The following is a 56,252-nucleotide window of genomic DNA, read 5'->3' as shown; positions in this document are numbered from 1 at the left end:
ATTCCTCTATGAAAGTGGGGAGTCGAAGATCGTGAACATTCGGAAGAAGTAATTTTGAAAAGGAAGCCCAGTTGGTCGGGTATGTCGACTGGGCGGTCCTGAGGGGAAAACGTCCGCTTTGGTTGGAAGCAGACTCCTGTCCTCTCCCTCAGAGAAACGGCGAAATGTTCTCCAGCGCACGGCTGACGTAGGTTTCCTTCTCGCCCACTGGCGCCACGTAGAACATCACTCCTTTGGCAGTCTCGACATCTGCAAGACGGGCGATGAACCAGGTTGCGAGATACTGAGACGACAGGCAGCCACCGGAAGTCGCGACGTTTCCCTTGGCTGTGAAGGGCTCATTGATCACATCGATTCCCGCGTCCTCTACCCAGGGTTTGGTGACCAGATCCGTACAGGCTGGAACACCATCAAGTAGCCCGAGCTTGGCCAGAATCAGTGTGCCCGAGCACTGAGCGCCCAGCAGTTGGCGCTTCGGATCGAATCGAAGGCGGGACATCAATTCGGGGGTCGCGACAATATCGCGCGTCTTAATGCCACTGCCCACCAGAACAGCATCCGCCTGGCAGGCATCCTCTAAGGAGACCTGCGCTTCCACTAAAAGTCCGTTCATCGAACGCACCTGCCGCTCCGGACTTGCGATTGAAACTCGCCAATCAGCCCGTTCGACGCGATTGAGTAGGTTGAAGGCAATCAGGGAGTCCAACTCATTGAAGCCATCAAAAGTCAGAATGGCGATGTGCATAGTGTCCTCGGGCGCTCGAGGCGCAGATGGCTCAATAGGCGGCTTAAATTGGCACGTCCAAACTGAACGAGGGGCTACTTCGATCGGCCCTGTCAGAGACTGGCGTTACGCTTCATCTATCAGGGGGAACCTCTCCCGCAGTGAAGAAAGCCATCGTGCAACAACATCAATTTCTTCTTCGCTGAATCCTTCGGTCAGCTTGGTGTTGATTTCCTTGAGACTTTCTTTCGAGTGCTCGGCCGCTACACGACCGTCATCGGTCAGCCAGAGGCGCCAGGCCCGTCCATCCTCCTCGTCTCGGCGGCGTTCAATAAGATCCAGGTTCTGCATCCTGTCTGCGAGGCCGCTCATCCCAGGAGCACCTAAATCCAGGGCAGCAGCGGCCGCACTCATGAGTGCCCCATCGTTCTTTTCCAAAAAGAACAGCAGGCCTGACTGCGCCGAGGTTACGCCCCCCTCAAGGGTTCGCGCCTGGGTCCACCGTTGCAGCCTCCGCTGCCCTGAGTTCAAGAGATATACGAGCCGGTGCTTCATGTCCTAATTCCTTGAACGATACCCGGCAGCGGTAAACCGCTGCCGGACACTTTTGTCATCTAATCTTGGAAAAGTCGGGCTGACGCTTCTGCGCGAAAGCCGCAAATACTTCACGGGCCTCTGCACTCTGCAGGCGCTTCACAAATACGTCCGTCTCCAGATCCATTTGCGCAAGCATCCGTTCCGATTCCCGCATTAGACTTTTCATTGCCGTCAACGACCCTACCGGCTTGGCTGCAATTTTCGCAGCCAAACGCTTGGCTTCAGTCTGCAGGGCCGCGACAGGCACAACTTTATTCGCGATGCCCCAAGCCAAGGCGCTGCTGGCATTTACTGGCTCGCCTAGCGAGAACATCTCGAACGCCCTGGTATGCCCGATTCGCAGGGGAAGGAGGTAGCTCGATGCGGCCTCGGGCACCAAGGCGAGATTGACAAACGGTGTCATCAGCTCGGCATCGTCAGCAAGCAGGATATAGTCGCAGTGCAGCAGCATGGTAGTCCCCACCCCCACCGCTTTACCCTGAACGGCAGCAACAATTGGAACACTGGTGCTGGCCAAGGCAGCAAGAAAACGCGTGACATGACGCTCTTCAGAATCCGCGCCAGCGGACTGCGCCGCAAACTCACCGATGTCGTTGCCAGAGGTGAACATTTCCCCTTCAGCCCGGATTAGCAGAACCCGTACGTCCTGGTCGGTGTCGGCACGCTGGATGGCGTCGGCCAGAGCTGCGTACATCTCGTTCGTAAGGGCATTCTTCTTGGCCTGCCTGGACAGCGTAACGGTAAGCACACCTTCGGACAGATCGGTTTTGACTTCGGATATCACGGCTAGAGTCTCCTAAAGGGAGTTCAGTCAATTGGCGACGCGAAGCGCCTCTGGATTTCGAGCCGGCGTTCACATCGGACTGTGGCGCAGAAAATTACTTCGCACGCGAAGCATGTAACTACTTCGCATGCGAAATATCAACCCCTGGCTGGTTTGGTTAGACATTCCAAGGCTTGAACCGCCGGCAATTAGCAAGGGCGCCGCCAGCTTGTGCGAGTCATTTTCTGGCTTTCCGCTGGGGTAATGGGGGGCCGCCCCGCCTTAAGAATTTGGTAATCCTGGACACCTACACTGAATTCACCCGAACCCAGCTCACAGGGTTGACGGAGCGGGAGAGCGAGCGTACCTTTCGCCGCGTTTTCAACCTTCATAGGAGTCCTGCCTTGGACAGTTGCCCTAGTCGATTGCGACAGGTCTGAACAGCGAACACGTCCGGCAGCACTCCCTGCCACTGTCTCGCTGAACATAGCGGACAGTGGTGATCCGTCTACCAATCAGGTTGACGTTTCCTCATTTCCTCAACGCCCCCACCGTGGTCTTTGACGCACGGAGGAGGTCGTCGACCCTCGCAATCCATCGACCCTTGCTGCGCTTTTTTATGGCGCCCATGGCGGCTCTTGGCCGCGAACGAGGAAAATCATGGATTGGAAAGTCTTTCTGCTGCGCGTCGCGGCAGCTCTCATTCTCGGCGCCGTGATTGGCGCTGAGCGCCAACTACGTCAGCGCCTTACTGGTCTGCGTACCAACGCTCTGGTGAGTACTGGTGCCTGCCTATTTGTACTGATGACGCAAAGCGTTCCCGGGCTGGCTTCTGATGCCTCTCGCATCGCCGCTTATGTGGTATCCGGGATCGGTTTCCTGGGGGGCGGTGTAATCATGCGAGACGGCCTTAACGTACGGGGCCTGAACACAGCCGCCACTCTCTGGTGCACTGCAGCAATCGGAGTGCTCTGCAGCATGGGCCTTCTTCTAGAGGCCGCCCTCGGAAGTCTCGTAGTTCTTTGCGCAAATATCCTTCTCAGGGACATCGCTCATCGCCTGAATCACCAAGAGGTGGTGCCGGCCAGTGAGGTCGAGCTGCGCTACGGGGTTGAAATAGTCTGCCGTGCCGAAGATGAGATCCAGGTGCGTAGCCTGATGCTTCACAGCATCGACAGTGCGAGCCTGCGCCTGCAATCGCTGCACAGCGAAGACCAGATGAACCCGACCAAATTGGAAGTCCGCGCCGAACTCCTCGGCGATCAGGACGCTACTTCTCAGCTAGAGCGTTTAGTCAGCCGCATCAGCCTTGAAAAAGGCGTCAGTTCTGTGCGCTGGCAAGTTTTCGATCTGGCCACCGACTGAGCCATCCCTTCCACTGAACAGGAGATTTTGGAGTCCTCCCATGAACCCCGACCCTAGTCCAGCTTCACCCAGACTCAAGCCGGACGGCGGCTAACGAGGTTTCCTCGCGCCGCTGCCCGGCACGACCGGCGGCGCATCACTGCGCTCCGCAAACTTTCGTGGTGGTCGCTTCAATGCGGCCACCCAGGAGCGCTTTATGCGTATTAAAAACTTCGGCCGGCGCCTGCTGGCATTCTTCGATCACGGCCTCAGCCGTAACTTCCGCCGCCAGGCGGTTCTTGAACTGCTCCGAAATGGCAACGCCCGTGGCAACCTCCCGCCGGAATTTGTTCGCCAGCTAGCCAGTGCCGCGGAACTGGACGACGCAGCCTTGTACCGGCGCTTCGAAAGTACGCCGGGCGGCCTCGATGCCCACCTCGCTGCAGAGCGGCTCGTTCAAGTCGGGCCAAACTTAGTGGATCAGGAAAAACCTATTTCTTCAGCGCTGCATCTGTGGTTGTGCTACCGGAATCCTTTCAATTTGCTTCTTAGCTTACTGTCGCTGGTTTCCTGGCTAACTGATGACATTAAGGCGGCAACTGTTATCGGCAGTATGGTGCTGATCTCAACACTGCTTCGCTTTGTCCAGGAGGCACGGTCAAACCGGGCTGCGGAACGGCTGAAAGCGTTAGTGAGCAACACCGCAAGCGTTTTGCGGCCTGGCGCGCCCAACGTCGATCGGCGTGGCTCCATCGAGATCCCCTTTCGCGACCTCGTTCCTGGTGATGTGGTTCTCTTGTCAGCCGGGGATATGATCCCTGCTGATCTTCGAGTATTAGCGGCGAAGGATCTGTTCGTCAGCCAGGCAGCGATCACTGGTGAATGGACTACCCCCGGTACGATAGACATCCCCGGCCTACGCTTGGACTACCCCCGGTACGATAGACATCCCCGGCCTACGCTTTGAGCATAGGAGGAAGTCTATGAGCACCCAGCGATTCACCCCGGAATTCAAGGCCGAAGCCGTCAGGCAGGTCATTGAGCGCGGATACTCAGTCGCGGAAATCGCCTCACGCCTCGGCGTCTCTACTCACAGCCTCTACAAATGGGTAAAGGCTGTCACCCCCGACAAGTCGGAGAAGCAGGCCAGCGAACTGTTGGAAGCCAAGAGCGAAATCCTGCGGCTGAGGGCCCAGATGCGTCGCCTTGAAGAAGAGCGGGACATCTTAAAAAAAGCCGCGCGGTACTTTGCCAGGGAGCCCGAGTGAAGTACCGCTTCATGAACCATTTTTTTCAGCTCGCTTAATGCATTGGTGAAGTCGCTCAAAGCAAAACTTACTGGCTTGCTGTCGGCGATCCAGTATGTTGATACCCCTACCTCCAAACCGCCCGACGCGCTCCAGCCAAAGCGGCGCCAGTGAACTTCTCCTCCATCGATGACCTGTTCTGTCATCAGTACAGTGCAATTAAAATCCATGTCGTCGCTGCATACCAGCAGCGGTACTAAGGTGGATGTGCCATCCTCGCCCGGGGCAAAACGGCGCTCAGCGAGGGCGTCCTCCTCTTCGTCCAGTAACCACATTAGCGACAATCCGAGCTGCGAGACCTCTGGGTCATCGATATGGCACGCCATCCATTGCTCGATTGGTACCTCATCGATAGCAAGCCAGGCGCAGGGGCCTTTGGAAAAGCCTGCTTTGTGGCAGATGGCCCGAACTTGATGAAGCATTGAACACTCCCTGGTTCTGTCTTGATCACACGGCAGGATTTAACACTACTCGCGATGTCTAAACGCTGTTTTCGAAAATATCCGCTTTGGGTCGGTAGCTGCCCCACGTCACGGGCAGAAATCGGCTGTGGATTCAATCGGCCAGAAGCGGCCCCCTCAAATCACACCTCGAACACAAGGACTTGCAGCCAGATCAGCTCGCCCCCTGCCGGTGTCATGCGTTGGGGCTGGATGCTTGATCCATGGATGGAAAAACGTACCCCGGGAAAGCGCGCTAGCTGTGGCGAAGCCGGAGCGGGTCCACCAACCCAGCCGCGATGGCCATGCCCACCAGGTCTGACAGTGTTGCAGCCTGCATGCGCTTCATCACCCGTGCGCGATACAGGTCGACAGTCTTCACGCTGATCTCCAGTTGCTCGGCGACTTCGCGGCTGGTGTAGCCGCGTACCAGCGGCAGGAACACGTCACGCTCGCGAGGCGTCAGGGCCGCCAGACGCACCTCCAGTTCGCCCAGGCCTGAGCGCGACGCATGCAGGCGTTCGCCGGAGCTGAGCGCCTGCTGCACGCTGTCCAGCAGCAATTGCTCGTTGTAAGGCTTCTCGATGAAATCCACCGCGCCGGCCTTGAAGGCCCGGATGACGATTGGGACGTCGGCATGGCCGCTGACGAAGATCACCGGCAGTTCCAGGCCGCGTCGGCGCATTTCTTCCTGTACCGCCAGCCCACCAAGCCCGGGCATGCGCACGTCGAGCAGCACACAGGCGTGAGCATCGTTCGGGCAGGCGTCGAGGAACTCGCGGCCGCTGGTGAATGGCCGCACCTTCAGACCGACCGACTCCAGCAACCAGACTGTCGAGTCGAGCATCCGCTGGTCGTCGTCCACCACATACACCACCGCCGTTTCCATCACTGTCTCCGTCATTGTTCGGTTTTCCCTGCCGGCAGCCGGCATTCCAGGCGCAGACCGCCGGAAGGCGCCGCCACGGCCTCCAGCGTGCCGCCGAAGCCTTCGACGATGCCGCGACTCATGGACAGGCCCAACCCCAGGCCTTCGGGCTTGCTGGTGAAGAACGGCGTGAACATCTGCTCCAGCGCCGCCGGGCTAGCCCCGGGCCCTTCGTCATCTACCCAGACGCAGAGCTGCCCGTCACTGTCGCGACAGCTGCCGATGCGCACATTCGAGGGCTCGCCGGCGTGGCGCTCGCGGTTGGCCTCGACGGCGTTGCGCAACAGGTTGAGGAATACCTGTTCCAGCAACACGCGGTCGGCGTAGACGGGCGCCAGATTGTCCGTGAAGGCCTCGCAGATGGCCACCTCCGCACCGGCCGCTTCCCAGGCGCACAAGCCCAACGCAGCACGCGCCACCTGGTTCAGGTCCAGCGCCTGCATCCGCCGCTGCCCCTTGCGCAGGAAGGCCCGCAGGCGACGGATCACTTCGGAGGCGTGGGCGGTGTGCTCGACGATCTGTGCCAACCCCTGGGCCACACGCTGAGCAGCATCCGGTTGGCTGTCGAGGGATTTCAGGTAGCGCTGGCTGGCGCTGGCGTAGTTCATCACAGCGGCCAGCGGTTGGTTCATCTCATGGGCAATTCCCGAAGCCAGTTCGCCCAGGGTCACCAGGCGCGCGGTATGCGCCAGTTCGTCCTGATGCCGGCGTTGCTGGTTCTCGCGCAGTTCGCGTTCGGTCATGTCACGGGCCACCAGCGAGTAGTAACACTCGCCGCCTGCCGCGTTGTGCGCCAGCAGGACCAGCGACAACGGCGCGCCATCGCGTCCGCGCAGGCGTCCTTCGGCGCTCCAGACGCCGCTGCGCCGCGCGCGCTCCCAGCCTTCTCGTTCCAACTGGTCCAGCAGGCCATCGTCCAGCACTTGCGCAACGGACGCTGGCAGCGCCTCGCCTTCTAGCCGCAGAGCACGGCACGCCGAGGGGTTGAGGTACGTGACGCGGCCTCCCGGATCGACGAACAGCACCAGGTCAGTATTGGCCTCGACAACTTCGGCCAGGCGCCGCAAACCTTCCTCGGCCTGAACCCGTGCGGTGATGTCGCGGGACACGCTGACCACTTCCATCACATGGCCGGTATAGGTTTCGCGAATGGCGCGGCTGGCGGTCTCGAACCACAGGTAGTGGCCGTCGCGGTGGCGCAGGCGATAGGTCAGGGTCACGTAGCCGTCCTGCACAAGCGCGTCACGCGTACGCTCGGCGACCCGTTGGCGATCCTGTTCGTGCAGCAGCGGCAGCAGTTCCTTGCCGCGCAGCGCTTCCGGCCAGTAGCCGAGCAACGTCCAGGAGGCCGGCGAGACGTCGAGCAGCCGGCCGGCGAGGGTGCGGCGGGAAATCAGGTCGGTGGTGTTCTCGATGATCTGCCGGTACAGCCGGCTGGCTCTCGCCGCCTCACGCTGGTCCCGCAGCGACGCGGTAGCCTCGCGACCGTGGACCAGCACCTGCCGCTCACCAGGCATCGGTACGAAGGTCCAGAGAAACTGCCGGCCTTCACGCTCACCGGTGACCTCGTGCACCGCCCTCCCCTGTTCCAGGCAGGTGCGCAGCAATTGCGCGTGGTTGCTGGGTAGCAGGTCGCGGGGCTCGCTGCCGGGCAGATCCACGAGCAACTGACGCAGGGCCTGGTTGCAGTCCACCAGCACGTCTGCCTCGTCCAGCACCAGCGCCGGTTGTGGATCGGCGCTGAGTAACGGCGCAGTGCGGCGCGCCTGATGAGCGAGGGCAAGCACTTCGCCGAGCAGTTCACCCATCCAGCCGAGCCAGTGCTCGGCGTCCGCCCCGGAGCTTTCCACCAGCAGCAGCCCCGGCACCGCGTCTCGCAACGGCAGCACCAGCGCCAGCCCCTGGCTCCAGCCGGCGCGTCGCAGGCGGCCGCTGAGCCAGCACGGCACATCGAGAAGTTCTCCGAGAGGCAAGCGTGCAAGCTTGCCCAGCCCCCCGAGCAGCGCCAGGTCATTGGCCTGCAACGGGTCACCACTGCCCGGCGGCAAGCGTGATGCGCCGGCAAGGGCCTCGAAGCTCTGGCTGCGCGGTTGCCATTCGACGTAGAGGGCGCGCTCCACGCCGTCGCGCTCGAGACAGAGCCGCTGCAGAGCGTCGGTCTGCAAGGCGACCGGTGCCTGCTCGCGCACCAGGCGCACCAGGGTATTCAACTCAGACATGAAAGTGGCTCGAAGGCGCTTTGAATGAATATAGTATTTATACCATACACCATAGGTTTAACTTCCATATCCAATTCGACATTGCTATAAAACGCCGCAATGACCGGGCGACAGCTTGCCGCACCGGTCACGACCCGGCTGCTGCCAGACGCTCCACGGGTCATAACAGAACAATGAGCTAACAATCAGCCACAGGGTGTCCACATGTCGATCTTCGAACATGGCTTGCCGCGCGCGGCCGTCAACCACATCGCGCTGTCGCCGCTGAGCTTCATCGAACGTACCGCCCACGTTTACCCCGAGCGTACCGCCATCATCCATGGCAGCCTGCGCCGCACCTGGAAGGAAACCTACCAGCGCTGCCGCCGCCTGGCCTCCGCCCTCGCCGCCCGTGGCATAGGCCGTGGCGATACGGTGGCGGTGATGCTGCCCAACACGCCGCAGATGGTCGAGGCGCACTTCGGCGTGCCGATGATCGGCGCGGTCCTCAATACCCTCAACGTGCGCCTGGACGCCGAGGCCATCGCCTTCATGCTGCAGCACGGCGAAGCCAAAGTGCTGATCACTGACCGCGAGTTCAGCGACGTCATCCACTCAGCCTTGGGCATGCTCGATCATCCGCCCCTGGTGGTGGACGTGGACGACCCCGAGTACGGCGAAGGTTATGCCGTCAGCCCGCTGGACTATGAGGCGCTGCTTGCCGAGGGCGACCCGGAATTCGCCTGGCAGTGGCCGCAGGACGAATGGGACGCCATCTCCCTCAACTACACCTCCGGCACCACCGGCAACCCCAAAGGCGTGGTCTACCACCACCGTGGCGCCTACCTGAACTCGCTGGGCAACCAGATGACCTGGTCCATGGGCCAGCATCCGGTCTACCTCTGGACCCTGCCGATGTTCCACTGCAACGGCTGGTGCTATCCGTGGACCGTTACAGCGCTGGCCGGCACCCACGTGTGCCTGCGCCGGGTCGATCCGCAGAAGATCCTTACCCTGATCCGCGAACACCAGGTCACCCATCTGTGCGGCGCACCCATCGTGCTCAATGCGCTGATCAACATGCCCGCGTCGGCCAAGGCCGCCATCGACCACCCGGTGCACGCCATGGTCGCCGGTGCGGCTCCGCCGGCCAAGGTGATCGGCGCGGTGGAGGAAATGGGCATCAAGGTCACCCACGTCTACGGCCTGACCGAGGTCTACGGCCCGGTGACCGTCTGCGCCTGGCATGAGGAATGGGACGAGCTGTCGCTGGACGAACGCGCCCGCATCAAGTCGCGCCAGGGCGTGCGCTACCCGACCCTGGAAGGCGTGATGGTCGCCGATCCCAAGACCCTGGAGCCGGTGCCGCGCGACGGCCTGACCATCGGCGAGATTTTCATGCGCGGCAACACCGTGATGAAGGGCTACCTAAAGAACCCTACTGCCACCGAGGAATCCTTCGCCGGTGGCTGGTTCCATACCGGCGACCTGGCGGTCTGGCACCCGGACGGCTACGTGGAGATTCGCGACCGCCTCAAGGACATCATCATTTCCGGCGGCGAGAACATCTCCACCATCGAGGTCGAGGGCGTACTCTACCGCCACCCGGCCGTGATGGAAGCCGCCGTGGTGGCCCGTGCCGACGAACGCTGGGGCGAGACGCCCTGCGCCTTCATCACCCTCAAGGCCGAGCACGCGGCGGTCGAGCCGCAGGACATCATGAGCTTCTGCCGCGAGCACCTGGCCGGCTTCAAGGTGCCGCGCACCGTGGTCTTCACCGACCTGCCCAAGACCTCGACCGGGAAGATCCAGAAGTTCGTCCTGCGCGACTGGGCCAACGCCCTCTGACCCGACCTTTCGCCTGCCATCGTGCGCTCCCCGCTGCGGGGAGCGCTGGAGTCCGCCATGCCTGAGTACAACGCTCCCCTGCGCGACATGCGCTTCCTGCTCAATGACGTGTTCGATGCCCCAGCTCTCTGGGCACGCCTGCCGGCGCTGGCTGAACGTATCGACGCCGACACCGCCGACGCCATCCTCGAGGAGGCTGCGAAGATCACCAGCGGCCTGCTCGCTCCGCTCAACCGCAGTGGTGACGAAGAAGGGGCGCAGTTCGCCGACGGCAACGTGTGCACGCCCACCGGCTTCCGCGAGGCCTACGCGACCTACGCCGAAGGTGGCTGGGTCGGGCTGGCGGGCAACCCCGAATACGGCGGCATGGGCATGCCGAAAATGCTCTCGGTGCAGTTCGAGGAAATGATGTACGGTGCCAACGCCAGCTTCAGCCTCTACTCCACCCTCTCCGCCGGCGCCTGCCTGGCGCTGGATGCCCACGCCAACGAAGCCCTCAAGAATACCTACCTGCCGAATATGTACGCTGGCGAATGGGCCGGCTCCATGTGCCTGACCGAACCCCATGCCGGCACCGACCTGGGGCTGATCCGCACCCGCGCCGAACCACAGGCCGACGGCAGCTATCTTGTCAGCGGCACCAAGATCTTCATCACCGGCGGCGAGCAGGACCTCACCGACAACATCATCCACCTGGTGCTGGCCAAGCTGCCCGATGCCCCGGCGGGCTCGCGGGGCATCTCGCTGTTTCTGGTGCCCAAGTTCCTGGTGCAGGCCGATGGCTCGCTGGGCGCGCGCAACGCGGTCTCCTGCGGTTCGATCGAGCACAAGATGGGCATCAAGGCCTCGGCGACCTGCGTGATGAACTTCGATGGCGCCACCGGTTGGCTGGTCGGCGAGCTGAACAAGGGGCTGGCAGCGATGTTCACCATGATGAACTACGAGCGCCTGTCCATCGGCATCCAGGGTATCGGCTGCGCCGAGATGTCCTACCAGAGCGCCGTCGCCTACGCCCGCGAACGTCTGCAAAGCCGCGCCGCCACCGGCCCGGTGGCGAAAGACAAGGCCGCCGACCCGATCATCGTGCACCCCGATGTGCGCCGCATGCTGCTGACCATGAAGGCCCTGACCGAAGGTGGCCGCGCCTTCTCCACCTATGTCGGCCAGCAGCTGGACGTTGCCAAGTATGCCGAAGACGCTGCCGAACGCGAGTCGGCCCAGTCACTGGTGGCGCTGCTGACTCCTGTCGCCAAGGCCTTCTTCACCGACACCGGACTGGAAAGCTGCATCCATGGCCAGCAGGTGTTCGGCGGCCACGGCTTCATCCGCGAGTGGGGCCAAGAGCAACTGGTGCGCGATGTGCGCATCGCGCAGATCTACGAAGGCACCAACGGCATCCAGGCACTCGACCTGCTGGGCCGCAAGGTGCTTGCCGATGGCGGCCAGGCACTGGCGCTGTTCGCCGGAGAGATCCGCGCTTTCGCCGATGCCGCCGACGGCGCCGCCATGGGCTCCTTCACCGCCCCGCTACTGGATGCCCTGGACCTGCTGGAGTCCGTCACTCGCCAGTTGCGCGAGCGCGCCGCCAGCCAGCCGCAGGAGATCGGCGCGGCCTCGGTGGAATACCTGCACCTGTTCGGCTACACCGCCTACGCCTACCTCTGGGCTCGCATGGCGCAGGCCAGCCTGGGCCAGGGCGACGGATTCCACAGCGGCAAGCTGGCCACCGCGCGTTTCTACTTCGCCCGCTTGCTACCGCGCATCGAGTCTCTCGCCGGATCCATACGCGCGGGCAGCGATAGCCTGTTCGAGCTGCGCGCCGAGCACTTCTGAATTTCAGTTGAGCGTGATTGCGTGGCCAGTCGCCAATGTTGGCCACGCTTTTTTGATGGCAGGCTTATCGGGCGATGCAGACAGGCTTCACGCGCCGTATCGGTTCAGTATCTGTGGGTCAGCAATGCTGGCGTCCGGAATGGGGCGGTGGCCATCTCATGGTGCGCAAGCTCAACTTGGTCACATGATTGGAAAGCCCCCGAATACCCTTCACGAGCAAATTCAGCGACTCCTCGGAGCACAGGTAGCGATTTTCGTCCTCGCTCAGACACACCGCACCTTGCTGTAATGAGCGTATCGATGCCGGGTAAGGGCCCGATTTCGGTCATGCTCGATCTTGGCCTTGAAGGGCTCAAGGAATCGACTGGTGACTTCGTTCGTATAGCCGTGGTCAGGCGGCTCGATGGACAGAGGCAGACCGAAGCTGAATCCCCAATGTCGATCAGGGATTCTGGTTGCTCGTCGCTCCGACAGAAAATCAAGTATTCGCGCAAATGCTCTCGTTGAATCGGCTACGCAACAACGGCAGCAATCAGCCAGAGATAAATATCAAGCCGGCCTTTGCGAATCACCGCTCCAGGCGAGTTTCCGATCCGCATCTGGAGTAGCCATAGTCACCGATTTTGAATGCGGCAGAGCAGCCGGCGCGCGAGATGAGCGATGGTCGCCAAGCCCGTGGCATTGGACTGCAAGGCGGCTCTATAAATGTTCTCGAGAGGCCTGCAGGCCTAAGCGACGCATCCGCCCCAAGAGTGTCGTTCGGGGAACTCCTAAGCGCTCGGCAGCCAGAGAAAGATTGCCGCGTACGTCGCGTAGAGCCTTAGCAATCAGGTTGCACTCCTGCTCCGCCAGCCGTTCGCGCAAGCTTCCGCTGCCGGACGGGCAAGGCTCACAAGCGGGCACAGCAGGATGATCGACCTCATCGTCGGCGAAGATGATCTCGTCGAGCTCAGCACCATCCTGGTCGTGCAGCAGCAGGCTGCGGCGAATGACATTCTCCAGCTGACGCACATTGCCCGGCCAGGCGCAGGCCTGCAAGCATGCCAAAGCGGTGGCGCCCAGGCTGGTGACCTTCGGATTGAGGTTTGGTGCATCACGCCGCACGAAGAGTCGGGCCAGAAGTTCGACATCTCCGGGGCGATCACGCAAAGGCGGAATGCTCAGGCAGGCAACGTTCAGCCGGTAGTAGAGATCCTCACGCAGGCGCCCCTCGGCAATCGCCTGCCGCGGTGCCTGGTTGCTTGCGGCGATCAGGCGAACATCCGCCCGTTGCGCGGTGAGACCGCCCAAGGGAAGGAAGCTGCCGTCCTGCAAGACCCGGAGCAACTTGCTCTGCATGCCCAGCGGCATCGAGTTGATCTCATCGAGAAACAGCGTGCCGCCCTCCGCCAGGGCGAACATACCCTTGCGGTTCTCGGCCCCCGTGAAGGCGCCACGGGTGGTGCCGAACAATGTGCTCTCCAGCAGGGTTTCCGGGATGGCGGCACAGTTCAGGCTGATCAACGGGCCATTGCGGCGAGGACTGAGGGCATGGGCGCGACGCGCAAAGAGTTCCTTGCCGGTACCGGTCTCGCCATGTACCAGCAACGGTAGGTCGGTCACGGCGAACACTTCCAGGCGTCGCAATTGCTGCAGCATTCCTGGCGCAACGCTGAGGATGGCCGGACCGTCCTCTGCGTCGGCGACCAACGCATCGGCGACCACCTCGCCCACCTCCATCGCGCCGACCAACTCGCCCTGGCGGCCATGCAGCGGAATGGCCCGGTGACGGTACTGCAACATTTCTCCACCTGCGCCGACATAGGCCTGCACGGTATCGATGGAGGGCTGTCCCTCCGCCAGGCAACGCAGCAGCGTGCTCTGCTCCGGCTTCAGCCAGGGCACGCTCTGCAGCACATGCATGCCCAGAACCTGCTGCGGGTCTAACCCGTCCAGCGCACCACTCGCCCGGTTGTAATAGACGTAGTGCCCCGACTGATCGACGACCGTGACCGGTTGTCGCAGTCCATCGAAAATCGGCGCCAGGCAGCGCACGAGCCAGTTCAACTCCTCATTTCGATTGGAAATCGACGACTTTTCGACACTTCCCATGGCCACTCCCTGATTTCCAGCGCGTCGATTATTCGACATCTGTCTCAATCTCGCCGCAAGACGATTCGCCGGTCCTGCTCCCAGTCAACGGAACGCCAGGAAACACGTTGCCCGATCACCCATTTCGCCGCCCACGGCGCCTTCCAGACTGGCGCATGACTTGCACCGTCCTCGGCGTACACCCGCAAGAGGATTCACCATGTTCAAGCACATCATTGCCCGCACGCCTGCACGCTCCCTGGTCGACGGGCTGACCTCCGCCCACCTCGGCAAACCGGACTACGCTGCCGCCCTGGAGCAGCACAATGCCTACATCCGCGCACTGCAGACCTGCGACGTGGATATCACCCTGCTGCCGCCGGACGAGAGTTTTCCCGACTCGGTATTCGTCGAGGATCCGGTGCTGTGCACCTCACGCTGCGCCATCATCACTCGCCCAGGCGCCGAATCCCGGCGCGGCGAGACGCGGATCATCGAAGAGACCATCCAGCGTTTCTATCCCGGCCGCGTCGAACGCATCGAGGCCCCTGGTACCGTGGAAGCGGGCGACATCATGATGGTCGGCGAGCACTTCTACATTGGCGAGTCGGCGCGGACCAATGCCGAAGGTGCGCGGCAGATGATCGCCATTCTCGAAAAGCATGGCCTCAGCGGCTCGGTGGTCCGCCTGGAGAAGGTCCTGCACCTGAAGACCGGCCTGGCCTACCTGGAACACGGCAACCTGCTGGCCGCCGGCGAATTCATCAGCAAGCCGGACTTCCAGCACCTCAATATCATCGCGATCCCCGAGGAAGAGGCCTACGCGGCCAACTGCATCTGGGTCAACGAGCGGGTGATCATGCCCGCCGGCTATCCACAGACCCGGCAGAAGATCGCCGACCTCGGCTACCAGGTCATCGAAGTCGATACATCCGAGTACCGCAAGATCGACGGCGGCGTCAGCTGCATGTCACTGCGCTTCTGAACCGCGCCGTATCGACGGGCCAAACGGCCCGTCGATATCTGCGAGGGCCCCTCCCTTCGTGGCCGTGAGCGTGTCGGCAAGAGTCGCCACGCGACATCGACAGCTGTTTCGGAGGCGCAAGATGTCCAACTCGAATCAAACCAGACTGGGCCTGCCGGCCCTCACCGCCCTGGTGGTGGGCGGCATCATCGGCAGCGGCATCTTCAGCCTGCCGCAGAACATGGCCGAGGGCGCCGGTGCCGGCGCCATCCTCATCGCCTGGGCAATCACCTTCGTCGGGATGCTGACGCTGACCCGCATCTTCCAGTGGCTGTCCAGCACCCGCCCGGATCTGGACGACGGCGTCTATGGCTATGCTCGCGAAGGGTTCGGCGAGTACCTGGGCTTCAATGCCGCCTGGGGCTACTGGATCTCCGCCTGGGTCGGCAACGCCGGATACCTGGTGGTGCTGTTCAGTGCGCTGGGATCGTTCAGCCTGTTCGCCTTCTTCGGTGATGGCACCACCTGGCAGGCGCTGGTCGGCGAACTGGCAGTGCTCTGGCTGGTACACGCCTTCGTGTTGCACGGAGTACACAACGCAGCCCTCACCAACACCATCGTCACCCTGGCGAAGATCGTGCCCATCGGACTATTCATCCTCTGTGCGGCCCTGGCCTTCCGCGTTGACGTATTCCGTATCGACTTCTGGGGCAATCCAGCACTGGGCAGCATCGTCCGCCAGGTGGAGACCACCATGCTGTACACCGTGTGGGTGTTCCTCGGCATCGAGAGCGCAACCGTCTATGCCAGCCATGCCAAACGCATGGCCGACGTCAGCCGCGCCACCCTGATCGGGTTCGTCATTACCCTGCTGTTGCTGGTCTGCGTCTCGGTCCTCTCGCTCGGAGTGGTGCCGCAGCACGAACTGGCGCAGATGAAAAACCCATCGATGGCGCAAGTAATGGCCGCAGCGGTCGGCCCGTGGGGCGCCACCCTGATCAACCTCGGGCTGATCGTCTCGGTGGCCGGCGCACTGCTGGCCTGGACCCTGCTGGCGGTGGAAATGCTCTACCTGGCCAGCCGCGGCACGGGAAACACTGCTCCGGCGCTGTTTGGCAAGACCAACGCGGCGGACACCCCGGCACCGGCGCTCTGGCTGACCAATTCGCTGATATCGCTGCTGTTGCTGGTGGCATTCTTCAACGCCTCCGGCTACAACGCACTGATCCAGTTGGCCACCTCGATGGCGCTCATCCCGTATCTGTTATGCGCCGGGTTCTGCCTCAAGCTGGTCTTGCGACAACCTCGGCCGCTGCTGCTGGTAATGGCAGCGCTGGGCACCTTCTACGGTGTATGGCTGATCTATGCCGCCGGCCTGAAGTACCTACTGCTGTCGATGATTCTCTATGCTCCAGGGCTCGGCTTCTTCATCCGCGCCCGCCGCCAGCGTGGGTTGACGCGGTTCGGCAATGCAGGGGAGCGAATCGCCAGCGTGCTGGTTCTGGGCTTGGCAGCCATCGCCCTGTGGATGGTCAGCAGCGGCCGCCTTGGTCTCTAGCTTAATGGTCGTATACGGCAGCATCTTTGAAGCGCGCACTACGACCGCTCGACTCGTGCCACTGAATGCCCCGGCGAGATTGATTGGTCGCTCGTGCCAATTGGCGAGGCTGGAGCTCCGCTTCCCGGCGCCAGGCTGACTGACTACCAGACCGGCATCGTCCAGGGCGAGCGTCTCAATCTGTCCATTGGCCAGCGTCAGCCCGCACCCCGTTGGGAATTCGCCCGGCTCTCTGAGTCGGCAGCTACCTGATAGGCAGCAGGTCGGGCGCATCCAGGGCCGGCTCCGTCAATGATTGCAGTGCGGCCTCACCTATCTGCTGGGTTTCGCCAGCCTGGCGGTACGCTGTTTCTGAGCGAGTCGGCTTTCGGCCAATGGCTGCACCTCAGAGTACTGGAAAGAAAACCATCACCGTCTGCAATCACCTCAGAGGACTGTCCTTTACGTGCCTGAGCAACACAGATAATGTAGAGCTATAGACATTTTATGTTGCGAACTCTACAGATGAACTGGCTGCTACTGGTACTCGGATTGCCTACAGCGAACGCCACCGAACGCATGCGTGCCTGGCGGGCGCTGAAAGCCTGCGGAGCCGCTGTGCTGCGCGATGGTGTCTACCTGCTGCCTGATCAGAAAGCAGGACGCGCCGCGCTGGAAGCTATCGAACACAACGTGCTGGCCATCAACGGCACTGCGCTTCTGTTTTCTGTCCAGCAGCCAGTTGAGCGCTTTGCAGCACTATTTGATCGCGCCGAGGAGTACGGCAAGCTTCGAGAGGAAATCTCCACCTGCCATGCCGAGCTTTCCCCCGACAATGCTCTGCAAACGGCACGTCAGGTGAGGAAGCTGCGCAAAAGCTTCGGGCAGGTCGCTGTTATCGACTTCTTCCCTGGTGACGCCAGGGAAAAGGTCGACCTGGCGTTGAGAGACCTGGAAACGGCCATCAGCCGTGCCTTGTCACCTGACGAACCGAGCGGCCACGAGATACCCATCGAGCGGTTGGTTCGCGCGGACTTCCAGGGCCGACGCTGGGCAACCCGCCGCCGCCCATGGGTGGATCGTCTGGCCAGTGCCTGGTTGATTCGCCGCTTCATCGATTCGGATGCACGAATCCTCTGGCTGGAATCGCCGGGTGATTGTCCGGAAGATACTCTGGGCTTCGATTTTGATGGCGCCACCTTCAGCCACAACGGGCAACGCGTCACCTTCGAGACGCTGCAGGCGAGCTTCCAGCTCGAGGCCCCCGGTCTCCGACGCCTGGCCGAACTCGTGCACTACCTGGACGTGGGAGGTGCCCAGCCCGCTGAAGCTTCCGGCATCGAGCGTGTGCTGGCGGGGTTGCGCGAGAGCATCACCGACGATGACCAGCTCTTCCAGACGGCTGCCGGTGTGTTTGACGGCCTGCTGACCGCGTTCGCCAGCGAGGAGAAGAATCATGGATGAATTCCATCCAGGCGCCTCTGATTCCGCCGCGAATCACGCCAGGCCGGTTGGACTGTTCTCCGCCTTTCTTTTCTGGCTCAAGCTCGGATTCATCAGCTTCGGCGGACCCGCCGGGCAGATCTCGATCATGCACCAGGAACTCGTCGAACGTCGGCGCTGGATCAGCGAGCGACGCTTCCTGCATGCACTCAACTACTGCATGTTGTTGCCCGGCCCCGAGGCACAGCAGCTGGCCACCTACATCGGCTGGCTGATGCACCGCACCTGGGGCGGAGTGATAGCCGGCGCCCTCTTCGTAGTGCCATCGCTGTTCATCCTGATCGGCCTCTCGTGGTTGTACATCGCCTTCGGCGAAATACCGGTCGTGGCCGGTCTCTTCTACGGCATCAAGCCAGCGGTGACCGCCATCGTCATGCACGCCGCGCATCGCATCGGCACGCGCGCACTGAAGAACGGCTGGTTGTGGGCGATCGCTGCGGCCTCCTTCGTCGCGATCTTCGCGCTGAGCCTCCCTTTCCCACTGATCGTTCTGCCAGCTGCCATCATCGGTTACATAGGTGGTCGGCTAGTGCCTGCCAAGTTCGTCATCGGCGGGAGTCATCAGGCAGGCAAAGTCGGCTACGGGCCCGCCCTGATCGATGACGATACCCCCACTCCCGAGCACGCGCGGTTCCGTTGGGCACGCCTGCTACAGCTGCTGCTGGTCGGAGCGGTTCTCTGGCTGCTGCCGATGGGGCTGCTGGCGAGCGCTTTCGGCTGGCAAGGGACACTCACGCAGATGGGCTGGTTCTTCACCAAGGCGGCATTGCTCACCTTTGGTGGCGCCTACGCTGTGTTGCCTTATGTCTATCAGGGTGCAGTCGGTCACTACGGCTGGCTGACTCCAGCCCAGATGATCGATGGCCTGGCCCTGGGCGAAACCACGCCAGGGCCTCTGATCATGGTGGTTGCATTCGTGGGCTTCGTGGGGGGGTACGTTCAGCCGATGTTTGGCGCCGATCATCCCTTCCTCGCAGGTGCTGTCGCGGCAAGCCTCGTCACCTGGTTCACCTTCCTGCCCTCTTTCCTGTTCATCCTCGCCGGCGGCCCGCTGGTGGAGTCGACGCATAACGAACTGAAGTTCACGGCACCGCTCACCGGCATCACCGCTGCGGTGGTGGGCGTGATCCTGAACCTGGCGCTGTTCTTCGGCTACCACGTTCTCTGGCCCGCCGGATTCGAGGGGCACTTCGACTGGCCTTCGGCGCTGATCGCCCTGGCAGCCGCAATCGCCCTGTTCCGCTACAAGGCTGGTGTGATTCAAGCGCTGATAGCCTGCGCCCTGACGGGCCTGGCCGTGCATATGCTCCGGGCCGGGATGTGATTTACTCCTGGGTTCGCTCTCGGTCACTGGCTACCGACAACGATTTTCTCTCCGCTTATTTCAGCGACAGAGCCGCGCCATCCTTTCCTGCGTTTGCTGCAGCAGCCTGGCGTGATCGGAATTAATCATGGCGCCGTAGGCTAGTGCCCCAGTACCGGCTGATCCTTACCATCTCCTCATTCTTGGTTTGATCGAAAGACAGGAGATGTCATGGGTAACCGCACTGCATTGATCACCGGAGCGTCCGGCGGCATTGGACTGGAACTGGCTCGCATCCATGCCAGCAAGGGCGGCGATGTCGTCCTGGTTGCCCGTTCGCGCGACAAGCTGGAGGCTCTGAAACGTGAAATTCAGGCGCAGTACGCTGTAAAAGCTTACGTTTTGGCTGACGATCTGGCCGACCCGAACGCCGCGGATCGCATCTTCCATGCCACTCAATCCCTGGGGTTGACCATCGATGTGCTGATCAACAACGCCGGCTTCGGCGGACATGGCAAGTTCGTGGAGCGCGATCTCAGCGCCGACCAGGCCATGATGCAGGTGAACATGGCGGCGCTCACCTCCCTGACCCACTTCTACCTCCGGGGTATGGTGTCCCGCCGGCGGGGGCGCATCCTGAATGTCTCGTCCACCGCAGCGTTCATGCCAGGCCCCCTGCAGGCGGTGTACTACGCCACCAAGGCCTACGTCACATCCTTCACCCAGGCGGTTGCCGAAGAGGTTAGCGAGTACGGGGTAACTGCCACCGCACTATGTCCAGGTGCGGTCGCGACCGGTTTCGTCGCCGCGGGCGATCTGCAGGGCGTGGAAGTCTGGAAGAATGCCAGGACGGCAGAGTCCGTTGCACAATGCGGCTACAAGGCGATGGAGCGGGGCCAACTGGTCGCCTTCAACGAATGCAAGTTGCGGATCATGCTCGACTGGATCGTCCCCCTGCTCCCTCGCAGAATGGTGCTCAAGCTATCGCGCCAGGCGATGGAGAAGGCATCCTGAGCAAGCGCAGCGCGATGCCCTGAAAGGCGGCGTGCCGCCTGATGATCCGCGAGCCTGCAAGCTGATTCAAAGAGACACCGCGCCCATGAAACAAGCCAGGCATTTTGTTGTGCACCCCGGTTGGAAGCTGATCATCGCCGATCTGGGCATCACAGCCGGAGACCTGCTGGCCCTCGCCGAACTGCCCGCCGACCTGTTCAGCCGCAAGGATGCAACCTTGTCTCCGCCAGAGTATTTCCGGCTCTTTCTGGGCCTGGAGCAATTGGTCGGCGAATCCCACTTGCCGCTACGGCTGGGTGGCGCCATTTCGGTGGAAGCTTTCGATCCGCCGCTATTTGCCTGCCTGTGCAGCCCTGACCTCAACAGCGCCCTTACTCGTCTTGCCGAGTACAAGCGCCTTTGTGGCCCGTTGGCGCTGGAGGTCTTCGTCCACCCAATGCACACGGACGTCTTCATCGACTGCTACGGTTACGACCAGCCATTGCCGCGCAGCCTCTGCGCCCTGGAACTGGTGTTCCTCACCCACCTGGCACGGCTCGCCACCCGACAGACCATCAAACCGCTGGAGGCGGAGCTGGCCGCTCTGCCGAGCCAGACCGCCCCGTGCGAAGGTTTCCTCGGATGTCGCCTGCAAGAAGGCCGGCGCAACCGGATCCGGTTCTCGGCGGAAGATGCCGCGCGCCCCTTCCTGACCGAGAACGTCGCCATGTGGCAATTCTTCGAACCGGAGCTGCAGCAGCGGCTTTCGATGCTGGAGACCGGTGCCAGCACCCGTGCACGCGTGCGCAGCGCATTGCTCGACATGTTGCCGAGCGGGCGCAGCAGCATTCAGGATGTCTCCGAGCGTCTGGCGATGAGCAAACGCTCCCTGCAACGCCACCTGGCGGACGAGGCACTGAGCTATCAGGAGGTACTCGACGACACCCGAGCGAACCTCGCTCGTCACTACCTCTCTCGCTCCACCTTCTCCGCGGGAGAAATCTCCTTTCTGATCGGCTTCCAGGATGCCAACTCGTTCCTGCGCGCCTTCAAGGCCTGGACGGGCATGACCCCGGGCGAGTACCGCAGCCAGCAGGCCTATTGAAGCCAGCTGCCGAGGTCAGCTACCGGCCACGCGCCCGATCGATAGCGGACGACCATCCGCGCTCGGAATGGCTAGCAGGCAGACGTTCCAGCACTCCTCAGCTGTCGCGCGACCTGTTGGAGCGAACCCGCCACATGCTCTGCCAGACACCGTCGCGATACAGCAGAGCATGAACCAGCGCGGCGCCGGCATGCGCAAGGATCAAGCCGAAGAGACCGTAGGCGATCCAGCCATGGGCGCAGCGCAGCAGACCATAGAGGCCCGCATCGGCATCGACCAGCGGCGGCACGTGCCAGCCGGCCAGGCGCAGCGGATAATCCGCGGCCCCTTGCATGGCCCAGCCGACCAGGGGTTGCAATACCAGCAGAACATACAGCGCAAAGTGCAGCAGTCCTGCCAGGTGACGCTGCCAGGCCTTCACGGATGCCGGCAGGGCCGGACGCGCCGTGACGCTGCGCACGAGCAGGCGAACGAGCAGAAGCACCAGCAAGGCCAGTCCGAGCTGCTTGTGCCACGCCACCAGTTGAGGCTGGCTGCCGCCGACGCTGGCAACCATCGCAACGCCGATGAACAGCAGGGCAATCACCAACAACGCCATCAGGCCGTGCAGCAGGCGAAGCAGCGGATGGAAGGAATCGACAGGCGCTTTCACGGTTGAGCTCCCGGCTGCTGGCTGGAGGGCTGACCTTCGAAGGTCCGGCGCCGATAGGACTGCGCGTAGGCCGATGAGCGTGCGCGCAGGATGGCATCATCGCTGGGTTCCACGCCATCGGGCAGGATCAGCGGGTCGAAATTGAAGCCGTAGCAGTCGCCTTCCAGCTGTGCGCGCGCCTGCTCAATCACCAGGTTTCCGGCGTCCAACTGCGTGCGCTCGGCAGGCCACGCATGGGTCGGATCGTTCACCGCATCACCGCTGCCCGCCAGGGTGAATCGCCACGTCCAGCGCAGCGGGCCGGATTTCAGGCGCTGCAGCAGGTCCTGCTGCAAGGCATCGTCAGCCACGCCCTGAGAGCCCAGTGGCGTAGCGGCCAGTTGCGGCACCATCGACCATCGCACCGCATGGCGCTGACCTTGTGCATCGACGAGGACGAAGGCGTTGATGCTGTTGTACGCCGTGCTGGCGAAGCTGTCGCTCGGCCGGTAGGCCGCCGCCCAGGCACGAAACTCGGCGCTTTCGGGGTGTGCATCGAAGAATTGCTTGACCCGCACGGGGTCGTTTTTGCCTGTCCCCGGGTCCGGCCGCATGGCACCCAGTTGCTCGTAGAAATCCTCCGGCGTGCGTACCGCGAGCACCGGCGGATTGTTCATCGCCATGCGCCACTGCTGGCCATCGGGCTGGCGCAGCAGGAGCGCCATGCTGCGCACAGGTACGCTGGTGTCTGCGGCATGGGGATTGCCCGCGCCTACCGAGAGCCGCCCCAGCACCGGTACCCGCCCTGCTCGCAGCAGCGCTGCCCGCGACAGCGGCGCCACGTCGCCGCTCACTTCGAGATAGCCGCTGAAGCAGATGCCGCGCGGATGGGCGCGGCGGTATCCGGGATGGACCCCGGCATTGGCCTCCATGCGATCGATCAATTGGGCGCTGGTGAGCCGGTCGGCTCCCAGCCAGCCGGCGCTCCAGGCGAACAGGCCGATGGCGGCGCACAGAGCTCCGGCAATGCACGCGCTGCGCAACAGGCGTTGGTTTCGGGTCAGGGAAAGGTCGTAGGGCATGGTGTGGTTATCAGCAGGCTGGGGAGTCATTGCGCGCGGCCGGCGAACTGAACGCGCCGGGCCATTATCTATACAACAACAAGACTATGCACACAATTTCATTCAAACACTGTATGCAAATTGCCTCCCACCCCCCGCACCAACGTGTTGAACATGGCTTTAAAGCGGCCGATACCGGCCATGGATCAGGGACTTCCACTGCGACAGTGATCCTAGAGCAGACTACAGGCCGCTCACGCATTATCTGTACATTTAATAATTTCTGTACAACTATTGAGGTATGCATTCACAGGCCCACGTCATGCGCATACCGACCCGTTCCCTGTCTCTCTGTCTGGGGCTCGCTCTGTTCTGCAGTCTGTGGGCCTCGCCGGGCAGCGCCGACTGGCGCAGCGAAATCCCGGGAGCCACGCAGGTTGGTCAGGGCCAGTTCACCTGGCTCGGCTTCGTGGTGTACGAGGCGCATCTCTGGAGCGCCGGCGCAACCTCAGGCTGGGCGCATGCCTTCGCGCTGGAGTTGGTGTATCGGCGCGCGCTGTCGCAGGACACCCTGGTGCAGGCCAGCCTCGACGAAATGCGCCGACTGGGCACCGAGGACGAAGCCTTGCTGGCGGGTTGGGCCCGAGAGATGCGCCAGGGCTTCGTCGATGTGCAGCCCGGGCAACGGATCACCGGGGTCTATCTGCCCGGCGTGGGCTGCCGCTTCTATGTCGACGGCAGGCTTCGCCATGCGGTGAGCGACGCCCGATTCGCCCGGGCGTTCTTTTCCATCTGGCTGGACCCGCGTACGCGCAATCCGGAACTGCGCCGCGACCTGCTTGGCCTGAGCGGAGAGCAACCATGAACCACACAATGCGCCTGTTCCTGATCATCGCCAGCCTGCTGCTGGGCAGCTGCGGCAATGTCGGCGTCGAACACTACGCCAAGGAGCGCCCGAGCCTGGACCTGCCGGTATTCTTCGCCGGCCCGGTGAAAGCCTGGGGCATCTTCCAGAAACCCTCGGGCGAAGTGGTCAAGCGCTTCGCGGTGGACATCACCAGCCGCCGCGAAGGCGAGCGACTGATCCTCGATGAGCGTTTCCTCTACAGCGACGGTACGCGCCAGCAGCGCGTCTGGACCCTGACCCCCGACGGCACCGGACGCTGGCGGGGACGCGCCGCCGACGTGGTGGGCGAAGCCACCGGAGAAGTCGCCGGCAACGCACTGCGCTGGCGCTACCGCCTGAACCTGGAAGTTGACGGCACCACCTGGGAAGTGAGCTTCGACGACTGGATGTACCTCATGGACGACGACACGCTGATCAATCGCTCCAGCATGCGCAAGTTCGGCGTCGAACTCGGGCAGGTGACCTTGTTCTTCCGCCGAGAGGGCGCCGCGGATCCCAGCAGAAGCTGAGGCAGGCGCACACCTCTATTCCGACGGCCGTGCCGGCCAGGAGTACTCCATGACGTTGCAGGAATTCGCACAGGCCGCCACGGCCGGGCATATCCAGGCTATCGAAGTGATTTCGCTGGAGGGCGGATTCTATGTGCTGCAGGCGCGCCTGGCCGAGGGTTTGCGGCCGATTCGCGGCGAACGCGAGCAGGTGCTGCAGTTGCGCTCGACCACCGAGGTACGTGCAGTGCTGGCCGAATGGGCGTCACTACCCTGCGAGCTGGTGCAGCATTGCGTCCACGACGAGATCTGCGCTTCACATCCGACAGCCGTTGCGCCGCTTCGTGTGCCACTTTCGCTGGAGCGCCGCGAATGATGGAGAAGCCACGCCGGCTCGGTCTGCTGCTGGGCGATCAGTTGAGCTTCGAGCTGTCGCTGTTCGAGGTGCTGGACCCCGCCCAGGACGCGATCCTGATGGCCGAGGTGAATCAGGAGGCACGCTATGTGCCCCATCATCCGCAGAAGATCGTGCTCATCTTCAGCGCCATGCGCCACTTCGCCCAGGCGCTGCGCGAGCGCGGCTGGCGGGTAATCTACGTGGCGCTGGACGATCCCGAAAACCGCGGCAGCATCGCCGGTGAAGTCGAACGCTGGCATGCCGCTCTGGGTGAACCGCAGGTGCATTTCACCGAATGCGGCGAGTGGCGGCTGGAGCAGGCGCTGCGAGACAGCGCGGTGCCGCTGAGCTGGCACGAAGACCGCCGCTTCCTGTGCAGCCGCGAGGAATTCGCGCGCTGGGCCGGGGCGCGTCGACAATTGCGCATGGAGCACTTCTACCGGGAGATGCGCCGGCGCACCGGCCTGCTGATGGAGCCCGACGGCCACCCCGTGGGCGGCACCTGGAATCTCGACGCAGACAACCGCAAACCCCTGCCGCGAGGGCTGCGCGGACCCTTTGCGGCACGCTTCGGCCAGGACGCCATCACCCGCGAGGTGATGGCGCTGGTCTGTGCGCGCTTCAGCGACCACTACGGCCGTCTGCAGGGCTTCGACTACCCGGTAACCCACTCCCAGGCACAGGAGCTCTGGCAGCACTTCCTGGAGTTCTCCCTGCCGGCTTTCGGTGACTACCAGGACGCCATGGCCGAAGGCGAGCCCTACCTGTTCCACGCCCGCATCAGCGCCGCGCTGAACATCGGGTTGCTGGAGGTGCGTCAGCTTGGCGAGGATGTGGAGCAGGCCTATCGCCAGGGACGGGTCCCGCTGAACGCGGCCGAGGGCTTCATTCGCCAACTGATCGGCTGGCGCGAGTATGTGCATGGCATCTACTGGCTGCGCATGCCCGAGTACGCCCAGCTCAACGTGCTGGGTAACAGCCGCCCGCTGCCGGAGTTCTACTGGACCGGCAGGACGGACATGCGCTGCATGGCCCAGGCGATCGGTCAGACCCTTGAGCTGGGCTACGCGCACCACATCCAGCGGCTCATGGTCACCGGCAATTTCGCCTTGCTGGCGGGTATCGCGCCCCCGGCCGTCTGTGACTGGTACCTGGCCGTGTACCTGGATGCCTTCGACTGGGTCGAACTGCCCAACACGCTGGGTATGGTGATGCACGCCGACGGCGGCTACCTGGGCTCCAAGCCCTATTGCGCGAGCGGGCGGTACATCCAGCGGATGTCCAACCACTGCGACTCGTGCCGCTACAGGGTCGACAAAGCGACAGAGGAAGATGCCTGCCCCTTCAATGCCCTGTACTGGCACTTCCTCATGCGCCACCGCGAGCGGCTCGGCAACAATCCGCGGTTGTCGATGCCCTATCGCAATCTGCAACGCATGGACGATGAACGCAGCCTGGCCCTGTGGCTACGCGGCGAGGCCCTGCTCGCGCGCCTGGATGCGGGGCAGGCGCTATGAGGAAATCGGTGCTGCCGCAAAAGATCTGCGCCGTCTGCAGCCGCCCTTTCACCTGGCGGCGGCGCTGGGCACGTTGTTGGGATGAGGTGCTTTATTGCTCCGAGCGCTGCCGACGCTCACCGGCCAAGCGCGAAGCGCAGCATCAGCGGTAGCGCGGCCGCCCACACCAGCGCCAGCAGCAACGCCGACCACGCGATGCCCAGGGGTAGGCCCACTCCTGCCAGCGGTGCGCCCGCACAATACGCCAACGGCCCGCCCAGAGCGCCCAGGCAAGCGCCGCGCCAGACCGGTCGCGCGGCCCAGGCCAGGCTGTGGCGCAACCCGCTGGCGAACACCAGCCAGAGCAGGACCAGCCAGCCCGGCAGCAAGGCCCCGTGAAAATCGAAAAACCCCAGCCAACCCAGCGTCGCATCCAGCACGCAACCGGCCAGGGCTACGCCGAGAGCCGCGATGCCCTCTTCCACTTTTCGCCGACACAACGCCAGGTGCGCCAGCAGCCCGAGCGCTACCACACCCAACAGCACGGGCCGCTGCGCCCCGAGCACACAACCCCACCAGCCAAGCTGCAGCCAGATCGCGTTGGCCAGCAGAGGCAGGCGCCGGTGCATCAGGCGTCCAGGTGATCCGCCAGGCTCGCCTTGCGCGCCGCAGGCCCGGCCCACAGCAGATGCGCCACGCCGATGGCGCGCTCCTCGAAGCCGCCCTGGCAATAGCACAGGTAGAACTCCCACAGGCGCTGGAAGCTTTCGTCATAGCCCAGTTCCAGCAGTTCGGTGCGCGCTTGCCGGAGGTTATCGCGCCAATGCCGCAGGGTCAGCGCATAGTCCCCGGCAAAATCTTCCAAATGGATGAGGTTGAGCCCCGTGTGCTGCGTCGCGGTCTGCAGCAGCGTGGTGATCGAAGGCAGCGCGCCGCCGGGGAAGATGTAGCGCTGGATGAAGTCCACCGACCGCCGCGCCTGCTCGTAGCGCTGGTCGCGGATGGTGATGGACTGCAGCAGCATCAGCCCGTCGTCCTTGAGCAAGGCAGCGCAGCAACGGAAGTAGTCGGGCAGGTAGCGATGGCCGACCGCTTCGATCATCTCGATGGACACCAGCTTGTCGTAGCTGCCGCGCAACTCGCGGTAATCCTGCATCAGCAGGGTCACGCGATCCTCCAGGCCGCATTCGCGGATGCGGTATTGGGCGCAGGCGTATTGCTGCTCCGACAGCGTCGTGGTCGTCACACGACAGCCGTAATGGGTGGCAGCATACAGCGCGAGGCTGCCCCAGCCGGTGCCGATCTCCAGCAGATGATCCTGCGGTTGCAGATCGAGCTTCCGGCAGATGACCTCCAGCTTGTTCAACTGCGCCTGTTCCAGGCTCTGCGAAGGGCTTTGGAACACCGCCGAGGAATACATCAGCGTCGGGTCCAGCAGGCGCTCGAACAGGTCGTTGCCCAGGTCGTAGTGTGCACGGATATTGCGCTGCGAGCCGCGGCGGCTGTTACGGTTGAGCCAGTGCAGCAGACGCAGCGCAGGCTTGGCAAACAGCGCCAGGCCGCCCTCCATCGCATCGAGCACGTCCAGGTTGGCGACGAACAGCCGAGTGACCAGCGCCAGGTCCGGGCTGCTCCAGTATCCCTGGATGTAGGCCTCCCCTGCGCCGATCGAGCCGTTGCACGCCACCATCCCCCATACGGCGTCGTCATGCACGTCGATCACCGCGCGCAAGGGACTGCGCCGGTCGCCGAAGTCCAGCAGGCTATCGGCGCGACGCACCTGCAGCCAGCCATGCCGCAGTCGCCGCAGGCGAGCGAGCACCGCCTGACGGAACAGGTTGCCGGCCAAAGGTGCGGCGCCAACGGCTTTATCGGCGCTCAGGGTGGGTTCTGTCATGGTCAGGCTCCTCGACGGCACAGTGGCCGACACTCAGGCGATGGTCGCTCGCCTGGTGGTCGTGCAAAGGGATGCGCTTGAACAGCAGGCGTAACGCCTGCCAGTAGATGGCTGCAACGGTGCGCAGGCTCATCCAGGGGAATGCCAGCAGGTGCCGCCGCAGCGCCGCGCCGTTCAGCTCCTGGCGGTGCAGATCGAGATGGGCCTGGAACACCCGGTGGCCGGCGCGCCAGTTCTCCATCTGTACATGCACACGGGACTGATCGATGTGAAAGCGCATCCGGTACTCCATCTCCCTGGGCAGGAACGGCGAGACATGGAAGGCCTTGGCCACCGCGAATTCCTGGGGTGCGCCGGGCTTCACCGGCAGCACGTAGTGGTAGCGCTCACGCCAGGGGGTATTGCGTACCTCGCAGAGGATCGCAGCCAGGCGGCCTTCGCGGTCGTGGCAGAAGTAGAAGCTCACCGGGTTGAACCACAGGCCCCAGCTGCGCAGTTGGGTGAGCAGCTGGATCGGCCCGGCGGGCGACTCGCCCAGTGCCTCGCGCAGAAGGCAGCGTACGGCCTCCTCCAGCGACATCCCGGTCCCCGTCCAAGCGGGCAGGTAGTCACTTTCCCGCCAGCTCAGTGGAGCAAAACGCGAGGCACGCAACAGCGGCGAGAGCCGCATCACAGACGCTGGCTCGGCCAGGTCCAGCAGAATCATGCCCACCGGATAACGGAAAGCATGCACGCGAGGCAGCAGGCGCCGGTGCACCACCCAGCCACGGCAGAGGCTGCTGTTCACAGCCGCTCCCCGAAATGACCGGCGACTTCGAGGGCGCTGACCACACCGTCCTCGTGGAAACCGTTGCCCCAATAGGCACCGCAGAAATAACTGTGCTGCCGCCCCTGCAGCAGGCCGCGCCGGGCCTGCGCATCGATGCCCGGCAGGCTGAATTGCGGATGGGCGTAGTCGAAGCGCGCCAGCACCTTGGCGGGGTCGATGCGCTCGGTCTGGTTGAGGCTGACGCAGAACGTCACCGGCGCCTCGATTCCTTGAAGCAGGTTCATGTCGTAAGTCAGCGCCGCGGGCGCATCTTCCGGGCCGCCGAGGCGGTAGTTCCAGCTCGCCCAGGCGCGACGACGCCGCGGCAAAAGGCGGGTGTCGGTATGCAGGACGACTTCGTTGCTGGCATAGCCGAGAGCACAGAGCACCGTCTGCTCAGCCGCGCTAGGCGCCTCCAGCAGGGCCAGGGCCTGGTCGCTGTGACAGGCGAACACTACCTTGTCGAATCGTTCGATTCCCGCAGCGCTGTGAATCTCCACGCCCTGCGCATCACGCCGGACGCGGTGCACCGGGCAGCTCAGACGGATCCGCTCGCGATACCCCGCCGTCAAGGGCGCCACGTAACTGCGCGAGCCCCCTTCCACCACACGCCATTGCGGTCGGTTGTTCACCGACAGCAGGCCATGGTTGGCGAAGAAGCGGATGAAGAACTGCAACGGAAAATCCAGCATGCGGGCGCGCGACATCGACCAGATGGCCGAGCCCATCGGCACGATGTAATGCTCGATGAAGCGATCGCCATAGTCGCCAGCGCGCAGGTAGTCGCCGAGCGTCAACGTCAGGGGAATGCGCTGCTCGGCGTGGTCTTCGAGCGCTTCGCGGTTGAAGCGCAGGATGTCGTGCAGCATGCCCCAGAAGCCGGGCGAGACCAGATTGCGCCGCTGGGCGAACAGGGTGTTGAGGTCATGGCCGTTGTACTCCAGGCCGATGGCCGGATCGTGCACGGAAAAGCTCATCTGGGTCGGCCGCGAGGCAACGCCCAGACGATCCAGCAACTGGATGAAGCGCGGGTAGGTCCAGTCGTTGAAGACGATGAAGCCGGTGTCCACGGCGTAGCGCTGGCCCTGCCAGTCCACATCCACGGTGTGGGTGTGGCCACCGATCCAGTCGGAGGCTTCGAAGACGCAGACCTCGTGACTGCGCGCCAGCAGATGGGCGCAGGTGAGGCCGGAGATGCCGCTGCCGATAATCGCGATGCGCATGCTCAGGCCTCCGCCGGACGGCGGGCGAGCCGTCGACCGAGCCCCAGGCGCCAGCGCGAGGGCAACGCGCCCAGCAGCCGCAGGATCAGGACGAAGGCACGCGGGAAGGCGATCTCCAACGGACGGGACTCCAGGCGCTGGACGATATGCTCGGCAGCGCGCTCCACCGGCCAGATCATGGGCATGGGGAAATCGTTTTGCCGGGTCAGCGGCGTCTCCACGAAGCCGGGGCTCACCAGGGTCGTATCGATGCCCTCGCCCGCCAGGTCGATGCGCAGCGATTCCAGCAGGTAACGCAGCGCGGCCTTGGAGGCCCCATAGGCACCGGCGCGGGGCAAGGCCAGCCAGGTCACCGCGCTGCCGATGACCACCAGGTGCGGTCGCACGCCCTGGCGCAGCAGCGGCAGGCACGCCTGGATGCATTGCGCGGCGCCCAGCACATTGGTCCTCACCACGCGCTCCACCAACGCCGCGTCGAAACGGCCGGGCTCGAGGTATTCGCAGGTCCCGGCATTGAGCACCACGCGATCCAGCGCCCCCCAGGCCTGCTCGATGCGGCGGACGATTTCCCGGACCTGGCCGGCGTCCGTGATGTCGCCGGGCACTACCAGTACGCGCGCTCCGTGACGCTGGGCCAGCGCTTGCAACGGTGCGGCCTGGCGTGCCGTCACGGCCAGGCTGTGGCCCTCAGCGAGCAGCCGTTCGGCCAGCGCCGCGCCGATGCCGCTGCTGGCTCCGGTCAACCACAGGCGGCTCATGCCAGCCTCCGCTTCAGCCAGGCGATGACGCCGCCCATGACCGGCAGATGCTCATAAAGCAGCGCTCCGGCATCGAAATAGTCCCGATGAAATTCCACGCGCTCGCCCCAGCACAGATGGCTGCAGCCTTCCACGACGATCAACTTGCCGCCCCCCAGCCGCGGATGGCGGAAATGCAGGGTCCAGCGCAGGTAGCCGCGCCCCTCGCCCACTTCATCGAAGCCGTGGAAGTCGTAGCGCAGCTCCTGGACATCGGCGTAGAGCGACTCGAAGTAGCGGCGCAACTCGGCGAGACCATCCACGCGGTGCAGCGGGTCCTGAAAGCTCACGTCCTGGCTGTAGAGGTCGCCGAGCCGGTACAGACTGGATGCGTCCAGCGAGGCAAAGCACTTGGCGAAGGATTCCAGAAACGAGGACATGGTGGGCTCCGGCAAATCCTGTACAACTATTATTTTCTGTACAGGTACAAGCGAAGCCTACGGCATTAATTGTACAAATCAAGTCTACTTGTACAATTTTTACTACAGATCATTGGCGGGGCTTCAGCGCGGCGAGTTGCTCCTTGAGCGCCTCGACCTCGGCCTCCAACTGGCGCACGCGGTCCTGAGCCGCGACTTCGCGGCTGACGTCGCGCTGGATGCCGATGAAGTACGTGAGCTGGTCCGCTTCGTTGCGCACCGGGGTGATCGACAGCTCGTTCCAGAACGGCGTGCCGTCCTTGCGGAAATTGTGCAGCACCTGGCGACAGGGTTGCCCGGCGCGGATCGCCTCGCGCACGGCCTCCAGCCCGGCCTGCTGCCGCTCGCTGCCCTGCAGGAAGCGGCAGTCCTGATAGAGGATGTCGTCGACGGCAAACCCGGTCAGGCGTTCGAAGGCCGCGTTGGCATAGATCAGGATGCTGTCCTCTCCCTCCTGCTCGGCCACCACGATGCCGTCGTTGGAGGCTTCGACCATCAGTTGCAGGAGTTTGGCATTGATCATGGGTTTTCCATCCGGTTCGCTGCGATCCGCCTAGGGTAGTCGGGCGACCGGGTACTGCCTAGCTCGGCCACAAGCCTTGCCGCTGGTTTACAATCCAGGCTCCTTCGCCGCCAGGCCGCACCATGAACGACCTATCCGATATCGATCCCAGCGATCTGCTGCCCATGCGCGAGGTGGTTCGCCTCACCGGCATCAACCCGGTGACCCTGCGGGCGTGGGAGCGCCGCTACGGCCTGGTCAGCCCGCTGCGCACCGATGGCGGGCATCGTCTGTACACCCCGCAGGATCTGCAGACCATCCAGGACATTCTGCTGTGGACCGGCCGGGGCATGGCGGTAGGCAAGATTGGCGAGTTGCTCGCCCAGCGCCAGCGGCAGGAATCGGCCCAGCCCGGCGACGAGCGCCAGCAGTGGCGCGACGCATTTTCCCGCGCCACGGCGGCGTTCGACCAGAGCGAACTCGACAGGCTCTACGGCCAGGCCTACAGCATCTTTCCCCTCTCGACGCTGCTGGAGGACATCCTCCTGCCGCTGTGGCGCTCCCTGCTCACGCTCAACGGCTTCGGCTCCCGCAGCCAGTGGGCGTTCCTCGACGCCTTCTTGCGCGCCCGCGTCCTCCTTCGCCTGCAGATGAGCCGCGCGCCCGGCGCCGGCGTGCTGCTGGCCGATGCCGCCGGGACGACACAGGAATTCGAATTGCTGGCCACGGGCTTGTTGCTGGGGGGCGAGGATCTACGCGTCCAGCCCCTGGCGCCGGGTGCGCCGCCGGAAGAACTGCCACTGGTCTGCGCGGCGATGCAGCCGGCCGCGCTGGTGTTGCTCGCCCATGTGGTCTTGTCGGCGGATGCGATCAAACGCCTGGAGCGATTACAGATGGCGATCGATTGCCCGCTGGCCTTGATCGGCGAAGCCGCGCAGGACATTGCCAACGCCGCTACGGGGGTGCCCATAGCGGCCCTGGGTAGTGGTCCGGCACTCGGCGCGCAGCGACTGCGATTGCTGCTGCGCGGCGCCCTGCAGCTGTAAACGCACGCGATCGACGCCCCGGCAAGCTGTACAACACGCCAAGTTCGTACAGGATGCGGGACGCACGGCTCAACCCCAGCGCCGGAAGAGGACGCTCGCGTTCACCCCGCCGAATCCAAAGCCATTGGACAGTGCGTACTCCAATGGCATGGGCCGGGCGCTGCCGCTGACCAGATTCAGGCCATCGGCCGCGGGATCAGGTACCTCCAGGTTCAGCGTGGCGGGTACCACCTGATCGCGTAGCGCCAGGATCGTGAAGATCGCCTCTATGCCGCCAGCGGCGCCCAACAGATGGCCCGTCGCCGACTTGGTCGAGCTGATGGCGACATTGCTGCCGCTGCCGAACACGGTCCTGATGGCAGCCAGCTCGCCCTTGTCGCCGACCGGAGTCGAGGTGGCGTGGGCATTGAGATGCTGGACCTGGGATGCCTCGACACCCGCCTGCCGCAGCGCTTGCTGCATGGCTCGGCGAGCGCCATCCCCGTCCTCGGGACCCGCGGTCATGTGATAGGCATCGGCACTGGTACCGTAGCCCACCAGCTCCGCCAGCGGCGTTGCGCCACGCGCCAGCGCGTGCTGCATCTCTTCGATGACCAGCAGGCCTGCGCCTTCGCCCATGACGAACCCATCGCGCCCCGTATCGAAGGGCCGGGAGGCGCGCTCCGGGGTGTCGTTGTACTGGCTGGAAAGCGCCCGTGCGGCGGCAAAACCGGCGAGGCTCACCCGGTGAATGGTCGCTTCCGCGCCACCGCAGACGGCGATATCCACCTCGCCCGCGCGGATCATCCGCGCGGCATCCCCGATAGCCTGCACGCCGGCGGCGCAGGCGGTCACCGGCGTACCCAGGGGGCCCTTGAAACCATGGAAAATGGATACATGCCCGGCCGCCATGTTGCTCAGGAACGAGGGAATGGTGAAGGGCGATAAGCGGCGCGGCCCCTTGCTGTCGGTGGTCCGTACCGCCTCGGCAATCGAATGGAACCCACCTACACCCGTCGCAATGATGGTCGCCGTGCGTTCCTGCTCCAGGGACGTGCTGGGAGACCAGCCGGCCTGTGCCAGCGCCTCCTTGGCTGCGGCCAGGGCGAACAGGATGAAACGGTCCATCTTGCGCTGCTCTTTGGCCGCCAGCAGTTGATCCGGATCGAAGCCGGCCTCCGGGTCCTGGGACCGATCCGGCACCTGGCCGCCAATGCTGACCGACAGATCACCGACCAGCTCAGGCGCCAGCCGGCGAATTCCCGACTGGCCGGCCAGAAGGCGTTTCCATATCGGTTCGACTCCGCAGCCGAGCGGGCTGACCGCCCCCATCCCCGTAACGACGATACGCTTGTTCATTTGGGCCCCACTCCTGTTGCAGATTGAGAGATCACACTGCATGGACGTTACTATCATCATGAAAGTAACATGCCGGACTACTATTTATCCTTTTCAAAAGAAGGCCGACCATGCAGCGCAAGACTTTTGCCGAAGCCGAATGCCCCATCGCACTGAGCCTGGAGCGGGTTGGTGAATGGTGGAGCATGCTGATCATGCGTGACGCGCTGCAGGGCTTGCGGCGCTTCGATGAGTTTTCCCGCAGCCTGGAAATCGCTCCGAACATGCTGACCCGGCGCCTGAAATCACTCGTCGAGGCGGGGTTGCTCGAGCGCCAGGCGTACAGTCAGCGCCCGTTGCGCTACGAATACGTACCCACGCCCCGAGGCGAAGACTTCCGAGTCGTCCTCATGGCACTTGTGGCCTGGGGGAATCGCCATTACGTGCAGGGCGAGGAAAGCGTGCAGTTGGTCGAGCGGGAGAGCGGAAGGCCCGTACACCGGATCATGGCCGAAATCTCCGAGGGCCGCTGCGTGCCGCTGGATCACTGCACGGTGCAGGCAGGACCGGCGGCCAGCGACCCGATGCGGCGGCGCCTTGGAACCAGCCGGCCCCCGCAGGACGCTTGATCGGCAGGCCCTTCGCGACTCCCCGCTGAGCGCGTCGAGCCGAGCCCCTCACAGCAGGCTCGGCCCCTCACCGCTCACCCCAGATATCTGGCTGCGGGCAAGCTGCGCGACAAGTTGGGCATCAATTTCTGGCGCGCCGCTTCATAGTCATCGAGGTCGGCGATTTCCGGTAGCGCCGGAATGGTGACGAACTCGCCCTGGTCGAGCCCGGCGAGTGCCGCATCCACCATGTCATCCGCCTTCATCACGATGGCGTCCGGTAGATGCTCCAGCGGCGTGCCGGCCAGGCCCCAGAAGTCGGTGGCGGTCGCACCGGGCAGCACCACCTGTACGCGGACGTTCGTGTCCGCCAGTTCATGGCGCAGGGACTGGCTGAAGGCGAGGACGAACGCCTTTGAGCCGCCGTACACACCGTTCAGCACCTCCGGCGCGATGGCAACGATGGAGGCGATGTTGATCAGCGTGCCGCCGCCGCGAGCGACAAAGCCGGGCACGGCGGCGTAGGTCAGGCGCGTCAGCACGTTCACGTTCAGCGTGAGCAGATCCTCCAGCCTGTCGATGTTGGATTCCAGCAAGGGACGGGTGGCGCCGATGCCGGCGTTGTTCACCAGCAAGGAGATGCTCGCGTCCGACCGCAGCAGCTCCTCGACCTGCGCCAGATCGGTTCTGTCGGCCAGATCGGCGACCACCACCTCGATGGCGCGACCGGTTTCATCGCTCAGGCGCTTGGCCAGCGCATTCAGACGACCACGATTGCGGGCGACCAGGATCAGGTCGTAGCCACGGCGGGCCAGGCGTTCTGCATAGATGGCGCCGATGCCGGACGAGGCGCCAGTGATCAGGGCAGTACCAGGATGAGTGTGGGTCATGTCGATGCTCCAGCGAGGGTTGGGGAAGGCTGGAGGTCAGGATGCGACGACTTGGCTGCATCTCAAATGACGTATAAGGTAGTATTTCAGGACATTCAGGATATCATCATGCATCGCATTGGCTATCTGCTCACCGATGGCTTCCAGGTGCTCTCCCTGGCCACCCAGACGGTCTTCGAGTTCGCCAACCTGGCCGTCGGTAAACCGGTCTACAGCATCGAGCACTTCTCGCCAGCTGGTGGCCTGGTGCGATCCTCGCTGGGCCTGACCATGGAGACCCGTCCTCTGCAAGCGCCACGGCTGGCCGATACCTGGATGGTGGTCGGGGTCAACGACCCGCTGGAGAGCGAGCCAACCCCCGAAGTTCTCGACTTCGTGCGCAAGGCCGGCAGCCAGGCGCGCCGTGCGGTCGGTATCTGCACCGGCGCTTTCATCCTCGCCGAAGCAGGACTGCTCGCCGGGCGGCGAGCGACGACCCATTGGGCCTATGCCCAGGCCCTGCAGAAACGTCATCCGCAAATCATGGTCGAGGAAGACCGTATCTACATCGTCGATGGCCCTTTTTGGACATCGGCAGGCATGACCGCCGGCCTCGACCTGGCCGTCGGCATGGTGGAGAAGGACCTGGGCGCAGAAGTCGCGCGCTCGGTGGCGCACAAGCTGGTAATGCACCAGCACCGCTCCGGCGGCCAATCCCAGCATTCGGAAATGCTCGACCTTGCCCCCAAGTCCGACCGCATCCAGAGCGTCTTGAACTATGCACGCCAGCATCTGAGGCAACCACTGGGCGTCGAGGAGCTGGCCGACGTCGCCCACCTCAGCCCCCGCCAGTTCACCCGCGTGTTCACCGCCGAGACAGGGCAATCCCCGGCCAAGGCGATCGAGGCACTGCGCCTGGAAGCCGCGAGGCTGATGATCGAGCAAAGCCGCCACTCGCTCGATGTGGTGGCCCGGGAAACGGGTTTCCGCGATCGCCGGCACATGCGCGAAGTCTTCATGCGCGGGTTCGGGGTGCCCCCACAGGCCGTGCGCCGCGATGCCCGCCGGGTAATGCCGGCATAGCCAGCAGCGACCGACAGCAAGGCGCGCTGATTGCCGACGCAATCCCGTCCGGAAGGAACTCACGGACACTGGTGTATCCGCAACGAAGGCTTGCGACTGGCGCTCCGGTTTATCCGCGTTGCCCAGCTAACGCCTCGCAGTCCGCCATTGGTGCCTTCCCCGGCGCGACCGAAAGTGCTATTGATGCCGCCTCATTATCAATCCATCGCCGGCCCCATGAGCATCAACTTCGATCTGGACGATCTTCAGGCATTCCGCGCCATTGTTGAAAAGGGCAGCTTCCGCAAGGCCGCCGAGACGGTAAAGATCTCCCAGCCGGCGCTGAGCCGTCGTATCGAGAAGCTGGAATCGGCCTTGAATGTTCGGCTGTTCGACAGGACGACCCGCAAGGTCAGCCTGACGGCGGTGGGTCGGGCATTCGTGCCGGAAGTCGAGCGGGTGCTCGATCAACTGGACAATGCGTTGATGAGCATTGCGGATGTCGCCTCCAGTCGGATGGAGCGCGTCACCATCGCCTGCGTGCCGTCGGCCGCCTACTACTTCATGCCTAACGTCATCAGTGAGTTCCACCGGCTGTATCCGCGTATCAAGATCATGGTGGTGGACGCCAGCGCGCATGAGGTCAACCTCGCCGTCGCGAGCGGGGAAGCCGATTTCGGCGTTACCTTCAGCGGCAATCTCAGCCCGGAAATCACCTTCGAACTGCTGCTCGAAGAACGATACGTAATGGCCTGCCGACGTGATCACCCCCTGGCGGATCGTCCGTCGGTGACCTGGTCCGAGCTCTACGAGCACGACTACATCGCGCTGGACAAGAGCTCCGGCAACCGCCTCATCCTGAGCCAGGCCTTGAAACGTGTGGTCCCGCCCCGCCACAGCATTTGCGAAACGAGACATGTCACCACCGCCATAGGGCTGGTGGAAGCCGGCGTGGGCGTGGCCGCCGTACCATCGATCGCGATGCCACGGACCAGCCACCCCATCCTCAAGGCCGTTCCGCTGGAGGAACCTGCGGTGGTGCGGAACGTGGGGTTGATCAAGCACAGCGGACGCACGCTGACGCCCGCTGCGCTCGAGCTGGAGCGGCTGGTCAAAAGCACGCCGGTGAAATCACCGGGGGACTGAGTCCAGGCCCGAGGCCTGCACGACGGGCTGCGCGGCAGGCGAGGCGAGATACGACAGCAACTCCCTGGCCTTCTCCGGGTGTTTCGCATTGCGTGGGATACCGGCGGAGTAGCGGGTCACCGATTGCAGGCTTTCCGGAATCTTGCCGACGAAGGATACCCCGGCAATGGGCAGCAACTCGGCGACCTGCTGGAAACCGACCTCGTACTGGCCCGAGGCGACGACCGAGGCAACCGGAATCCGTTCGATCATCTTCGCCTTCGGTTCCACCTGCTGCTCCACCCCGAGCTTCCTGAACAGTTTGTTCTGGATGTAGACACCGCTGGCACTGTCCGAATAAGCGATGGAGCCGGCGTCCAGCAGGCTGTTCCTGAACGCCTCCTCGCTATCGATCCGCGGCTTGGCAGCACCCTTTCGGACCACCATGCCAATACGAGAGTCCGCCAGCTCGACTTTGGAAGCCGGATCCACTACGCCCTGCTTGATGAGCTCATCCAGGGCGTAGCCGACCATGATCACCACATCGGCATTCTCCCCTCTCGCCAGTCGATTGGGGATCGCTTCGCGGGCCTTGCCCATGGACGGGCCGAGGATGGTCTGGATCGTGTCGCCGCTGTTTTGCGCATACTTAGGGCTCAGCCGTTGAAATGCCGCGGTGAAACCACCCGACGTCATGACGTTCAGTTCTTCGGCCTGTGCAGCGCTGTTGAGCGCGCAAAGGCCAAGCGCCAGGGCGGCTAGATGTTGGGTCAGTGCTTTCATTGAGCAAGCTCTCGATCAGGCAGGAAGGGAGTACGCGAGGAGCTTGCGCGGTAAAGCACCAGCGTCGAGCACAGCGCACAGACGGCGGCGAAGGTCATCCAGTAGCCGGGGGCGCCCTTGTCGCCGTTCAAATGAATGAGCCAGGTAGAAATTGCGGGGGTGAAGCCGCCAAACACGGCGGTTGCCAGGCTGTAAGCCAGGGAGAAGCCCGCCACCCGGACTTGCACCGGCATGATTTCGGTGAGAGCGGGAATCATCGCCCCGTTGTAGAGGCCGTAGATGAACGACAGCCAGAGCAGGATCTGCAGCATGTGCGCGAAGCTCGGTGCCTGGGCCAGGAAGGACAGCGCCGGATAGGCCGTGAAAATGGCCAGCACGGTCATCCCGACGAGTATCGGCTTGCGCCCGAATCTATCGCTCAGATGCCCGCCGATGGGCAGCCAGATGAAGTTCGAGATCCCGACTAGCAGAGTCACCAGCAAGGCATCGGTCGTGCTCAGGTTCAGCACCGTCTTGCCGAAGGTGGGGGCGTATACCGTGATCAGATAGAACGCCGTGGTCGTCATCGCCACCATCAGCAGGCCGGCCAGGACCACACGCCAGTTCTCGCCCAGCGTGGCGAATACCTGTTTCATGGTGGGGCGCTCGGAGCGACGGGCAAACTCCTCGGTTTCCTCCAGGCTGCGACGAAGCACGAAGATGAACGGCACGATCAGGCAGCCAATGGCAAAGGGAATTCTCCAGCCCCAATCCGCGATCATTGCCGGTGACATCAGTTGATTGAGCCCGTACCCCAGGGCGGCCGCCACGACGATCGCCACCTGCTGACTCGCGGATTGCCAACTGGTGTAGAACCCCTTACGCCCGGCCGTCGCCATTTCCGCCAGGTAGACCGAAACCCCACCCAGCTCGGCGCCGGCCGAAAAGCCCTGGAGCAAGCGCCCCACCAGCACCAGCAAGGGGGCCCACAGACCGATGCTGGAATAGCCCGGTACCAGGACGATCAGCAGGGTGCCACTGGCCATGATCGACAAGGTGAGGATCAACCCCTTCCGGCGGCCGACATCATCGATGTAGGCCCCAAGAATCACCGCTCCCAATGGACGCATCAGAAAGCCTGCGCCAAACACGGCGAAGGTCATCATGAGCGAAGCGAACTCGCTGGATGCGGGAAAGAAGACGGCGGCTATCTGCGTGGCGTAAAAGCCGAAGAGGAAGAAATCGAACTGTTCGAGAAAGTTGCCCGAAGTGACGCGAAACACGGCACCCGCCTTAGAGCGGGCGGACGACGGGCCCTGGGTGGTGGAGGCATGCATAGGGAGTTCTCCAGCGATCTTATTTAGGCTTGTTGGCGCTTTTGGTCGCTGGATTCTGCTTGACACACTTTGAAACGATAAGTGCTATGTTTGCATTCATTGATGCATGAAATCTATCAATAAAGCCTTTCACCCTTCACCGACACCCCTGTGCTGATGCCTCGCGGGGGGCTTGAATCAGAGACTATTTTTGGTAAATTTTCCCTGCCGTGTGGTTTGGAGAGCAGCAACTTCACGGCAAAAGGCCGTATCGATGGGTACGGCCTTTCTTGCTTCCGAGTGGATCTGAAGTCTCTCTGCGGAGGTCATCATGAACACTTTCCCCCTCCCCTCGCTCGTTTGCCGTCTCAACCAGAACATCAATGCCACAAGCGCCGCCATTCGGGAACTCGCCACCTGGGCGGAGGCAAGCGACTCGTCGGACACCGCCGAAGCCGTCCGACGTCATCTGAAGGTTCTGGAGGCCAACACCACGCCTATCAGCGAAGCCTTGGCGGCACTGATCGCCTGGCAAGCCGAACGATAAGGATCGGCGCCTGCAGCAGCGGCTGCGCGCCGAGTGGCCGCTGACCATCCGCTCGCCCGTCAGAACACCGACCAGCCAATCCGAGAACTCAACAGTTCCAGCGCCGCCATCCCGGCAAGGGAATTGCCCGCTGCATTCAACTCCGGCGACCACACGCACACGGTGAATTGCCCCGGCACGATGGCCACGATCCCGCCGCCCACGCCGCTCTTGCCCGGCAGCCCCACGCGGTAGGCAAAATTCCCAGCCTCGTCATACAGCCCGCTGGTGGCCATGATCGAGTTCACCTGCTGAGTCTGGCGCCGGGTCAGAATCTGCTCGCCACTGTGCTTGCAGAACCCATCGTTGGCCAGGAAACAGAAGGCTCGTGCCAGATCCAGGCAATTCATGCGCAACGCGCAGTAGCTGAAATAGCTGCGCAGCACAGTCTCCACCTCGTTATGGAAATTGCCGAATGACTGCATCAGGTAAGCCATGGCCGCATTGCGCGCGCGGAACTGATACTCCGAATCGGCCACACGTGCATCCATCGCTATCTGGGGATTGCCCGACAGGCGCCGCACGAAATCGCGCATCGACTGAATGGGTGCGGCGAAGCGCGATTGGTTGATATCGCAGATAACCAACGCACCGGCATTGATGAAGGGATTACGCGGGCGCCCGCGCTCGAACTCCAACTGAACCAGCGAGTTGAACGGCTGGCCCGAAGGCTCGTGACCAAGCCGTTCCCAGATAGCCTCTCCGGAGTGACCAATCGCCTGAACCAGGCTGAAAACCTTGGAAATGCTCTGCACCGAAAACGGCACCAAGGCGTCGCCCGCACAGTGATAGCTGCCATCGTTGCCATAGACCGCTATCCCCAGCTGACTCGCCGGCACGTCGGCCAGTGCGGGAATGTAGTCGGCTACGTTGCCCTTGCCGATCAAGGGACGCACGGCTTCGAGAATGTCGTTCAACAGAGTTTGCATGGAAGTCCCCGTTATCAGACCCCAGACGACTGCACGGGGCAGCACTCTTGACGTAGATCGAGCAGGAGAGATCACACTCACGGGATCAGAGTGGCGGCGATCGGGATTCATGGCGGCACCCGATAGGTGTGCGGGAGCGGCTGCTACCAACGCACGCTACAGGCGAGCGAGAGGTCCTAGCGCCCCTCAGTGGCTGCCGAGCATCTCGCTGGCCAGTTCTGCCAGCGCACGCAGGCGATCCAGGCGCCGCATGTCCTGGTGGTAGCCCATCCAGATATCACGCGGGGGCGGCTCTTCGCTGAGTTCAATACGGGTCAGCGCCGGCAACTGGTCGCCCAGCGGGCGCGGCAGTACCGCCACCCCCAAGCCTCGAGCGCACATCTGCGCCTGCACGGTGCGGCTGCTGCTGGTGAACACCGTGGGCGCGGCGGGCAGCATGCGCTGGACCCACAGCACGTCGGGGTAATAGGCCTGCGCGGTGTTCATCAGGATCAACTTGCAGTCCGCGCCATCCGGACCGGGCTCGAAGGGCACGGCGGCGCTGGCGTACAGGCCGTAGGGCATGCTCATCAGCCGGCGCTGCACGATGTCCGGCTGGTCAAACGGCACGATACGAAAGGCGATGTCCGCTTCGCGGCGGGTGAGGTCCGATAGACGCTGCCCGGCAATCACCTCGGGTACCACCGCAGGGTGGCGGCGCACCAGTTCGCCAAGCACCGGCGCCAGCACGTACCCGGCAAACCAGTCGGCTGAGGATATGCGCAGGATGCCCTCGGGCTGTTCACTGCCATCGATGCGCCGAGCAATGGCCAGGGCGCTGCTTTCCATATCCTCTGCCAGGCTCAGGATGCCCTCGCCCATCGCGGTCGGTACCAGACCTTCGCTGGTGCGCCGGAAAAAAGCCTGGCCGCAGGCTTGCTCCAGCGCCTGCAAACGCCTGCCCACGGTGGGGTGACTGACGCCCAGATGCTTGGCAGCGGCGCCCAGGGAGCGGGCACGGGCTATCGCCAGGAAAAAACGCAAGTCGTCCCATTCCACCCCGTCACCCCTTACGAAAATGAACGCGCAATGTGCAGCGATGGCAGTCCCGCCAACGCATCCAGCCTTTCAAACTGCGGCCACATCCAGCCTGGCAGCGTCGCCAGGCCGATCCCACTCCGCTCGCTAGTGTACGTAGCGATGCGCGGGCCCGGCCAGAAGCTGCCGGCCAAATCGTTTCCTGGAGGCGTTGCCATGACCCTTTCCACTCCAGCCACCGCCACGGCATCTCGGCGCTGGCTGGCCTTTGCGGTACTGCTGGCCGGCGCGTTCCTGCCACCACTGGATTTCTTCATCGTCAATGTGGCCCTGCCGTCCATTGCTCAGGGGCTGAGGGCGACGCCGGCGCAGATCGAATGGGTGATCTCGGCCTATGCGGCAACCTATGCAGTTTTTCTCATTACCGGTGGACGCCTGGGCGACCTGTTTGGCCGGCGTCGGGTGTTTCTGGCGGGCATGGCAGGCTTTGGATTGGCATCGCTGATCTGTGGACTGGCGGCCTCGCCGCCGATGCTGATCGTGGGTCGAGTCTTGCAAGGGTTGAGCGCCGCCGCCATGGCTCCCCAGGGCCTGGCGTCCATCCATGCCCTGTTTCCCGAGCAGGAGCGCTCGCGGGCGTTGGCGGTGTATGGAGCGGCGCTTGGATTAGCCGCCGTGGTCGCACAAATCCTGGGCGGCGTGCTGATCGCGGCCGACGTGCTCGGGCTGCAGTGGCGGATCATCTTTCTGATCAATCTTCCCATCGTGGCCGCCGTTTTCTTCGTCGGCATGCCTTTTCTGCCGGACACCCGCAGCGCCACACCGGCGTCTCTGGATCGCCTCGGCGCGCTGCTCTGCGCCCTGACGCTGGGCCTGCTGATGGTACCGCTGGTGCAGGGTCCGGAGTTGGACTGGCCGTGGTGGATGTGCCTGATGTTGCTGGGCGCGCCCGTGGTTGCCATGGTCTTCTGGCGCCATGAAGCGGCCCTCCTAAGGCGCGGCGGCACTCCGCTGCTCAGCCCCCAACTGGCGCGATCGCCGCGCTTGCTGGCAGGCCTGGTCAGCGCGCTGTTTTTCTACGTCGTATCAGCGTTCTTTCTGACCTTCTCGGTGTACCTGCAAGGCGCGCTCGGCACCACACCGGCGGTCACCGGCCTGATGTTCACACCCTTCGGCGTCGGCTTTCTGGTCGGCCCGCTGACCACCCCCATTGCCATCCGCTGCTTCGGCCGCTGGGTACCGGCCCTGGGAATGCTGCTGGAGATGCTGGGCTGCGTGGTCCTGAGCGCAGCGGTAGGTACCGCTGCCGCGGGTGAACGTCCGGCGCTGGTGCCGCTGATCGTGGGCGTCGGGCTGCTGGGATTTGGCCAGGGCTGGGCATTGCCCACCCTGATCCGAAGCGTGATCGACCGCGCCCCGGCCGCTGGCTCCGGGATGGTTTCCGGCCTGGTCAACTCGGCCTTGCAAATCAGTGCCTCCCTCGGTGTGGCGGTGCTCGGCGGCCTGTTCTATGCCGTCGCCGCGCCGGCCCTCAGCCCGGCCTCGGTAGCCCGAGGCTTTATCGCCGCGCTGCTGGGCATCGCCCTGAGCCTGAGCTTGTCCGCGCTACTGGTGCTTTACGCTTCGGCGCCGCGGACGGGCAGTGGCAAATCCCTGTAAGCAATCCAGGACGCCGGTAAGCATCGACCTTCCGTCGAGGACTGGCCTGCCGCCCCTGTCTGTCACCGGCCTCGTTCATGGCATCGGCCGAGCCATTGTGCTCGGCACCGACTGACTAGTCAGGGGTGGTTTCCGCTGCCGATCCCGCTAGAAAATCGATCAACACACGGCACGCCGTCGATAACTGGCGATGGGGGGGATAGATGAGGGAAAAAGGTCGCCGGGCGCCCTCGAGGTCCTCCAGCAGGCGAACCAGGCGCCCTTGGCGCAAGCGTTCGGCAACGATGAATTCGTAGGTCTGGCAGATCCCCACGCCGTGCTCGGCCAGCGAGATGCAGCCCAGCACATCGTCCGCCACCACCGGGTTGCCCTGTGGAACGAACCTCAGCTCTTCCTCGCCCTGGCGGAATTGCCAGATGCCCGGCCGCCCATTGCTGGGCATGACGAACGGCAGACAGTTATGCATGGTGAGATCGGCGACGGATTTCGGCGTGCCGACGCGGGCCAGATAGGCCGGTGCCGCCACCAGGCAAAGCCGTGCCTCCTCCATCTGGCGCGCCACCAGGCTGCTGTCGGGCAAAGTTCCGAGGCGAATCGCCAGGTCATAACCTTCGGCCACCAGATCGACATTGCGGTTGGCGATGCCGAGCTCCACCTGCACCTTCGGATAGCGCAGGGCAAAGGCCGCCAGCATGGCGGGCAGACGGTAGTGCCCGTAGGTGGTCGGCGCACTCAAGCGCACTCGGCCCTGCACCTCCCCTCGCCCGCTCAGTGCCCGCTCCGCACTGACGATCTGCTCGAAGGCGGCACGCGCCTGCTGGACATATTCACGCCCGCTGTCGGTGAGGCTCAGCCGGCGCGTGGTACGGCGCAGCAACTGCACGCCCAGGCGTGCCTCCAGCCGGGAGATGGCCCGGCTGATCACCGAGGGCGTGGTAGCCAAGGCAACCGCCGCCGCGCTGATCGAGCCACGCTCCACCACTTCGAGCAGGGCCTCGACATCCCCCAGGTGATCGAACCGTCGTGCCATTTTGTCCTCCAGAGCAAAAATGCTTTCCTAGAGATCCAATTTATCGCCGATGCAAGCATCAATAAAGTTCCACCAACGCGCGCCATCCGGCTCGCGCCCACAGGGGAACCCGCGATGAAAACTTACCAACGACTCGCCCTCGCCGCCGCCATCGGTGGCGCCAGCCTGGGCGCCCACGCAGCAAACGTACTGGTGGTGCTGTCCGACGAGAACCATCTGGATCTGCGCGACGGCAAGGTCTTCGATACCGGCTTTTACCTAAACGAGTTGCTGGAACCGACCAAGGCACTGCTCGACGCCGGCCATCGTGTGACCTTCGCGACACCCCATGGGCGCGCCCCGACACTGGACCGCAGTTCAGCAGCCATCCAGTACTTCGGCGGCGACCCGAAGCGCCTGGAGCAATACCAGACGCTGCTGGAGAAACTGCAGCTCACCTCGCCGACCCACTCGCCGGTGATCAGCCTGGCGCGCGTGGAGCAGATCGGTTACAGGCAGTTCGACGCAGTCTATGTACCCGGCGGCCATGCGCCGATGCAGGACCTGCTCGCCGCCCCGGCACTGGGGCGCCTGCTGCGTGCGTTCCACGCCGACGGCAAGACCACCGCCCTGGCTTGCCACGGCCCCATCGCCCTGCTCTCGACACTGGACCAACCGCAGAAACTGATCCATGCGCTGGAGTCCGGAGACAAGACTGCAGCCCCCACAGGCTGGATCTACGCCGGCTATCGCATGACGGTCATCAGCAACCAGGAAGAAGAACAAGCCAAGGCGCTGCTGGGAGGTGGGCAAATGAAGTTCTACCCCCAGACTGCCCTGGAGCGAGCCGGCGGACAGTACCAGAGCAACCAGTCACCTTGGACGCCCAACGTGATAATCGATCGCGAGCTGATCACCGGGCAGAACCCGGCATCGGCGGCGCAGGTCGGCCAGGCCCTGCTGCAACGTCTGCAGAAGCATTGATTACGAGGAGCATGTCATGCCGCAACGTACCTTCCTGATCACCGGTGCCAGCAAGGGCATTGGCCGGGCTATCTCCGAGCAACTGGCGGCCGAGGGTCACCAGGTCGTCGGCATAGCCCGCCAGGCTGGCGACGCCAGCTTCCCCGGCGAACTGGTCGCCACGGACCTGACAGACGCTGGCCGCTTCCCGACCCTGCTGACGGAGCTGATGAAACATCACGCCTTCGACGGCCTGGTGAACAATGTCGGCCTGGTTCGCCCCCAGGCACTGGGCGAAGTGGACCTGGCAAGTTTCGACGAAGTCATGCAGGTGAATCTGCACCCAGCGCTGCAAGCCACCCAGGCACTGCTACCGGGCATGCGCAAGCGCGGTTGGGGACGGATAGTGAACATCGCCAGCCTCACTGTCCTCGGCACTCGCCAGCGCACCTCCTACGCCGCCGCCAAGGCTGCCCTGGTCAGTTTCACCCGCAGCTGGGCATTGGAACTGGCTCAGACGGGGATCACAGTCAACGCAGTCGCGCCGGGACCGATCGAAACCGAGCTGTTCCGTCGTGGAAATCCGCCAGGCAGCGCGGGCGAAGCCGCCTACATCGCGGCAGTGCCAATGGGCCGGCTCGGGCAACCGCAGGACGTCGCGCCGGCGGTGGCCTTCCTGCTCAATGAGCGCAGCGACTTCATCACCGGGCAGACGCTCTACGTTGACGGAGGGGCCTCGATCGGCAGGAGCCCGTTCTAGAGCCCGCCTTAACGAGGTTGCCTCAAGCAGGCGATGCTAGCGGCCAGAGGTGGACGCTACCAAGGCTCGACCTTGAGGTCTGGAGCCATCCATGACAACAAGGACGAAACACTCCGCGTTGCGTCGTTGCTACCCACCGCCGAACGACTCAACGCGATTGCGCCCACCTTTCTTGGCCTGATACAGGCATCGATCCGCCCGCTTGAGTGTTGCCTCCGCCAACTCGCCTTCACTGTCACGACTAGCCACACCGATGGAAACCGTGATGAGGCCGATTTGCGGAATCTCGCGAGCCGCGAGGGCGACTCGAATACGCTCTGCGATAGCTAGGGCGGTCGCCAACGATGTGTCCGGTAAGATCAGGGTGAACTCCTCCCCGCCAGCCCGGCATGCCATATCTCCTGCACGGGTATATTCCTGGAGTACTGCAGCTACCTGTTGCAGCGCCACATCTCCCACATCATGGCCGTAGGTGTCATTGACTCGCTTGAAATGGTCGATATCCAGCGCAAGAACCGAGTACTCCTGGCCCGTTTGTTCCAGCAACTGGAGAAGTGCGTCCATGGCACGACGATTCGCGAGGCCTGTAAGGGAGTCACTTTGTGCCTCATGTCTGAGCCGTCCGAGTTTCTGCTGCAGCAACTGCACGCCGGCCAGCATGGCCTGTCGGATCGCCGAGGCATCGGGATACCAGGCATTTACCGCCTTCAGCCGCTCCGTGGTCTGCGGCGCTGATAATTGCTCGGCGATCGATGCGAGCTCATGAAGCGGGCGGGCAATCAGCGCGGTGCCGTACCAGACCAGAATTAGCCCAACCAGTCCAGCCGGAACCATCTCCAGGATCATGTCGCGCATCAGCCGTCCGAGCGGCGCCAGTGCTATCTCACGGGGCTGCTGAGCGACTACTGCCCAGTTGGCGCTTTCCACATGGGCGTACCCGGCGAGCATCGGGATGCCCAGGTAGTTGGGTACTTCCATGGCTCCGCTTTCGCCTCGCAACGCAGCGTCAACTGTCTTGCTCCAGTCGAGTTTTTCGCCGATGCGATTCTGCTCTGGGTGGAATAACAGACGACGGTTTCCATCGGCGACGAAAGCAAATGTTCCCTCATGATGGAAATGGCTGCTGATCACGGTATGCAGTGCGCTCTGCTTGCGCAGATAGACGGATCCGCCAACGGTTCCGAGGAAGTGTCCCGAGGCATCGAAGATCGGCTGCGAGATGAACACCACCAGGTTACCAGCCACGGAAACATAGGCTGGGCTGATTTGCGGGCGACGCGTCTGCAACGCTTGCTGGATACTTTCCGAGCGCAGAGTTGTGCCAATGATCTGCAATGCATCCGGATAGGCCTGCAACACCTTGCCATTAGAATCGACGATGGCGATGGAGTTGAAGTCGATGTCCTGCGTCTGCATTCGCACCGCCTCCTCTCGCAAGCTTGAGGCGTCGCCCCAATGCTTGCCCAGTTCGCTAGCGCTGAAGCGCAGGTGACTCTGTGTCGAACGCAGGAACTCACTGAGACTCGACGCGACTTTAGATGCATAAGCGCTGTTGGACGCCAGTGCGTGCTCGATCAGCGCGTCGCGCTGGACTCTATAAGCCATGGTCAGGCTGTTGGCCAGCGTGGCCAACACGGACAGTAGGACGAGCCCGAGAATCAGCCAACGTATATCCAGTGGCCAGGCGGTTTGCTGCTTCATCCGAATCACCCTGCTCCAACGCATCGGCAAGACAGCCCGACGTCGCCATACGCATCACACACGTGCCGGACCGGTACGGCCCCGAAGCCAGGAGGACACCTGCTCAGTAGTGCCTCCGCCGCGCGATAGGATGCTATCGATGCGGGCATTCTCTTCGCATGTCACAAAGCAAGGGATATGAAAAGCAGTCAGGTTTCGTAGGAAAGGGATTACACGAAGATCGGTGTGGCGACACCGGCGCAAAATCCCCGTCTATCGGCCCGAGGCAAGCGTGGGCATGTCCGCTATCGGTCGGCAGCTGCCTCTCGAAGAGAGCCGGAGCCGGGAGCGAACCCGCCCCTATAGCTCGCGCAGAAATGAATGATCCACTTGTTTCATCCAAATCCATTACAGTTCCCATCCAAGGCAAAGCCACCTGGACACTGAATGGACAAGCAACAGATCGAAAAGCTGATCGAAACGGAGTTCGACTCTCTGCCTCGAGTGCTGCAGCAAGCAGCAAAATTCGTCATCAGCAACCCCACGGAAGTGGCTCTCGACTCTATGCGGGGTGTGGCACGCAAAGCCGGCGTACAACCTGCTGCGATGTTGCGGCTGGCACGACACCTACGATTCGACAACTACGAAGTCTTTCGCGAGCATTTCCGCAGCTGGCTGGCTGATCGTGATTCGCCACTGACTGATCGAGCCAAGGCGCTTCGCCAAGGGCCGCACGGTGACGCCAATGCAGAGCTGGTGAGCCTGTGGCTCGACGCGGAGTCGCACAACCTCGTCCAGACCCTGGGAGCCGAACGACACCCGTCCATTGCCGAAGCGCTTCTTCTCCTTCAGCAGGCCGGGCGCATCTATGTAATGGGCCTGCGCAGCCTTTTCTCAGCCGCCTTCTACTTCAACTACACCTGCAGCATGTTCATGGATAACGTCACCATGGTGACGAGTATCGGCGGCACCTTTGCCGATGAGCTTCGACGCATAGGAGAGCAGGACGTACTCCTGGTGTTCAGTTATCACCCCTATACCCAGGACTCGCTGAAGGCGATCGCCTTCGCTACGGGGCGTGGTGCAAAGATCATCACCGTCACAGACAGCCCTCTGGCACCCACAGCTCCGGCGGCGAGCTGTGTTCTGCTAGCTCCCAACACCACCCCTTCCCTGCTTCCGTCCGTGTTACCGGCCCTGGCGGTTTCGCAGACTCTGGCCGCGCTGCTGATCGCCAACAGTGCCGACACGAGCATGCAGGAGATCGCTAACAGCGAGGCCCAGCTCCGTCATTTCAATGTCTACGTGAAAGAGCGCTGAGGCCTCTCGGCGCGCCCCAAAAAGTACTCCGCCGACCGTTTGTAACATTCGTTTCAAAACTCAGTTGACGCTCTGCCGAACGGGCCTTATGCTCGCCTCGAAATGAAACATATGTTTCATTGAAAATAACAAATGAAACACTTGATCCGCCAACAATAACTCCAACGAGGCCCCGGAAATGAGTGAGTCCACCCCCTCTGTAGCCCATAAGGGCGAGGCCAAGCTGAGTCGCGCGCTCAAGCAACGCCACGTAACCATGATCTCGCTTGGCGGGATCATCGGCGCAGGCCTGTTCGTAGGCAGCAGCGCCGTCATCACCACCATTGGCCCAGCCGCTGTACTCAGCTACGCGCTGGCCGGCCTGGTCGTCCTGCTGGTCATGCGCATGCTCGGCGAGATGGCTATTGCGATTCCCGGTATCGGTGCATTCACCGAATACAACCGCGTCGGCCTGGGCGACTGGGCAGGCTTCACCTCCGGCTGGCTGTACTGGTACTTCTGGGTGATCGTGGTTGCCGTAGAAGTAGTCGTAGGCGCCGGCATGCTCCATCGCTGGATACCCATGCCCGAATGGATCATCGGCATAGTGCTGCTAAGCACCATGACCGTAGTGAACCTGCTTTCGGTGCGTTCCTATGGTGAGTTCGAATACTGGTTCGCCTCGCTCAAGGTCGCCGCGATCATCGTCTTCATCGTCGTCGCTGCCTCCTACGCGCTGGGCATCACTTCCCCTGCCCCAACCTTCGGCAACATCGTCGACCACGGTGGCTTCATGCCCTTCGGGTTCCAGGCGGTGATCGCCGGCGTGCCCATGGTGATCTTCGCCATCTGCGGCGCCGAGATCGCCACGATCGCAGCAGCAGAGTCGGACGAGCCGGCCCGAGGTGTGGCCAGCATGACTCGCTCGGTCATCGTGCGCGTACTGACCTTCTATGTCGGTTCGATCCTGCTGATTGTCTGTGTCGTGCCTTGGGACACCTTGAAAGCGGGCCACTCCCCATTCGTGGCGGCCATGGATCTGATGAACATTCCGTACGCAGGCGACATGATGAATGCCGTGGTGCTGATTGCTGTCCTCAGCTGCCTGAACTCGGGGCTGTATGTCGCCTCCCGCGTGCTGTTCAGTCTCGGGCAGCGAGGTGAAGCTCCCGCAGGCATGATCAAACTGTCGGCGAATCGCGTACCGCAACGCGCCATTCTGTTCAGTAGCGTTATCGGCTTCGTGGCAGTGCTCAGCTCCATTGTCTCCTCCGAGGGAGTGTTCCTCTGGCTGGTTAACGCCTCTGGCGCGATCATGCTGTTCATCTACCTGCTCATCGCCGCTGCACAACTGCGTATCCGCTCGCGCTTCGAGCGGGAAGCCCCCCAGGCGCTCAGCTTGCGTATGTGGCTGTTCCCCTGGCTTACCTACGCCGTGATCGCAGCAATCTCCGCAATGCTCATTGCGATGGCGCTACGTCCTGAATTCCAGACCCAGTTCGTCGCCTCCGTCGTTCTGCTTGCCGTCGTGCTGGCCATCTACAAGCTGCGCAAGACCGCGAGCTACGGCTCGGCAGCGCACCTTGACCAGATCCTTCGCGCCCATCGCGCCAACTGACGTCACCGTCATTCTGCGAGCCGCCGGGCGGCGGCTCGCTCACGCTGGAGATACGCATGAACTACCCCGATGACGCCCCCGCCTCTCAACAGATCTATGCGCGTGCCCGTCATGTGCTTCCCGGGGGTAACACCCGTACGACGGTCTACATGAAACCGTTCCCGCTCTATGCAGTTCGTGGTGAAGGTTGCAGGGTCTGGGATGCCGATGGCGCCGAGCGGATCGATTGCATCAACAACTTCACTGCGATGATCCATGGCTACTGCCACCCGAAAGTGGACGAGGCTGTACGCGAGCAACTTGCTCTGGGCACCTGCTTCGGCATGCCCACAGAGAGTGAGATCGAGCTGGCCGAAATCCTCTGTGAGCGCCTCGCTGGCGTAGACCAGGTACGCTTCACCAACTCCGGTACCGAAGCCGTGATGATGGCGCTCAAGGCCGCACGAGCCTTCACCGGCAGAGAGAAGATCGCCAAGGTCGAAGGTGCCTATCACGGCTCTTACGACTACGCCGAGGTGAGCCTGGATTCCGCACCCGCGAATTGGGGCGACTCGGCACCGACCTCAACGCCCTATGCCAAAGGCACTCCCACCGGCGTGCTCGATGACGTGGTGGTGCTACCGTTCAACAATATCGAACTCACCGAGCGTCTTCTCCGCGAGCAAGCCGGCCAACTGGCCGCCGTGCTCGTTGACCCGATGCCCAACCGTGCGGGCCTCGTACCGGCTACTGCCGAGTACATGGCATGCCTGGCTCGCGTAGCTAAGGAAACGGGCACTCTGCTGATCTTCGACGAGGTGATCAGCCTGCGTCTGGGCTACCACGGCGCCCAGGGTATCTGGGGCGTGAAACCCGACCTCACCACTATGGGCAAGATCATCGGTGGCGGTTACCCCATCGGGGCCGTGGGTGGTCGTGAAGAAGTAATGGCCGTGTTCGATCCCTCCTCGGGCAAGCCGGCGCTCCCACACGGCGGCACCTTTTCCGCCAACCCCATCAGCATGCGAGCGGGCATCGCCAGCCTGCGTCTGCTCGACAAGCCTGCCTTCGAGCGCCTTGAAGCTATCGGCAATCGAGTTCGCCAGGGTATCGATGCCGCTTTCGAGCGCCTGGGCATTCCAGGACGCACCACCGGTCGCGGTTCATTGTTGAAGGTTCACTTCACTAACAACGCGGTGGTGGATTACCGCAGCGCCTACCAAAACGCAGATACCGCCAAGCTGCTGGCCACCTTCAATCTTGGCTTGCTCAACCGAGGCGTCCTGGCAGCCAGCTATGGTCTGATGGCCCTCTCGACCAGCATGTCGGACGCTGACATCGATCAGGTGATTGCAGCGGCCGAAGGTGCCTTGCACGACGTCGCACAGAGCCTGGAAACGGCCCAAGCAGTTTGAGAGGTACTTCCAAGATGAATCAACCCATCAACAGCAGCCCGTACTGGTGGGAGGCAGCGCCACTCGCCAGGGACGCTGGAGAGCAGTTGCCGAATTACAGCGACGTGGTGATCGTGGGCGCCGGCATCACGGCCATGTGCGCAGCCATCCCTCTCCTCCGAGCAGGACGCAGCGTGACCATCGTCGACGCCGGAGAGATCGGCAGCGGTGCCAGTACTCGTAATGCCGGATACGTATCGCGCTCCTTCAAGCACAGCTTCGGCGACCTTGAACGCAAGCACGGCCAGGACTATGCCATCCAGTTGCACCGGGAGCTGCAGCAGTCCGTGGACTCCGTACGTCACATGGTGCAGAGCGAATCGATCGACTGTGATCTGCAGATGATCGGACGCTTCATGCCAGCCCCAACTGCAGCAGCCTATGAGGCCCTGGCGAATGACCTGGATACCCAGCGTCGGCACCTGGGCTTCGAGTTCGAGATGATTCCCCGTGAGCGAGTCCGTGACGAGCTCGCCACGGACATCTACCAAGGTGGAGCCCTGCTCCCCGACCTGGGTGGACTGCACCCGGGCAAATACCATGCGGGGCTTCTGGCCAGTGCACTGAAATCAGGCGCGACGGTGATCCCCAATACCCACGTCAGCAACCTTCAACCGCAAGGCGATGGGCAGGTACGAGTGGAGACATCGCGTGGCGAAGTCATGGCCAGGGATGTGGTCTTGGCCACCAATGGCTACACAGACAATCTGCTCCCCTGGCTGCGTCGTCGCATCATTCCATTCGACGCATACATGATCTCCACCGAGGCCCTGTCCCCGCGGTTGGTGAAGCGAATCATCCCCAATGGTCGGGTATGTATCGACACCAACCACAACCCGTTCTTCGTGCGCCAATCACCGGATGGCACCCGCCTGCTGTTCGGCGCCCTCACGGGCGAGCAGCCCGATACCCCTGAGCAGAAGGGCGAGCGCTTGCGCGCGTTGCTGTGCCGCCTGCTACCCGACCTGGGCCAGGTAGCCATCGAGCATTCCTGGACTGGCCGCTGCAGCGGAACCTTTGACCTGTACCCGCACCTCGGCACTCATCAGGGCATCCACTACTCGCTGGGCTACTGCTTCGTAGGCGTACCGATGGGCACCTACCTGGGCGGCAAGATCGCCGCCGGCATTCTCGGTCGCGCGGACGCATTCACGGTCTTCCGTGATCGCAGCTTCCCCAGACTTCCCCTCTACAGCGAGAAGCCGTGGTTCCTGCCGGCAGTGTTCGGCTACTACCGCTTCCTCGATCGACGCACACCTGCTGGCGCTCTTGCGTGAGCCCTCTTTTGACCAACGGAGTATTCCAATGACAACCCAATTCCCGCGTGTCACTTACGCCACTCAGGGCGAAGACCTCTCAGCACTGCATGATTTTCTGGACAAGGAAATCCCGGCGTTTCGCGCCAAGTGGCTGGGCCGTCACTGGCCCAATCTGATCGATGGCCAAGCAAGCGAACAAGGCACCAAGTACTCGGCCTTCAGCCCGATTGACAACGAGACACTGCTGGGTACCTTTGTGTCCGCCGACACCATTGCCGTTGACCGCGCTGTCCAGGCCGCTCGCAAGCAGTTCAAGACCTGGGGCCATACATCCTGGCAGGAGCGAGTAAAAGCCCTCCAAGGCTGGGTAGAAGTGCTGCGTCGTCGCAAATACGACATCGCCATCGCCTGCCTGCTGGAGATCGGTAAGTCGCGTATCGAAGCACTGGGCGAAGCCGATGAAGTCCTCGACATGGTCGAGTATTACTGTGGCGAGTACGAGCGTAACAACGGCTACCTGCAGCCCCTGCGCCGCGAATTCCCCACCGAGGAAACCAGCACCCGCCTGCGCCCGATCGGTGTGTTCGGGGTCATCGCGCCGTTCAACTTCCCGTTGGTGCTGTCTGTGAACCTGGTCACCGGCGCCCTGCTAGGCGGCAACACCGTGGTGTTCAAGCCCTCGCCCAACTGCGGTATCACCGCCAACCTGCTGGTCGACACTCTGCGTGAAGCGGGCCTGGGGCATCTGATCCATCTGCTCGCCGGCCACGACGAATGCGGCAAGGCACTGGTCGCCCATCCCGACATCGATGGCATTGCCTTCACCGGCTCCTACGCCACCGGCATGGCGATTCATCGTGAGCTGGCCAAAGCGCCCTACTCCAAGCCGCTGATCGCCGAAATGGGTGGCAAGAATCCCGCCTACGTCTGTGCCAGCGCCAACCTGCAGCACGCGGCCCGAGGCGTCGCACGCTCGGCGTTCGGCCTGCAGGGCCAGAAATGCAGCGCCTGCTCGGTGGTCTACGTCGACAGCAAGGTGAAGGATGAATTCGTCCAGGCGCTGATCGCTGAAGCTGGTCAGGTTTCCATCGGTGATCCGCAGACCCGCGACGCCTGGATGGGCCCGCTCTATGATTCGGCAGCCATCGAGCGCTTCCTCGACGCCGTTCAAACTGCGCGACGCGACGGCGCCGTGCTGTACGGCGGTACCCGTGTCGAGAACGCACCTTACGCCCAAGGCCATTACGTGCTTCCGGCAGTAGTTGAGTTGCCTAAAGACCACCCATTGGTTCGTGTCGAGCTCTTCGCCCCGTTCGTAGCGATCCGTTCGGTGGATGGCCTAGAAGCGGCGCTAGTTGAAGGCAATGCGGTTAACTATGGTCTCGCGGCTGGCGTTTACACCACCGACGAAGCTGAGCTGCAGTACTTCCTAGAACATGCAGAAGCCGGCGCCCTCTACGCCAACCGTCCCAGCGGTGCGACCACGGGCGCCTGGCCTGGCGTACAGAGCTTTTGTGGCTGGAAGGGGTCGGGCATGAGCCACAAAGGCGGCTTGGGCCCGAACTACTTGCCGCAGTACATGCGCGAGCAGAGCCACACGATTCTTCGCTAAGCCCTCCCTTCGCACCCAGGATCGCCCCGGTATATGCCGGGGCGTTTTCATTTCTGGACTGTTTTAGACTTTCGAGCACTGCGCACCACTGCGGCATCGGTATCCGTAGCTGATTCGATACTGCCTCTGACCAACGGCAGCAATCGGCCCAGACTGTGTAAAAACGCTGGCATCGACCTTGCTGTGATTTGATGGATTCAAATCAGCGGGGGGATGCCGATGAAGCGTTTTATCCAAGGA

General features: G+C 63.1%; 52 protein-coding genes and 1 pseudogene (1 of these 53 running past the window's edge). 30 read left to right on the top strand and 23 right to left on the bottom strand.

The features are described 5' to 3' along the window. Nucleotides 1-52 carry the final stretch of a copper-binding protein gene (locus A9513_RS24605; RefSeq protein WP_065327832.1) on the top strand. Its footprint begins 305 nt before the window's first position, so only the last 52 of its 357 coding nucleotides appear in the window; the start codon falls outside the window, past its left edge; its stop codon occupies nt 50-52. A gap of 96 nt (nt 53-148) precedes the next feature. On the opposite strand, the gene A9513_RS24600 is transcribed toward A9513_RS24605, so the two are convergent. The 3 genes from A9513_RS24600 to A9513_RS24590 all read right to left on the bottom strand — a co-directional run bounded on the left by A9513_RS24600 (nt 149) and on the right by A9513_RS24590 (nt 2,105). Next, on the bottom strand, nt 149-745 hold the full coding sequence (locus A9513_RS24600) for a DJ-1/PfpI family protein (RefSeq protein ID WP_065327831.1): 597 nt from the start codon (nt 743-745) through the stop codon (nt 149-151). A 105-nt stretch (nt 746-850) separates the two neighbouring features. Then, the gene (locus A9513_RS24595) at nt 851-1,279 is read right to left on the bottom strand and encodes a MarR family winged helix-turn-helix transcriptional regulator (RefSeq protein ID WP_065327830.1); all 429 of its coding nucleotides are present in this window, start codon (nt 1,277-1,279) and stop codon (nt 851-853) included. A gap of 55 nt (nt 1,280-1,334) precedes the next feature. Further along, nucleotides 1,335-2,105 carry an enoyl-CoA hydratase gene (locus tag A9513_RS24590; RefSeq protein ID WP_065327829.1) on the bottom strand — a complete coding sequence of 257 codons (771 nt, stop codon included), beginning with the start codon at nt 2,103-2,105 and terminating at the stop codon, nt 1,335-1,337. Between the two features lie 639 nt (nt 2,106-2,744). On the opposite strand from A9513_RS24590, the gene A9513_RS24585 reads away from it, so the two are divergent. From A9513_RS24585 to A9513_RS24575, 3 genes and pseudogenes are all read left to right on the top strand, one after another. Continuing rightward, nucleotides 2,745-3,449 carry an MgtC/SapB family protein gene (locus A9513_RS24585; protein WP_065327828.1) on the top strand — a complete coding sequence of 235 codons (705 nt, stop codon included), beginning with the start codon at nt 2,745-2,747 and terminating at the stop codon, nt 3,447-3,449. A gap of 196 nt (nt 3,450-3,645) precedes the next feature. Further along, nucleotides 3,646-4,395 carry a cation-transporting P-type ATPase gene (locus A9513_RS24580; RefSeq protein ID WP_065327827.1) on the top strand — a complete coding sequence of 250 codons (750 nt, stop codon included), beginning with the start codon at nt 3,646-3,648 and terminating at the stop codon, nt 4,393-4,395. 16 nt (nt 4,396-4,411) lie between these two features. Beyond that, a pseudogene (locus tag A9513_RS24575) lies at nt 4,412-4,713 on the top strand (transposase); the annotation flags it as partial. Nucleotides 4,714-5,431: 718 nt separating this feature from the next. On the opposite strand, the gene A9513_RS24570 reads toward A9513_RS24575, so the two are convergent. Together A9513_RS24570 and A9513_RS24565 are read right to left on the bottom strand one after the other, a co-directional pair. Further along, nucleotides 5,432-6,079, bottom strand: a complete 648-nt coding sequence (locus A9513_RS24570; RefSeq protein WP_089285708.1) for a response regulator transcription factor — start codon at nt 6,077-6,079, stop codon at nt 5,432-5,434. Beyond that, nucleotides 6,076-8,322 (bottom strand): PAS domain S-box protein, encoded by a 2,247-nt coding sequence (locus tag A9513_RS24565; RefSeq protein WP_065327825.1) that lies wholly within the window; start codon nt 8,320-8,322, stop codon nt 6,076-6,078. Before A9513_RS24565 ends, A9513_RS24570 begins: the two co-directional genes overlap by 4 nt. A gap of 204 nt (nt 8,323-8,526) precedes the next feature. On the opposite strand from A9513_RS24565, the gene A9513_RS24560 reads away from it, so the two are divergent. Further along, on the top strand, nt 8,527-10,149 hold the full coding sequence (locus A9513_RS24560; RefSeq protein WP_024766877.1) for an acyl-CoA synthetase: 1,623 nt from the start codon (nt 8,527-8,529) through the stop codon (nt 10,147-10,149). Nucleotides 10,150-10,206: 57 nt separating this feature from the next. Then, nucleotides 10,207-11,982 carry an acyl-CoA dehydrogenase C-terminal domain-containing protein gene (locus A9513_RS24555; RefSeq protein ID WP_065327824.1) on the top strand — a complete coding sequence of 592 codons (1,776 nt, stop codon included), beginning with the start codon at nt 10,207-10,209 and terminating at the stop codon, nt 11,980-11,982. A gap of 699 nt (nt 11,983-12,681) precedes the next feature. Here A9513_RS24555 and A9513_RS24550 read toward each other — a convergent pair. Further along, nucleotides 12,682-14,073, bottom strand: coding sequence for a sigma-54-dependent Fis family transcriptional regulator (locus A9513_RS24550; protein ID WP_065327823.1), 1,392 nt, complete (start codon nt 14,071-14,073; stop codon nt 12,682-12,684). A gap of 199 nt (nt 14,074-14,272) precedes the next feature. Between A9513_RS24550 and ddaH the strand changes: the two genes are divergently transcribed. The 6 genes from ddaH (at nt 14,273) to A9513_RS24520 (ending at nt 21,457) form a co-directional block, all read left to right on the top strand. After that, nucleotides 14,273-15,037 (top strand): dimethylargininase, encoded by a 765-nt coding sequence (gene ddaH / locus A9513_RS24545; RefSeq protein ID WP_065327822.1) that lies wholly within the window; start codon nt 14,273-14,275, stop codon nt 15,035-15,037. A gap of 121 nt (nt 15,038-15,158) precedes the next feature. Then, nucleotides 15,159-16,574, top strand: a complete 1,416-nt coding sequence (locus A9513_RS24540) for a basic amino acid/polyamine antiporter (protein ID WP_065327821.1) — start codon at nt 15,159-15,161, stop codon at nt 16,572-16,574. A 504-nt stretch (nt 16,575-17,078) separates the two neighbouring features. Next, a complete protein-coding gene (locus A9513_RS24535; RefSeq protein WP_141678504.1) occupies nt 17,079-18,017 on the top strand; it encodes a chromate resistance protein ChrB domain-containing protein in 939 nt (312 codons plus the stop codon). After that, nucleotides 18,010-19,380 (top strand): chromate efflux transporter, encoded by a 1,371-nt coding sequence (gene chrA, locus A9513_RS24530; protein WP_065327820.1) that lies wholly within the window; start codon nt 18,010-18,012, stop codon nt 19,378-19,380. Before A9513_RS24535 ends, chrA begins: the two co-directional genes overlap by 8 nt. Before the next feature lie 210 nt (nt 19,381-19,590). Continuing rightward, nucleotides 19,591-20,373: an SDR family oxidoreductase gene (locus tag A9513_RS24525; RefSeq protein WP_037009037.1), complete on the top strand. Its 783-nt coding sequence runs from the start codon at nt 19,591-19,593 to the stop codon at nt 20,371-20,373. Nucleotides 20,374-20,458: 85 nt separating this feature from the next. Continuing rightward, entirely contained in the window at nt 20,459-21,457 is a 999-nt protein-coding gene (locus A9513_RS24520; protein ID WP_024766870.1) for an AraC family transcriptional regulator, read from the top strand. A 97-nt stretch (nt 21,458-21,554) separates the two neighbouring features. On the opposite strand, the gene A9513_RS24515 is transcribed toward A9513_RS24520, so the two are convergent. Both A9513_RS24515 and A9513_RS24510 read right to left on the bottom strand, forming a co-directional pair. Next, nucleotides 21,555-22,109 (bottom strand): cytochrome b, encoded by a 555-nt coding sequence (locus A9513_RS24515; protein WP_024766869.1) that lies wholly within the window; start codon nt 22,107-22,109, stop codon nt 21,555-21,557. Continuing rightward, nucleotides 22,106-23,170: a catalase family peroxidase gene (locus tag A9513_RS24510; protein ID WP_065327819.1), complete on the bottom strand. Its 1,065-nt coding sequence runs from the start codon at nt 23,168-23,170 to the stop codon at nt 22,106-22,108. The genes A9513_RS24515 and A9513_RS24510 overlap by 4 nt, the downstream gene beginning before the upstream one ends. Nucleotides 23,171-23,471: 301 nt before the next feature. On the opposite strand from A9513_RS24510, the gene A9513_RS24505 reads away from it, so the two are divergent. From A9513_RS24505 to A9513_RS35195, 5 genes are read left to right on the top strand one after another with little or no spacing between them, the layout of a single operon-like run. After that, nucleotides 23,472-24,014, top strand: coding sequence for a chalcone isomerase family protein (locus tag A9513_RS24505; protein WP_065327818.1), 543 nt, complete (start codon nt 23,472-23,474; stop codon nt 24,012-24,014). Then, nucleotides 24,011-24,565 carry a DUF3833 domain-containing protein gene (locus A9513_RS24500; protein WP_037007694.1) on the top strand — a complete coding sequence of 185 codons (555 nt, stop codon included), beginning with the start codon at nt 24,011-24,013 and terminating at the stop codon, nt 24,563-24,565. The genes A9513_RS24505 and A9513_RS24500 overlap by 4 nt, the downstream gene beginning before the upstream one ends. Before the next feature lie 49 nt (nt 24,566-24,614). After that, nucleotides 24,615-24,920, top strand: coding sequence for a DUF6482 family protein (locus tag A9513_RS24495; protein WP_024766865.1), 306 nt, complete (start codon nt 24,615-24,617; stop codon nt 24,918-24,920). Next, the gene (locus A9513_RS24490; RefSeq protein WP_065327817.1) at nt 24,917-26,458 is read left to right on the top strand and encodes a cryptochrome/photolyase family protein; all 1,542 of its coding nucleotides are present in this window, start codon (nt 24,917-24,919) and stop codon (nt 26,456-26,458) included. Before A9513_RS24495 ends, A9513_RS24490 begins: the two co-directional genes overlap by 4 nt. Beyond that, complete coding sequence (locus tag A9513_RS35195; protein WP_081754091.1) at nt 26,455-26,610, top strand: DUF2256 domain-containing protein; 156 nt, start codon at nt 26,455-26,457, stop codon at nt 26,608-26,610. The genes A9513_RS24490 and A9513_RS35195 overlap by 4 nt, the downstream gene beginning before the upstream one ends. Here the strand turns inward: A9513_RS35195 and A9513_RS24485 are convergent. The 7 genes from A9513_RS24485 to A9513_RS24455 form a co-directional block, all read right to left on the bottom strand. Then, on the bottom strand, nt 26,575-27,066 hold the full coding sequence (locus A9513_RS24485; protein ID WP_037009046.1) for a DUF2878 domain-containing protein: 492 nt from the start codon (nt 27,064-27,066) through the stop codon (nt 26,575-26,577). The two genes, A9513_RS35195 and A9513_RS24485, sit on opposite strands and share 36 nt — an antisense overlap. Continuing rightward, nucleotides 27,066-28,334: a cyclopropane-fatty-acyl-phospholipid synthase family protein gene (locus A9513_RS24480; protein WP_065327816.1), complete on the bottom strand. Its 1,269-nt coding sequence runs from the start codon at nt 28,332-28,334 to the stop codon at nt 27,066-27,068. Before A9513_RS24480 ends, A9513_RS24485 begins: the two co-directional genes overlap by 1 nt. Then, nucleotides 28,306-29,121, bottom strand: a complete 816-nt coding sequence (locus A9513_RS24475; protein ID WP_065327815.1) for a DUF1365 domain-containing protein — start codon at nt 29,119-29,121, stop codon at nt 28,306-28,308. Before A9513_RS24475 ends, A9513_RS24480 begins: the two co-directional genes overlap by 29 nt. Next, nucleotides 29,118-30,365: an NAD(P)/FAD-dependent oxidoreductase gene (locus A9513_RS24470; RefSeq protein ID WP_065327814.1), complete on the bottom strand. Its 1,248-nt coding sequence runs from the start codon at nt 30,363-30,365 to the stop codon at nt 29,118-29,120. Before A9513_RS24470 ends, A9513_RS24475 begins: the two co-directional genes overlap by 4 nt. Nucleotides 30,366-30,367: 2 nt before the next feature. After that, nucleotides 30,368-31,123 (bottom strand): SDR family oxidoreductase, encoded by a 756-nt coding sequence (locus tag A9513_RS24465; protein WP_037009048.1) that lies wholly within the window; start codon nt 31,121-31,123, stop codon nt 30,368-30,370. Next, nucleotides 31,120-31,542 (bottom strand): nuclear transport factor 2 family protein, encoded by a 423-nt coding sequence (locus A9513_RS24460; RefSeq protein ID WP_065327813.1) that lies wholly within the window; start codon nt 31,540-31,542, stop codon nt 31,120-31,122. The genes A9513_RS24465 and A9513_RS24460 overlap by 4 nt, the downstream gene beginning before the upstream one ends. Nucleotides 31,543-31,651: 109 nt before the next feature. Beyond that, nucleotides 31,652-32,104, bottom strand: coding sequence for a PAS domain-containing protein (locus tag A9513_RS24455; protein WP_065327812.1), 453 nt, complete (start codon nt 32,102-32,104; stop codon nt 31,652-31,654). A 122-nt stretch (nt 32,105-32,226) separates the two neighbouring features. Here A9513_RS24455 and A9513_RS24450 point away from each other — a divergent pair, with 122 nt between their 5' ends. Next, nucleotides 32,227-33,129 (top strand): MerR family transcriptional regulator, encoded by a 903-nt coding sequence (locus A9513_RS24450; RefSeq protein ID WP_065327811.1) that lies wholly within the window; start codon nt 32,227-32,229, stop codon nt 33,127-33,129. Nucleotides 33,130-33,198: 69 nt separating this feature from the next. Here A9513_RS24450 and fabF read toward each other — a convergent pair whose 3' ends face one another. Then, complete coding sequence (gene fabF, locus A9513_RS24445; protein ID WP_065327810.1) at nt 33,199-34,467, bottom strand: beta-ketoacyl-ACP synthase II; 1,269 nt, start codon at nt 34,465-34,467, stop codon at nt 33,199-33,201. Nucleotides 34,468-34,577: 110 nt separating this feature from the next. Between fabF and A9513_RS24440 the strand changes: the two genes are divergently transcribed. Continuing rightward, a complete protein-coding gene (locus tag A9513_RS24440; protein ID WP_037009055.1) occupies nt 34,578-35,075 on the top strand; it encodes a helix-turn-helix domain-containing protein in 498 nt (165 codons plus the stop codon). 74 nt (nt 35,076-35,149) lie between these two features. Here the strand turns inward: A9513_RS24440 and A9513_RS24435 are convergent, their stop codons facing one another. After that, nucleotides 35,150-35,944 (bottom strand): SDR family oxidoreductase, encoded by a 795-nt coding sequence (locus A9513_RS24435; protein ID WP_024763461.1) that lies wholly within the window; start codon nt 35,942-35,944, stop codon nt 35,150-35,152. A gap of 108 nt (nt 35,945-36,052) precedes the next feature. Between A9513_RS24435 and A9513_RS24430 the strand changes: the two genes are divergently transcribed. Beyond that, nucleotides 36,053-37,006, top strand: coding sequence for a GlxA family transcriptional regulator (locus A9513_RS24430; RefSeq protein ID WP_065327809.1), 954 nt, complete (start codon nt 36,053-36,055; stop codon nt 37,004-37,006). Nucleotides 37,007-37,222: 216 nt separating this feature from the next. After that, entirely contained in the window at nt 37,223-38,131 is a 909-nt protein-coding gene (locus A9513_RS24425) for a LysR family transcriptional regulator (RefSeq protein ID WP_024763463.1), read from the top strand. Here the strand turns inward: A9513_RS24425 and A9513_RS24420 are convergent. Then, entirely contained in the window at nt 38,117-38,893 is a 777-nt protein-coding gene (locus A9513_RS24420; protein WP_038803528.1) for a substrate-binding domain-containing protein, read from the bottom strand. The two genes, A9513_RS24425 and A9513_RS24420, sit on opposite strands and share 15 nt — an antisense overlap. Further along, on the bottom strand, nt 38,890-40,209 hold the full coding sequence (locus A9513_RS24415; RefSeq protein WP_065327808.1) for an MFS transporter: 1,320 nt from the start codon (nt 40,207-40,209) through the stop codon (nt 38,890-38,892). The genes A9513_RS24420 and A9513_RS24415 overlap by 4 nt, the downstream gene beginning before the upstream one ends. 310 nt (nt 40,210-40,519) lie before the next feature. Between A9513_RS24415 and A9513_RS24410 the strand changes: the two genes are divergently transcribed. Then, nucleotides 40,520-40,735, top strand: coding sequence for a hypothetical protein (locus tag A9513_RS24410; protein WP_065327807.1), 216 nt, complete (start codon nt 40,520-40,522; stop codon nt 40,733-40,735). Nucleotides 40,736-40,794: 59 nt separating this feature from the next. Here A9513_RS24410 and glsB read toward each other — a convergent pair whose 3' ends face one another. Together glsB and A9513_RS24400 are read right to left on the bottom strand one after the other, a co-directional pair. Next, nucleotides 40,795-41,703: a glutaminase B gene (gene glsB / locus A9513_RS24405; RefSeq protein WP_024763466.1), complete on the bottom strand. Its 909-nt coding sequence runs from the start codon at nt 41,701-41,703 to the stop codon at nt 40,795-40,797. Nucleotides 41,704-41,889: 186 nt separating this feature from the next. After that, nucleotides 41,890-42,726: a LysR family transcriptional regulator gene (locus tag A9513_RS24400; protein ID WP_205345866.1), complete on the bottom strand. Its 837-nt coding sequence runs from the start codon at nt 42,724-42,726 to the stop codon at nt 41,890-41,892. A gap of 210 nt (nt 42,727-42,936) precedes the next feature. On the opposite strand from A9513_RS24400, the gene A9513_RS24395 reads away from it, so the two are divergent. After that, the gene (locus A9513_RS24395) at nt 42,937-44,379 is read left to right on the top strand and encodes an MFS transporter (RefSeq protein ID WP_065327806.1); all 1,443 of its coding nucleotides are present in this window, start codon (nt 42,937-42,939) and stop codon (nt 44,377-44,379) included. A 115-nt stretch (nt 44,380-44,494) separates the two neighbouring features. On the opposite strand, the gene A9513_RS24390 is transcribed toward A9513_RS24395, so the two are convergent. Next, nucleotides 44,495-45,409: a LysR family transcriptional regulator gene (locus A9513_RS24390; protein WP_065327805.1), complete on the bottom strand. Its 915-nt coding sequence runs from the start codon at nt 45,407-45,409 to the stop codon at nt 44,495-44,497. A gap of 114 nt (nt 45,410-45,523) precedes the next feature. On the opposite strand from A9513_RS24390, the gene A9513_RS24385 reads away from it, so the two are divergent. Both A9513_RS24385 and A9513_RS24380 read left to right on the top strand, forming a co-directional pair. Next, the gene (locus A9513_RS24385; RefSeq protein ID WP_065327804.1) at nt 45,524-46,372 is read left to right on the top strand and encodes a type 1 glutamine amidotransferase domain-containing protein; all 849 of its coding nucleotides are present in this window, start codon (nt 45,524-45,526) and stop codon (nt 46,370-46,372) included. A 16-nt stretch (nt 46,373-46,388) separates the two neighbouring features. Beyond that, nucleotides 46,389-47,111, top strand: coding sequence for an SDR family oxidoreductase (locus tag A9513_RS24380; RefSeq protein WP_065327803.1), 723 nt, complete (start codon nt 46,389-46,391; stop codon nt 47,109-47,111). Between the two features lie 129 nt (nt 47,112-47,240). Here the strand turns inward: A9513_RS24380 and A9513_RS24375 are convergent, their stop codons facing one another. Further along, on the bottom strand, nt 47,241-48,812 hold the full coding sequence (locus tag A9513_RS24375) for a sensor domain-containing diguanylate cyclase (RefSeq protein WP_024763471.1): 1,572 nt from the start codon (nt 48,810-48,812) through the stop codon (nt 47,241-47,243). A 426-nt stretch (nt 48,813-49,238) separates the two neighbouring features. On the opposite strand from A9513_RS24375, the gene A9513_RS24370 reads away from it, so the two are divergent. From A9513_RS24370 to A9513_RS24350, 5 genes are all read left to right on the top strand, one after another. Further along, nucleotides 49,239-50,111, top strand: a complete 873-nt coding sequence (locus A9513_RS24370) for a MurR/RpiR family transcriptional regulator (protein ID WP_065327802.1) — start codon at nt 49,239-49,241, stop codon at nt 50,109-50,111. A gap of 178 nt (nt 50,112-50,289) precedes the next feature. Continuing rightward, complete coding sequence (locus A9513_RS24365) at nt 50,290-51,708, top strand: amino acid permease (RefSeq protein ID WP_065327801.1); 1,419 nt, start codon at nt 50,290-50,292, stop codon at nt 51,706-51,708. Nucleotides 51,709-51,764: 56 nt separating this feature from the next. Continuing rightward, the gene (locus A9513_RS24360) at nt 51,765-53,102 is read left to right on the top strand and encodes an aspartate aminotransferase family protein (protein WP_065327800.1); all 1,338 of its coding nucleotides are present in this window, start codon (nt 51,765-51,767) and stop codon (nt 53,100-53,102) included. A 14-nt stretch (nt 53,103-53,116) separates the two neighbouring features. Then, complete coding sequence (locus A9513_RS24355; protein WP_083196202.1) at nt 53,117-54,418, top strand: FAD-binding oxidoreductase; 1,302 nt, start codon at nt 53,117-53,119, stop codon at nt 54,416-54,418. Nucleotides 54,419-54,446: 28 nt separating this feature from the next. Beyond that, nucleotides 54,447-56,012, top strand: a complete 1,566-nt coding sequence (locus A9513_RS24350; protein WP_065327798.1) for an aldehyde dehydrogenase family protein — start codon at nt 54,447-54,449, stop codon at nt 56,010-56,012. The last annotated feature ends 240 nt before the right edge of the window (nt 56,013-56,252 follow it).

It is taken from the genome of Pseudomonas sp. AU12215 (assembly GCF_001675465.2).
In the GTDB taxonomy this organism is placed as follows: domain Bacteria; phylum Pseudomonadota; class Gammaproteobacteria; order Pseudomonadales; family Pseudomonadaceae; genus Pseudomonas; species Pseudomonas nitroreducens.
This window is presented reverse-complemented; position numbering and strand designations above follow the sequence as displayed.

What these genes read in the sequence shown, in the direction of transcription:
- A9513_RS24390 (WP_065327805.1), bottom strand. Translation starts at nt 45,409, where the DNA reads ATGGCACGACGGTTCGATCACCTGGGGGATGTCGAGGCCCTGCTCGAA.
- A9513_RS24395 (WP_065327806.1), top strand. Translation starts at nt 42,937, where the DNA reads ATGACCCTTTCCACTCCAGCCACCGCCACGGCATCTCGGCGCTGGCTG.
- A9513_RS24460 (WP_065327813.1), bottom strand. Translation starts at nt 31,542, where the DNA reads ATGTCCTCGTTTCTGGAATCCTTCGCCAAGTGCTTTGCCTCGCTGGAC.
- A9513_RS24560 (WP_024766877.1), top strand. Translation starts at nt 8,527, where the DNA reads ATGTCGATCTTCGAACATGGCTTGCCGCGCGCGGCCGTCAACCACATC.
- A9513_RS24410 (WP_065327807.1), top strand. Translation starts at nt 40,520, where the DNA reads ATGAACACTTTCCCCCTCCCCTCGCTCGTTTGCCGTCTCAACCAGAAC.
- A9513_RS24525 (WP_037009037.1), top strand. Translation starts at nt 19,591, where the DNA reads ATGGGTAACCGCACTGCATTGATCACCGGAGCGTCCGGCGGCATTGGA.
- A9513_RS24585 (WP_065327828.1), top strand. Translation starts at nt 2,745, where the DNA reads ATGGATTGGAAAGTCTTTCTGCTGCGCGTCGCGGCAGCTCTCATTCTC.
- A9513_RS24425 (WP_024763463.1), top strand. Translation starts at nt 37,223, where the DNA reads ATGAGCATCAACTTCGATCTGGACGATCTTCAGGCATTCCGCGCCATT.
- A9513_RS24550 (WP_065327823.1), bottom strand. Translation starts at nt 14,073, where the DNA reads ATGGGAAGTGTCGAAAAGTCGTCGATTTCCAATCGAAATGAGGAGTTG.
- A9513_RS24500 (WP_037007694.1), top strand. Translation starts at nt 24,011, where the DNA reads ATGAACCACACAATGCGCCTGTTCCTGATCATCGCCAGCCTGCTGCTG.
- A9513_RS24430 (WP_065327809.1), top strand. Translation starts at nt 36,053, where the DNA reads ATGCATCGCATTGGCTATCTGCTCACCGATGGCTTCCAGGTGCTCTCC.
- A9513_RS24485 (WP_037009046.1), bottom strand. Translation starts at nt 27,066, where the DNA reads ATGCACCGGCGCCTGCCTCTGCTGGCCAACGCGATCTGGCTGCAGCTT.
- A9513_RS24360 (WP_065327800.1), top strand. Translation starts at nt 51,765, where the DNA reads ATGAACTACCCCGATGACGCCCCCGCCTCTCAACAGATCTATGCGCGT.
- A9513_RS24355 (WP_083196202.1), top strand. Translation starts at nt 53,117, where the DNA reads ATGAATCAACCCATCAACAGCAGCCCGTACTGGTGGGAGGCAGCGCCA.
- A9513_RS24365 (WP_065327801.1), top strand. Translation starts at nt 50,290, where the DNA reads ATGAGTGAGTCCACCCCCTCTGTAGCCCATAAGGGCGAGGCCAAGCTG.
- A9513_RS24380 (WP_065327803.1), top strand. Translation starts at nt 46,389, where the DNA reads ATGCCGCAACGTACCTTCCTGATCACCGGTGCCAGCAAGGGCATTGGC.
- A9513_RS24480 (WP_065327816.1), bottom strand. Translation starts at nt 28,334, where the DNA reads ATGACAGAACCCACCCTGAGCGCCGATAAAGCCGTTGGCGCCGCACCT.
- A9513_RS24450 (WP_065327811.1), top strand. Translation starts at nt 32,227, where the DNA reads ATGAACGACCTATCCGATATCGATCCCAGCGATCTGCTGCCCATGCGC.
- A9513_RS24580 (WP_065327827.1), top strand. Translation starts at nt 3,646, where the DNA reads ATGCGTATTAAAAACTTCGGCCGGCGCCTGCTGGCATTCTTCGATCAC.
- A9513_RS24420 (WP_038803528.1), bottom strand. Translation starts at nt 38,893, where the DNA reads ATGAAAGCACTGACCCAACATCTAGCCGCCCTGGCGCTTGGCCTTTGC.
- A9513_RS24535 (WP_141678504.1), top strand. Translation starts at nt 17,079, where the DNA reads ATGAACTGGCTGCTACTGGTACTCGGATTGCCTACAGCGAACGCCACC.
- A9513_RS24495 (WP_024766865.1), top strand. Translation starts at nt 24,615, where the DNA reads ATGACGTTGCAGGAATTCGCACAGGCCGCCACGGCCGGGCATATCCAG.
- chrA (WP_065327820.1), top strand. Translation starts at nt 18,010, where the DNA reads ATGGATGAATTCCATCCAGGCGCCTCTGATTCCGCCGCGAATCACGCC.
- A9513_RS24490 (WP_065327817.1), top strand. Translation starts at nt 24,917, where the DNA reads ATGATGGAGAAGCCACGCCGGCTCGGTCTGCTGCTGGGCGATCAGTTG.
- A9513_RS24570 (WP_089285708.1), bottom strand. Translation starts at nt 6,079, where the DNA reads ATGACGGAGACAGTGATGGAAACGGCGGTGGTGTATGTGGTGGACGAC.
- A9513_RS24600 (WP_065327831.1), bottom strand. Translation starts at nt 745, where the DNA reads ATGCACATCGCCATTCTGACTTTTGATGGCTTCAATGAGTTGGACTCC.
- A9513_RS24595 (WP_065327830.1), bottom strand. Translation starts at nt 1,279, where the DNA reads ATGAAGCACCGGCTCGTATATCTCTTGAACTCAGGGCAGCGGAGGCTG.
- fabF (WP_065327810.1), bottom strand. Translation starts at nt 34,467, where the DNA reads ATGAACAAGCGTATCGTCGTTACGGGGATGGGGGCGGTCAGCCCGCTC.
- A9513_RS24435 (WP_024763461.1), bottom strand. Translation starts at nt 35,944, where the DNA reads ATGACCCACACTCATCCTGGTACTGCCCTGATCACTGGCGCCTCGTCC.
- A9513_RS24540 (WP_065327821.1), top strand. Translation starts at nt 15,159, where the DNA reads ATGTCCAACTCGAATCAAACCAGACTGGGCCTGCCGGCCCTCACCGCC.
- A9513_RS24455 (WP_065327812.1), bottom strand. Translation starts at nt 32,104, where the DNA reads ATGATCAATGCCAAACTCCTGCAACTGATGGTCGAAGCCTCCAACGAC.
- A9513_RS24370 (WP_065327802.1), top strand. Translation starts at nt 49,239, where the DNA reads ATGGACAAGCAACAGATCGAAAAGCTGATCGAAACGGAGTTCGACTCT.
- A9513_RS24565 (WP_065327825.1), bottom strand. Translation starts at nt 8,322, where the DNA reads ATGTCTGAGTTGAATACCCTGGTGCGCCTGGTGCGCGAGCAGGCACCG.
- A9513_RS24415 (WP_065327808.1), bottom strand. Translation starts at nt 40,209, where the DNA reads ATGCATGCCTCCACCACCCAGGGCCCGTCGTCCGCCCGCTCTAAGGCG.
- A9513_RS24440 (WP_037009055.1), top strand. Translation starts at nt 34,578, where the DNA reads ATGCAGCGCAAGACTTTTGCCGAAGCCGAATGCCCCATCGCACTGAGC.
- A9513_RS24375 (WP_024763471.1), bottom strand. Translation starts at nt 48,812, where the DNA reads ATGAAGCAGCAAACCGCCTGGCCACTGGATATACGTTGGCTGATTCTC.
- A9513_RS24465 (WP_037009048.1), bottom strand. Translation starts at nt 31,123, where the DNA reads ATGAGCCGCCTGTGGTTGACCGGAGCCAGCAGCGGCATCGGCGCGGCG.
- A9513_RS24470 (WP_065327814.1), bottom strand. Translation starts at nt 30,365, where the DNA reads ATGCGCATCGCGATTATCGGCAGCGGCATCTCCGGCCTCACCTGCGCC.
- A9513_RS35195 (WP_081754091.1), top strand. Translation starts at nt 26,455, where the DNA reads ATGAGGAAATCGGTGCTGCCGCAAAAGATCTGCGCCGTCTGCAGCCGC.
- A9513_RS24510 (WP_065327819.1), bottom strand. Translation starts at nt 23,170, where the DNA reads ATGCCCTACGACCTTTCCCTGACCCGAAACCAACGCCTGTTGCGCAGC.
- A9513_RS24555 (WP_065327824.1), top strand. Translation starts at nt 10,207, where the DNA reads ATGCCTGAGTACAACGCTCCCCTGCGCGACATGCGCTTCCTGCTCAAT.
- A9513_RS24385 (WP_065327804.1), top strand. Translation starts at nt 45,524, where the DNA reads ATGAAAACTTACCAACGACTCGCCCTCGCCGCCGCCATCGGTGGCGCC.
- A9513_RS24520 (WP_024766870.1), top strand. Translation starts at nt 20,459, where the DNA reads ATGAAACAAGCCAGGCATTTTGTTGTGCACCCCGGTTGGAAGCTGATC.
- A9513_RS24505 (WP_065327818.1), top strand. Translation starts at nt 23,472, where the DNA reads ATGCGCATACCGACCCGTTCCCTGTCTCTCTGTCTGGGGCTCGCTCTG.
- ddaH (WP_065327822.1), top strand. Translation starts at nt 14,273, where the DNA reads ATGTTCAAGCACATCATTGCCCGCACGCCTGCACGCTCCCTGGTCGAC.
- glsB (WP_024763466.1), bottom strand. Translation starts at nt 41,703, where the DNA reads ATGCAAACTCTGTTGAACGACATTCTCGAAGCCGTGCGTCCCTTGATC.
- A9513_RS24350 (WP_065327798.1), top strand. Translation starts at nt 54,447, where the DNA reads ATGACAACCCAATTCCCGCGTGTCACTTACGCCACTCAGGGCGAAGAC.